The sequence below is a fragment of the Variovorax sp. J31P179 genome (assembly GCF_030316985.1).
In the GTDB taxonomy this organism is placed as follows: domain Bacteria; phylum Pseudomonadota; class Gammaproteobacteria; order Burkholderiales; family Burkholderiaceae_C; genus Variovorax; species Variovorax ginsengisoli_B.
This window is the reverse complement of the sequence record NZ_JASZYL010000006.1, coordinates 1-55,096: the sequence shown is the minus strand read 5'-3', so window position 1 is coordinate 55,096 and position 55,096 is coordinate 1. Positions and strand designations below refer to the sequence as shown.

The window sequence follows — 55,096 nt, the reverse complement described above, 5'->3', positions numbered from 1 at the left end:
TGGTGATCGCGATCAGGTCGTACTTGTCGCGCATCGACTTGCAGAGCATCTCGAGCAGCGTGGTCTTGCCGGAGCCGACCGGGCCGCCGATGCCCACGCGCAGCGGCGGCAGCTTCTTGGTGCGGTGGGGGATGTGGTGGAGAGCGGAGGACATGGTTGGCCTTGGCATTAGCTTCTGAAGAGGCGCGAGTATTGAGTTTCGTGGCGGGCCGACAGCACTGCAAGCATCGGTGAGAAGGCTTGCCGCTCGCCATCCTCGAGTGTGATCGCATGATCGACCGCTGCGGGGATTTCCGCCGCCAGACGACCCAGGATGCGCTGCCCGGCGCTCTGGCCGAGCGGCACCGCCTTGACCGCGGCGCCGATCATGTTCTCGGCCCAGCCGAAGGCGAAGGCCAGGCAGGCATCGCGGGCGGACGCCTCGGTGCGGCTGGCGGCGAAGGCGAAGGCGATCGGATAGCTGGCGGGCAAGCGCTCGAAGACGCCGGCGACGTCGGCATGGTGCAGCTTGAGCCATTCGACGAACGAACGGCCCATCTGCTCGGTCTGCAGCAGGAATTCGGCCGATTCGCGGCTCTGGAACACCCAGTCGTTGAGTGCGCGGATGCGGGCCGCGTCCGACTGCCGCCAAGCCGGGACCGCTTGGGCGACCACGGCCAGGTCGGCCCGGGCGAGCGCCAGGTGCAGCTGGTCGGCCAGCCAGTCGGAGACCGCGGGCTCGGTCGTGATGCCGGCGCCGTCGATGGCCGCCTCGAGGCCTTCCGAGTAGGAGAAGCCGCCCACCGGGAGCGCCGGCGAGGCCAGCCAGATCAGCTGCAGCAGGCTGCTGGCGGGCAGGGCGACCGGCGCGTCAGCCATCAGTGCGAGTGGCCGTGGGAATGGTCGTGATCGTGGTCATGGCCATGCGAGTGGCCTGCCGGCGACCCCGAATACGCATCCGGATGCAGCACCGGCCCCACCGGCGCCGCGCCATGCGAATGCCCATGGCCGCCGCCGTGCGCCCCGTAGGCACCGCCTTCGGGCTCGAAGGCTTCTTCGGCTTCACGCACGATCAGGTGCATCGAACGCAGCATGGCGGCCAGCACGTGGTCGGGCTCGATCTTCAGGTGGTCGGGCTTGAGCTCGATCGGCACGTGCCGGTTGCCCAGGTGGTAGGCCGCGCGCATCAGGTCGAAGGGCGTGCCGTGTTCGCTGCAGTGCGTGATGACCAGCACCGGCTGCGGCGCAGCGACGACCTTGACCAGCGAGCCGTCCTCGGCCACCAGCACGTCGCCGCCGCGCACGGCGGTGCCGCGCGGCAGGAACACGCCGATCTGGCGGCCTTGCGAATCGGTGGTGTCGAAGCGGCTTTTCTGGCGCACGTCCCAGTCGAGTTCGACCGTGGCGGCGCGCTTGAGCAGGACGGCCGCGAGGCCGCCACCCTGGGGCATGAGTTTGTTGGCGGTGAGCATGAAAGGCGAGAGAGTTCGGATGAGGCGGATTGTCGATCCGCGCGCACCCGAATCCGGACTAGAACAAGAAATACCGCTGCGTCATCGGCAGCGACTGCGCCGGATCGCACACCAGCAGCTGCCCGTCGGCGCGCACCGCATAGGTCTGGTGGTCGATCTCCATCGTCGGCGTGAGCGCGTTGTGCACCATGTGCTGCTTGCGCACGCCGCGGACGTTCTTCACCGCGCTCAATGTCTTGGCGAGCCCGTAGCGCTCGCCGATGCCCGCCGCCAGCCCCGCCTGCGAGACGAAAGTCAGCGAGCTGCGCGCGAGCGAGCCGCCGTAGGCGCCGAACATCGGCCGGTAGTGCACCGGCTGCGGCGTCGGGATCGAGGCGTTGGGGTCGCCCATCGCCGCCATCGCGATCGTGCCGCCCTTGATGATCGTGAAGGGCTTGACGCCGAAGAAGGCCGGCTTCCAGACCACCAGGTCGGCCCATTTGCCGACCTCGATGCTGCCGACCTCGTGGGCGATGCCGTGCGCCAGCGCCGGGTTGATCGTGTACTTGGCAACATAGCGCTTGGCGCGGAAGTTGTCGTTGCGTTCGACATCCTCGGGCAGCTTGCCGCGCTGGCCCTTCATCTTGTGGGCGGTCTGCCAGCAGCGGATCACGATCTCGCCGACCCGGCCCATGGCCTGGCTGTCGGAGCTGAACATGCTGATCGCGCCGAGGTCGTGCAGGATGTCCTCGGCCGCGATGGTCTCCTTGCGGATGCGGCTCTCGGCGAAGGCCAGGTCCTCGGGGATGCCGGCGTCCAGGTGGTGGCACACCATCAGCATGTCGACGTGCTCGTCGAGCGTGTTCACGGTGTAGGGCATCGTCGGGTTGGTCGACGAGGGCAGGAAGTTGGCCTCGCCCACCACCCGCAGGATGTCGGGCGCATGCCCGCCGCCCGCGCCTTCGGTATGGAAGGCGCAGATCCCGCGGCCCTTCACGGCGGCGATGGTGTTCTCGACGAAGCCCGATTCGTTGAGCGTGTCGCTGTGGATCGCCACCTGCGTGTCGGTCGCGTCGGCCACGTCCAGGCAGTTGCTGATCGCCGATGGCGTGGTGCCCCAGTCCTCGTGCAGCTTGAGGCCGATCACGCCGGCATCGATCTGCTCGTGCAGCGAAGCCGGCAGGCTGGCGTTGCCCTTGCCGAGGAAGCCGAGGTTCATCGGGAAGGCATCGGCCGCCTGCAGCATGCGCTCGATGTGCCAGGGGCCCGGCGTCGCGGTGGTCGCGAAGGTGCCGGTCGCCGGGCCGGTGCCGCCGCCCAGCATGGTGGTCACGCCCGAGGCCAGCGCCTCCTCGATCTGCTGCGGGCAGATGAAATGGATGTGGCTGTCGATGCCGCCCGCGGTGACGATGTTGCCTTCGCAGCTGATCACCTCGGTGCCGGCGCCGATCACGATGTCGACGCCAGGCTGCACATCGGGATTGCCGGCCTTGCCGATGGCGACGATGCGGCCGTCCCTCAAGCCGATGTCGGCCTTGACGATGCCCCAGTGGTCGAGGATCAGCGCATTGGTCATCACGGTGTCGACCGTGCCCTCGGCGCGCGTGCGCTGGCCCTGCGCCATGCCGTCGCGGATGGTCTTGCCGCCGCCGAACTTCACTTCCTCGCCGTAGCCGCCGGCGTGCAGCGTGTAGTCTTCCTCGACCTCGATCACGAGGTCGGTGTCGGCGAGACGGATGCGGTCGCCCACGGTGGGGCCGAAGATTTCGGCGTAGGCACGCCGCCCGATGGTTGCCATCTAGAGCTTTCCTTGAACCAGGCCGCGAAAGCCGTAAATGACGCGGTCACCCGAAAAATCGACCAGCTCGACCGTGCGCTGCTGGCCCGGCTCGAATCGCACCGCGGTGCCCGAGGCGATGTTCAGCCGCATGCCGCGCGCGGCCTCGCGGTCGAAGCCGAGCGCGCCGTTGGTCTCGGCGAAGTGGTAGTGGGAGCCGACCTGGATCGGCCGGTCGGCGGTGTTCTGGACCACCAGCGTGATGGCGCGGCGGCCGGGGTTGAGGACGTGCGCGCCCTCGTCGGTGATGAGTTCGCCAGGGATCATCGGTGCCGCCTCAGGCCAGGGTGCTGCCGAGCAGCGCGACGCCGAACAGCGCCACCGCGGCGCCCGCGATGCGCGGCAGCCAGCGATGGCCGTGGCGCAACGCCCATCCCGCGGCGATGCCGGCCGCGTGCAGCAGCACGGTGGCGGCAAGCATGCCGGCCAGGGTCAGGGCGGCGCCGGATTCGCCGGCCAGTTCCTGGCCGTGCGCAATGCCATGGAAGACCGCGAAGACGCCGACCAGCGCGGCGGCCGCGAGCGGCGGCAGGCGCCGTTGCGTGAGGACCAGCAGGCCCAACACCAGCAGCGAGGCGGCGATCATCGGCTCGACCGCGGGCAGCTGCACGCCAGCCAGTCCGGCCAGCGCACCGGCCAGCAGCATCGAGGCGAAGCCCAATGGCGCCCACAGCAGGTCGGGCCAGGCGCGCCGGGCGGTGAGGGCGCTCCAGAGCCCGACCGCCACCATCGCGGCCAGGTGGTCGGCGCCGGTCAGCGGATGCATGAAGCCGCTGACCAGGCCGTGATGCAGGCCGGCGTCGACCCCGGTGTGGGCGCTGGCGGCCAGCGGCAGGGCGGCGAGCATCAGTGCGAGAACGGGTGCGGTACGGGTGATGCGCATGATGGTGTCCTTGTTGTTGTGGGAAAAGGAATCAGGCCGTCAGACGATCGGTTGGTGCACGGTCACCAGCTTGGTGCCGTCCGGGAAAGTCGCCTCGACCTGGATATCGGGAATCATCTCGGCGATGCCGTCCATGACGTCGGCCCGGGTCAGCACCGCGCGGCCTTCGCTCATCAGCGCGGCCACGCTCTTGCCGTCGCGCGCGCCCTCCATCACGGCGGCCGAGATCAGCGCCACGGCCTCGGGGTAGTTGAGCTTGAGCCCGCGGGCCCGGCGCCGTTCGGCCAGCAGGGCGGCGGTGAAGATCAGCAGCTTGTCTTTTTCGCGCGGTGTGAGTTCCATGGGTGCGGAGGTGGCGTCTTGGGGCAGGCCATTATTGGGCAGTCACCGACAGTTGCAACAGTCGTGCCGTGGCACGAAAGCTGCACCAATGCGGTGTGGATCTCCCAGCCTTCCCCCCCGCTCCGAGCGACGAAGCGCCGCAGCGCATCGTCAAGGTCCGGCGCGACTACAACAGCTGGGTCGCCCGCGAGACGCTGGAAGACTACGCGCTTCGCTACACGCCGCAGCGCTTCCGCCGGATGTCCGAATGGCGGGTCGCCAGCACGGCTTTCGGCGGCGCCGCCTCCTTCCTGATCCTGGAGGCGGTCGGCGCCACGCTGCTGGTGCAATACGGTTTCGCCAATGCCTTCTGGGCCATCCTGTGCACCGGGCTGATCATCTTCCTGGCCGGGCTGCCGATCAGCGTCTACGCCGCGCGCTACGGCGTCGACATGGACCTGCTCACGCGCGGCGCCGGCTTCGGCTACATCGGCTCGACCCTGACCTCGCTCATCTACGCCTCGTTCACCTTCATCTTCTTCGCGCTGGAGGCCGCGGTGATGGCCTATGCGCTCGAGCTCGCGCTCGGCATCCCGCCGGTCTGGGGCTACCTGGTCTGCGCGCTGGTCGTGATCCCGCTGGTGACGCACGGCATCTCGGCCATCAGCTGGCTGCAGGTCTGGACCCAGCCGGTCTGGCTGCTCATGCTGGTCGTGCCCTTCGGCTACGTACTGGCGCGCGATCCTGGTGCGTTCGCCGGCGTGACGCACTACATCGGTTCCAAATCGAAGCTGGACGGCTTCGATCTGCACCTCTTCGGTGCCGCCCTGACCGTCGGCATCGCCCTCATCACCCAGATGGGCGAGCAGGCCGACTACCTGCGCTTCATGCCGGCGCGCACGGCGGCCAACCGCGGCCGCTGGTGGGCCGGCGTCCTGGCCGGCGGCCCTGGCTGGGTGGTGCTGGGCGTGCTCAAGATGCTGGGCGGCGCCTTGCTCGCCTACCTGGCGATCAGCCACATGGTGCCGCCCGAGCGCGCAGTCGACCCGAACCAGATGTACCTGGCGGCCTACGAGTACGTGTTCCCGAACTACGGCTGGGCGGTGGCGGCGACCGCGATCTTCGTCGTCATCTCGCAGCTCAAGATCAACGTCACCAACGCCTATGCCGGCTCGCTGGCCTGGAGCAACTTCTTCTCGCGCGTCACGCACAGCCATCCGGGCCGCGTGGTGTGGGTGGTGTTCAACGCGCTGATCGCCTTCATGCTGATGGAGATGAACGTGTTCGAGGCCCTCGGCGACGTGCTGGGCCTCTACGCCAACATCGCGATCGCCTGGATGATGGCGGTGGTGGCCGACCTGGTCATCAACAAGCCGCTGGGCCTGTCGCCGCCGGGCATCGAGTTCAAGCGCGCCCACCTGTGGGACATCAACCCGGTCGGCGTCGGCGCCATGGCGCTGGCCTCGGGGCTGTCGATCACCGCCCACCTCGGCGTCTTCGGGCCCCTGGCGCAGGCCTTCTCGGCGTTGATCGCGCTCGGCACCGCCTTCGTCGCCGCACCGCTGATCGCCTGGGCCACGCGCGGCAAGTACTACATCGCGCGGGTCTCGCACGAGGACGGCGCCGCGCCCTTCGCGCCGTCGACACGCCGCTCGGCGATCCGCTGGGCCCGGGTCGAGTCCGGCGCCGGCAGCTACCGCAGACTCAGCACCCAGCGTTGCGTGATCTGCGAGGGCGAATACGAAGGCCCGGACATGGCGCACTGCCCCGCCTACCAAGGCGCGATCTGTTCGCTCTGCTGCACCCTCGACGCCCGCTGCGGCGACCTCTGCAAGCCGCAGGCGAGTCTGTCGGCGCAATGGTCGGGCGCCCTGCGCTGGCTGCTGCCGCGCCGCGTCTGGCCCTACCTCGACACCGGGCTCGGCCATTTCCTGCTGCTGATGCTGATCGTGGTGCCGCTCTTGGCCGGCGTCTTCGGCGTGCTGTACCAGCAGGAGCTGCGCGCGCTCGGGGACGCGCTGCTGGGCGAGGGCGCCCAGGCCAGCACCCAGCCGGCCTCGCTGCGCTCGGGTTTCCTCAAGGCCTACATGGCGCTGCTGGTGATCGCGGGCATCGTCGCCTGGTGGCTGGTGCTGGCGCACCAGAGCCGCAAGGTGGCGCAGGAGGAATCGAACCGCCAGACCCACCTGCTGGTGCGCGAGATCGAGCTGCACCGCAAGACCGACCGGGCGCTGCAGGCGGCCAAGCAGAGCGCCGACCAGGCGCGCGGCATCGCCGAGGAGGCCAAGCGCGCGGCCGACCAGGCCAACCAGGCCAAGAGCCGCTACATCAGCGCCATCAGCCACGAGCTTCGCACGCCGCTCAACAGCATCCTGGGCTACGCGCAGCTGATGGGCGAGGATGCGGCCGTGCCGCCGCATCGACGGCAGGCGGTGGCGGTGATCAAGCGCGGCGGCGAGCACCTGCTGTCGCTGATCGAAGGCACGCTGGACATCGCTCACATCGAGGCCGGCAAACTGACCTTGAATGCGCGCCCGATGCAGTTCGCCGACCTGATGAGCGAGCTGGCCGACATGTTCGAGCTCGCAGCCGAGGAGAAGGGGTTGGCCTTCCGCTTCGAGCCCAGCGGCAGCCTGCCCGAGCTGGTGCGCGCCGACGAGAAGCGGGTGCGGCAGATCCTCATCAACCTGCTGGGCAACGCGATCAAGTTCACCGCCGCCGGGCAGGTCACGCTGCGGCTGCGCTACGCGCGCGAGTTCGCCGCGATCGAGATCGAGGACACCGGGCCAGGCATGTCGGCCGAGGAGCTGGGCCGGATCTTCGAGCCCTTCGCCCGCGGCGCCACGGCCGGACCGGCGGCGCCCGGCGCCGGCCTGGGACTGACCATCGCCAAGATGCTGATCGACTTGATGGGCGGCGAGATGAACGTGCAGAGCACGCCCGGTGTCGGCTCGGTGTTCAGCCTGCGGCTGTTCCTGCCGCGCGTGCACGAGCTGCCCGCCGGCAGCGGCCGTCGCGTGTCGGCGCCGGTGGCCCGGCCGCGGCGCGGCTACGAGGGAGGGCGTCGGCGCCTGCTGGTGGTCGACAACGAGGAAGCCGATCGCGAGCTGCTGGTGCAGGTGCTGGCGCCGCTGGGCTTCGAGCTGCGCACCGCCGCCAGCGGCCACGATGCGCTGGACTTGGTCGCGGCCGGCTGGCGCCCGGATGCGATGTTCGTCGACCTCGCGATGCCGGGCATCGACGGCTGGGAGACCATTCGCCGGTCGCGCGCGCTCGGGCTGGCCGACGCCGCGGTGGCGATCGTCTCGGCCAACGCCTTCGACAAGCGGCTGGACAACGACGTCGGCATCACGCCCGACGATTTCTTCGTCAAGCCGGTGCGCCACAGCGAGCTGCTCGACTGGCTCGAGCGCCGGCTCGGCATCGAGTGGACCGAGACGCCGGCCGCGCCGCCGGTGGCAGAACCGGCCGCGGTGGTGCTGCCCTCGACCGCGCGCCTGCGGGCGCTCGAGGAGGCGGTGGGCCTGGGCTATTTTCGAGGCATCATGAATCAACTCGACGACATCGACGCCGCCCAGCCCGAATGCGCGGCCTGGACCGGCGCCCAGCGCGCGCTGGCGCGGCAATTCCAGTTCGAGGCCATGAGCCGGGCCTTGAGCGCGGCCGTCGGGACCACGCCATGAGCGGCCCGAACGATCCCCCGATGCTGGTCGATACGCTGCGCGGCAGCGGCGGCAACAGCGACCTGGTGCTGATCGTCGACGACGTGCCCGACAACCTCGCGGTGCTGCACGATGCGCTCGACGAATCAGGCTACACCGTGCTGGTCGCCACCAGCGGCGAGCAGGCGCTGCAGCGCGTGGCGCAGGCGCGGCCCGACATCGTGCTGCTCGACGCGATGATGCCGGGCATCGACGGCTTCGAGGTCGCTCGCCGGCTCAAGGCCGATGCCGCGACCGCGCATATCCCGATCGTCTTCATGACCGGACTCACCGAGACCGAGCACCTGGTCGCGGCACTGGAGGCGGGCGGCGTCGACTACGTGACCAAGCCGATCAAGCCGAAGGAGGTGCTGGCGCGCATGAACGTCCACTTGCAGGGCGCGCGGCGGGCGCGCCAGGAAGCGCAGCAGGCGGGACAGGCGCGCAATGCGCTCGATGCCTTCGGCTACGCCAGCATCACGGTGCGCATGCCCGAGGGCAAGCTGATCTGGCAGACCGCGCTGGCGCGCGAGATGCTGCTGCGCTACTGCGGCACCAGCGCGCCGGTGACGCCGCCCGCGGTGCTCGAGTGGCTGCGGCGCCACCTGCCCGATGCGCAGCAGCGCCAGATCGAACCGCCGGCCCTGGCGATCGCGCAAGGTGCCTCGAGCCTCAACCTGCGGCTGCACCAGCAGACCGGCCATGACGACGAGGGCGACGACTGGCTGATCATCATGCGCGAGGTGTCGGACACCGCGGTGATCGAGGCCATGAGCCTGAGCCTCAAGCTCACGGCACGCGAGGCCGAGGTGCTGTACTGGGTGGTCAAGGGCAAGACCAACAAGGACATCGGCGAGATCCTCGGCAGCAGTCCGGCCACCGCCAAGAAGCATCTCGAAAGGGTGTACGTGAAGCTGGGCGTCGAGACCCGCACGGCCGCGGCGGGCGTCGCAATGAAACGCATTCGCGAACTGCAGCCCCAGTTTGAAATCTGAGTCACGCGAGGCTCCTAGAATGCGCCGCCATGGCCCGTCTGGTTCTTCTCCCTCTGCTCAGCCTGCTCGCGATGCCGGGACATGCGGGCGGGCACTTCGACATCGATGACGCGGGCACGCTGGACCCGGGCCAATGCCAGTACGAGGTGTGGGGCGGGCGCTTCGGCACTGCACCGGTCACCGACTACCACCTGGGCCCTGCATGCCGGGTCGGGCCGGTCGAGCTCGGCTTCAACGTCGACCGCGCCTCGGTGCCGGGCCAGTATGCCTATGGCGTCGGTCCGCAGCTCAAATGGACCTTCACCGAGCAGCCGGACAAGACCGATCTCAGTGCCGCCCTGTTCTTCAGTGCCGTGTGGGATGCCACGCACGGAGGTCGCGCGGGCGGCCAGTTCGTCGTGCCCGTGACCTGGCACGCGCTCGACAGCCTGTGGATCAATGCCAACCTGGGCTATGACTGGACGCCCGGCAGCGGCGAGCGAACCGGCCGCGGCGGACTTCAGGGGGCCTGGGCGCTCAACGACAATCTGTGGCTGGTGGCCGAGCGATTTCGCGCCTTCGACACCTGGACCACGCGCGCCGGCCTGCGCTTCAATCTGACGCCGACCATCAGTGTCGACATGAGCGTCGCGCGCAGCGGCCCGGACCGTGTCCGGGGCTACGCGATCGGGCTCAACCAGGTCTTCTCGCGCTGATGCGCCTCAGAGCGCGGCTTGGCGCGCGAAAGAGACCTTCGGCTTGCTGTAGGCGCTCGGCACCTGGTCGCGGTAGAACGCGCGGCGGTCGAGGCTGGCCAGCGGGTCGTGCGACTTGGCGATTGCTTCGGCATTCACGGCCGAGCGGCTGGCGGTGGAGGTGAAGGGCTGCGCGCCGGCACTGGCAGCGTCGCCGTAGGCGTTGCCTGCGCGTGCGGCGACGACGCCCTGGCCCGCCACTTCGGAACGGCTGGCCGACGAGGTCAGCGCATGCACGCCGTCGTAGGTTTCAGCGTGGGCGCCGGCAGCAGCGAGCAAGGACAGGGCAGCGGCGGCGAGGACTTTCGAGGCATTCATTTCGGTTCCTTCACAGGGGTTGGTTGGTGAGGAGAAGTTTGATGCCGAACCCCACCTTGCAACCGCCGCAAACGGAACAGCGGCGTTAACGGACTGGAAACAATCGGGGACCTAGATCTCGGCTCCCTCGACCAGGAAGCGCACCCGCCGCACGCCCTGCCATTCGTCGGCATCGAGCCGCCAGGCCAGCACCACTTTCGGCGGCAGCGGCTCGGTGTGGCCGAACCAGATGCCGTCCACGGGCTTGCCGCGGTGTCTGAGCTTGAGTGCCAGGTGCTTCTCGCCGACCAGGCGCTGCGACACCACTTCGACCTCCTCGCTGAAGGTCGGCGGCGCGAAGCCCTGGCCCCAGACTTCGCGATGCAGTGTGTCGACCATGTCGACCCGCAGGTACTCGGGCGCGAGCGGCCCGTCGGTGTCGAGCCGCCGGGTCAAGGTGGCGGCGTCGAGCCATTCCTGCGCGACTTGCGCCAGCGCCTGTTCGAAGACCGGGAACTGCTCGCGTGCCACCGTGCAGCCGGCCGCCATCGCGTGGCCGCCGAAGCGCAGCAGCACGCCCGGATGGCGCTTGGCGACCAGGTCGAGCGCATCGCGCAGGTGGAAGCCGGGAATCGAGCGCCCGGAGCCCTTGAGCTCGTGCGCCTTGCCGTCGGCGGCGCTGGCCGCGAAGACGAAGGCCGGCCGGTGGAAGCGGTCCTTGATGCGCGAGGCCACGATGCCGACCACGCCTTCGTGGAAATCGGCGCCGAAGACGCTGATCGCGGCCGGCGGCGCCAGGCTGTCGTCGAACAGCGTCTCGGCCAGCAGCAGGGCCTTGTCGCGCATGCCGCCTTCGATGTCGCGCCGCTCGCGGTTGATGCCGTCGAGCAGGCGCGCGAGTTCGTCGGCGCGGCCGCTGTCGTCGGTCAGCAGGCATTCGATGCCGAGCGTCATGTCGGCCAGCCGGCCCGCCGCATTGATGCGGGGCCCGAGCGCGAAGCCGAAATCGAAGGTGGTGGCCGCGGCCGCCTGGCGCCCGGCGGCCTTGAACAGCGCGGCGATGCCCACCGGCATCGCACCGGCGCGGATGCGGCGCAGTCCCTGGGCCACGAGGCGGCGGTTGTTGGCGTCGAGACGGACCACGTCGGCGACGGTGCCGAGCGCGACCAGCGGCAGCAGGGCGTCGAGCTTGGGCTGGTTGGCGAGGTCGAACACCCCGCGCGCGCGCAGTTCGGTGCGCAGCGCCAGCAGCACGTAGAACATCACGCCGACGCCGGCGATGCTCTTGCTGTCGAATTCGCAGCCGGGCTGGTTCGGGTTCACCAGCACATCGGCGGCGGGCAGCACCGGGCCGGGCAGGTGATGGTCGGTCACCAGCACCGCGAGCCCGCGTGCCTTCGCCGCCGCCACGCCATCGACGCTCGCGATGCCGTTGTCGACCGTGATCAGCAGGTCGGCCCCGCTGTCGGCCACGCGCTCGGCGATCGGCGGCGTCAGGCCGTAGCCGTCGACCACCCGGTCGGGCACCAGGTAGCCGACATGGCGTGCCCCCAGCAGCCGCAGGCCGCGCACCGCCACCGCGCAAGCGGTCGCGCCGTCGCAGTCGTAGTCGGCGACGATGCACAGCCGCCGCTGGTCGCGGATCGCGTCGGCCAGCAGCACGGCGGCCTCGCGCGCACCGCGCAGCGTGGTCGGCGGCAGCAGCCGCGCCAGGCCGTCGTCGAGTTCATCCTTCGACAGCACGCCGCGCGCGGCATAGAGCCGCGCCAGCAGCGGATGCACGCCGGCCTGCTCGAGCGCCCAGGCGCTGCGCGGCGGGATGTCCCTGGCCAGGATCTTCATGGTCACAGCGCCTCGAGGAAGGAGGCCGCCGTCGGGCGGCTGAACAGCCCCTTGGCCCAGGCGGCCAGGCCGCGCGGCCGGACCGCGAAGCGCTGCGCGCTGCGGTCGCCGCACAGCGTCAACGTGACGGCTTCGCCCGCGCTGCAGGCGGCCAGCAGTTCGGCCACCGGCCCGGCGTCGAGGGCCTGCCAGGCCGACGCCCAGCCGGCGCCGTCGTCGCGCAGGGCAGGGGTGCGCAGCCCATCGGCCACGGTGGGGCCGGCCTGCGGCACGGTGAAGCCGGCGGGCAGTGCGCCGGTGCCGCTGAGCCAGAAGGAGTTGATCGGCGGCACCCCGCGGGCGGTGCGGGCGTCGTTCACGCGCTCGGTGTAGAGCAGCATCTGCATCTCGTTCTGCAACCGGCGCAGCGGGCGCCCGGCATCGGACAGGGGCGACCACTGCGAGATCGGGAAGCCGACCGCGCGATCGATCGACGCCGTCGCCAGGCCGTCGAAGATCGGGCCCTGCGCCAGCCAGCGGCCCGGCGTCGCCGAGGCATGCAGCGCGATGCCGTCTTCCTCGAAGAAGGGCAGCGCCGCCGCCAGCAGCGCATCGGATTCCTCGGCCTCGATCTGAATCGCGGCCGGGTCGCCCAGCATCACGTCGTCGATGCCCACCTGCCAGTGGCACAGCGTGGCGACGCCCCAGGCCTGGCCGCCCTCGGTCGGGCCCAGGCCGGACCGTTTGGCTTCCAGCGCGGCCCAGGGAATGCAGCCATCAGCGGCCGCGATGCCGAGCGCCTCGGCCAGCGCGCGCTCGTGCGGCGGCGAGCGGGTGCTGTCGTCCTGGGTGTCCTCGTGCACCCGTGCGAGCCGGGCCAGCAGGGCTTCGAGCTTCGGCAGCCGGAGGCCAGCCAGTGCCGCGCGGCAGGCGGGAGAGCCCCGGCCGGCGAAGGGAATGAGCAGGTGGCGGGCATTGGGGGGTGCGGACATGGGGCCTATTGTCCGGGATGCCACAATTGTTTCCTTATGCGACTCCCCTACGAACTGCAACTCGGCTGGCGTTACACCCGAGCCGGCCGGGCCACGCGGCGCAACGGCTTCATCTCCTTCATCTCCGGCGTCTCGATGTTCGGCATCGCGCTGGGCGTGGCGGCGCTGATCATCGTGCTGAGCGTGATGAACGGTTTCCAGAAAGAAGTCACCGACCGCATGCTCGGCGTGATCTCGCACATCGAGATCTTCTCGCGCGACGGTCAGGCACTGGGCGACATCGACGCCATCATGGCCGAGGCGCGCAAGAACCCCGAGGTCATCGGCGTCGCGCCCTTCGTCGCGGCGCAGGCGCTGCTGGCACGCGGCGAGGACATGAAGGGCGCCCTGATCCGCGGCATCGACCCGAAGCTCGAGCCGCAGGTGACCGACATCTCGACCACCGCCCAGCAGGGCGCGCTCGACAAGCTGGTGCCGGGCGAGTTCGGCATCGTGCTGGGGATCGAACTGGCGCGCTCGATGTTCGTGCGGGTCGGCGACCAGGTCACGCTGGTCGCACCCGGCGGCCAGGTCACGCCGGCCGGCGTGATGCCGCGCTTCAAGCCCTTCACCGTGGTCGGCACCTTCGACTCGGGCCACTACGAGTACGACTCGGCGCTGGCGATGATCCACGCCGAGGACGCGGCCCGCGTGTTCCGCCTCGAGGGCCCGACCGGCGTGCGCCTCAAGCTCAAGGACCTGCACCAGGCGCGCGAGGTGGCCGACCAGCTGGCGGCCACGCTGCCGGGCCAGTTCCTGATCCGCGACTGGACCCGCGCCAACAAGACCTGGTTCGCGGCGGTGCAGGTCGAGAAACGCATGATGTTCATCATCCTCACGCTGATCGTCGCGGTGGCGGCCTTCAACCTGGTCTCGACCCTGGTGATGACCGTGACCGACAAGCGCGCCGACATCGCGATCCTGCGCACGCTGGGCTCCAGCCCGAAGAGCATCATGGGCATCTTCGTGGTGCAGGGCGCGATGGTGGGCGTCATCGGCACCCTCGGCGGGCTGCTGCTGGGGTTGGGCATCGCCTACAACATCGACGTCATCGTGCCGGCGCTCGAACGCCTGTTCCATGCCAGCTTCCTGCCCAAGGACATCTACCTGATCAGCAAGATGCCGAGCGATCCGCAGCGCGGCGACATCCTGCCGATCACCATCATCTCGCTGGTGCTGGCCTTCGCCGCCACGCTGTACCCGAGCTGGCGCGCCAGCCGCGTCAACCCGGCGGAGGCACTGCGCTATGAATGACGTGGTGTTGAAGGTCCGCGGGCTGACCAAGCGCTTCCACGAAGGCCGCATCGACCTCACGGTGCTGCATGGCGTCGACCTGGATGTGCATGCCGGCGAGACGCTGGCCATCGTCGGCGCCTCGGGCTCGGGCAAGAGCACGCTGCTGCACCTGATGGGCGGGCTCGACGCGCCGACCGCGGGCAGCGTCGAGCTGCACGGCGAGAACATCGCCCATGTCGATGCCGCCGAGCAGGGCCGGCTGCGCAACCGGCACCTGGGTTTCGTCTACCAGTTCCATCACCTGCTGCCGGAGTTCAGCGCGCTCGACAACGTGGCGATGCCGCTGAAGATCCGGCGCACGGCGCCGACCGAGGCGAGCGCTTCGGCGGTCGCCATGCTGACGGCCGTGGGCCTGGGCGAGCGGGTGCAGCACCGGCCGGCGGAGCTGTCGGGCGGCGAGCGCCAGCGGGTGGCGATCGCGCGCGCGCTGGTCACCGCGCCCGACTGCGTGCTGGCCGACGAGCCCACCGGCAACCTCGATCGCGCCACCGCCGACGGCGTCTTCGCGCTGATGCTGCAACTGGCGCGCGACCGCGGCACCGCCTTCGTGATGGTGACGCACGACGAGAGCCTGGCGGCACGCTGCGACCGGGTGCTGCGGCTCACCGCGGGGCGGCTGGCCGACTGACGGCGGATCAGGCGGCGACGACGATCGGAAAGCTGGCCTTCCAGCCGTCCGGCGCGCGCTCGAAGGGCACGGTGAGCGCGGCGCGCTCGGGCTCCGAGAGGCGGCGCCAGAGCCCGTCGCGCGCGTTGCCCGGCGCGCCTTCCACATAGAGCTGGGTGGTCAGCAGTTCGCGCGTGCCCAGCTTGACCTTGAAGTGGATGTGGGGCGTGCGCCCGGTGTAGGGCACCGGCCGGAGGGTGCGGAAGCGATAGCGTCCGTCGGCATCGACCGCCACCCGCCCGAAGCCCTGGAAGGCGCGATCGGCGCGGTCGCCGTCGCCTGGGTGATGGTAGTGGCCGGCCTCGTCGCACTGCCAGATCTCGACCTGGGCGCCGCGCAGCGCGCGGCCGTCGAGGTCGGTCACCGTGCCGTCGACCCAGGCCGGCTGGGTGGTGGCGTAGTTCAACGCTCCGTTGTGCAGCAGGTCGCCATCGGTGTCGGCCGGCAGCGTGACCGGATAGAACGGGCCCTCGGTCTGCGAGGGTGTGGGTCGCCGCGGCACCGCGGGCTGCGCGCGAGCGCCGATCCAGAAGGCCGGCAAGGCGATCGCCGCGGCGGCGATGCTGCGTCGGGGCAGGCCCCGGGAGCTTGGCGAGGTGTTCATGGCACGTCGAGCAACGCCTGGGAGGGGCGTTTCAGCGCGATGCTACTCGCAAGCAACGGCGCCTGCGGGCCGCACCGGCCTTTTGCGCCAGCCGCGCCACCAGCACCAGCGCGAGGCAGCCCGCGGCGACCAGCGTCACCAGGTGGAAGTAGTCGAGTGCCGCCATCCAGGTGGCCTCCTGCATCACCTGCTGGGCGAGCTGCGCCGTTGCGAGCTGGGCGGCTTCGACCGGGTTCCGCAGGCCGGACAGGTGCCGCGTCAGCTGCTCCAGCGTCGCGGCCAGCGCCGGGTTCGAGGGCGACAGGCTCTCGGCCAGCCGGTCGAAGCGCACCGTGCTGCGCCATTGCAGGCACAGCGTCGCCAGCGCGGTGCCGGCGGCGATGCCGAATTGCGCCAGCATGTTCTTGACCTGGTTGGCGTGCGAAAAGATGCGCTCGTCGCGCTGCAGGGTCTGGAACGCCTGCATCGCGGTCGTGGCCAGCGTGACGATCACGAAGGCGCCGTTCAACAGCAGCGCCGGCAGCACGCTGCGCAGCGGGTCGGCCGACTCGCTGAGGTGCGACAGCTGCCAGGCGCTCAGCAGCAGCGCGCCGAAGCCTGCGAGGTAGTAGCGGGTCGGACCGGGGCTGCGCGGCAGCAGCCTGGCCAGCACGATCCAGCTCGCCACGCCGGCGAGTGCGCCCAGCCCCAGGAAGCGCCCGACCAGTTCCAGCGGCAGGCCCATCGCCCGCTGCAGCAGCACCGGCAGCACCAGGTTGTTGGCGCCCAGCAGGAGATAGCAGAGGCCGAAGACCGCGAGTCCGGCCAGGTAGCGGCGCTGGGCCAGGTCATCGATGCGGATCAGCGGCCGGCGGGCGCGCCTGGCGAGCCAGGCGGAGAGACCGAGCGCAGGCAGTCCGAAGGCGGCCAGTGCGGCCAGCGGCCGGCCGTCGGCGAAGAAGTCGAAGCCCGAGCGCTGCAGTCCGTGCAGCAGCAGGAAGCTGCCGCCCATCAGCACCAGCAAGGCGATCGGCTGCGAGGGCGCCAGGGCCTCGCGCTCGATGCTGCGGCGGTCGTCGACCTGCCAGGCGGACAGCAGCGCCAGCAGCAGCGCCGGCAGCGGCAGCAGCAGGAAGGCCGCGCGCCAGCCGGATGCGGCCAGCGCCAGCGAGGCCAGCAGCGGTCCGGCGGCGATGCCCCAGGCCAGCCCGGCGGCGAAGAAGCGGATGCCGGTGAAGCGGCGCGGCGACGCTGGAATGTGATTGACCAGCACCCGGCCGGCGGTCATGAAGGAGCCGCAGCCCAGCGCCATCAGGGAGCGTCCGAGACCGAATTGCAGCAGGCCTCCGGCGAGCCCGCAGACCACCGCGCCCAGGGCGAAAAGCGCGCTCGCCGCCAGCAGCAGCCGGCGCCAGCCCAGGCGCTCGACCAGCCAGCGGTGCATCGCGATCGCGCCGATGGCGACCACGCCGTAGAGCGTCGCGATGGCGCTGAACTCCTCCGGGCTGGCGCCGATGCCGCCCATCACCGGCGCGGCATTGAAGGCCACGATGCCGGTCTGCAGGAAGTCGCAGAAGGGCAGCGCGGCGATCAGCAGGTACAGCGGCAGCGTGCGGGACAAAGGTGCGGAAGCCGGGCGGCGCATGGCGCGCCGCCTACACGGTCAAGGTCTTGCGGAAGCCGATCGACAGCCGGTTCCAGCTGTTGATCACGCCGATCGCGAGCGTCAGGTCGACCCGCTCGCGCTCGCTGAACTCGGCACTCAGGGCGTCGTAGTCGGTATCGGGCGCGTGCTGGGTCGCCACCAGGGTGAGGGCTTCGGTCCAGGCCAGGGCGGCCCGCTCGCGCGGCGTGAAGAAGGGCGTCTCGCGCCACACCGGGACGGCATGCAGGCGCCGCTCGGTCTCGCCCTTCTTGCGCAGGTCGCTGGCGTGCAGGTCGACGCAGAAGGCGCAGCCGTTGATCTGCGAAGCGCGCAGCTTCACGAGGTCGAGCAGGGCGGGTTCGAGGCCCAGCTTGCCGACCGCGACCTCGAGCGCGATCAGCGCCTTCAGCGCATCGGGTGAAGCCTTGTAGAAATCGAGACGTTGTTCCATGGTGTTGCTCCGTTGGGTGAAGGGGATGGCGTCATGCTAAAAAGCCCCGGCCCTTTCGCGGGCGGCCAATCCGGGCCATTTGCAGGAGTCCAATCGCATGGAGTTGCACGTCGTCATCGACGGTGACAAGGACCTCGCCGGTCAGCTCTACCGGCAGCTCAGGGATTCGATCCGGGCCGGCCGGCTGGCCGCGGGCGAGAAACTGCCGCCGTCGCGGCTGCTCGCCGAGCAGCTCGGCCTGTCGCGCAAGACCGTGTCGGAAGCCTATGCGCGGCTCACCTTCGACCGGCTGCTGGTCGGCCGGGTCGGCAGCGGCACCTTCGTCGCCGACAGCGCGCGGTCCGCGCCGCCGCCGGCCGCGAGCCCGTCCTTCGCCGGCGCGGCCGTCGCCGAGCGCTGGCGCCGCATGGACACGCCGCTGCGGCATCCGGCGCCGGCCGGCAACTCGCGCTACGAATACATCGGCGGGGCGCCCGCGCGCAGCCTGTTCCCGCATGCCGAATGGCGCCGCTGCGTGCTGCACGCGCTGCGCGAAGGGGCGCGCTCGCGCGGCCTGTACGGACCGGTCGAGGGCATGCCGGTGCTGCGCGAGGCGATCGCCCGGCACGCCGCCTTTGCGCGCGGCGTGCGCTGCGGCGTCGACGACGTCATCGTCACCAACGGCGCCCAGCAGGCGCTCGACCTGGTGGCCCGGGTGCTGGTCGAGCCGGGCAGCCTGGTGGCGGTCGAAGAGCCCGGCTATCCGCCGGCACGCCTGCTCTTCGCCGCCCAGGGAGCCGAGGTGGTGGGCATTCCGGTCGACGCCGAGGGCCTTCAGGTGGATCGGATCCCGGACGGCACGCGGCTCGTCTACGTGACGCCGGCGCACCAGTTCCCGCTCGGCATGCCGATGAGCCAGCGCCGCCGCGAGGCGCTGCTGGCCCGCGCCCACGCGATCGGCGCGATCGTCATCGAGGACGACTACGACAGCGAATTCCGCTACGAGGGGCGACCCACGGACTCGCTGCAGAGCATGGACACGCGCGGCAGCGTCGCCTTCGTCGGCACCTTCTCGAAGACCCTGTCGCCCGAACTGCGCCTGGGCTATCTGATCGCGCCGCCGGCGATCCTGCAGGCGGTCTGCATCGCCAAGCACCTGAGCGACTGGCACACGGCCACGCCGGCCCAGTGGGCGCTGGCCAAGTTCATCGCGGACGGCGGCCTCCACAAGCACATCCGCCGCTGCCACGCGGTCTATGCCGAGCGGCGCGAGTGCATCATGCGGCGCTTCGACGGTGACCTGTCGCCGTGGTTCGAACGAGTGCCGGCGACCGCGGGCATCCACCTGGCGGCGCTCGCCAGAAAGCCGATCGACATGGACACCCTGCTGAGGCTGGCGCGCCGGGTCGACGTCGGGCTCTACCCGCTGGAGGTCTTCTCGTACTTCGCGGCGCCCCGCCAGGGCCTGATGCTGGGCTACGGCGCGATCGACACCGACGACATCGATCCTTCGCTGGACCGTGTCCGCGACATCCTGCTGCAGATGGGCTGAGTCGTCACATCGGGATGTCGCCGACCGCGCGGCCCAGCCACCGGGTCGACATCCGGTCCGACTCGCCCGACTTGCGGGCCTCGACCACGATCTCGTTGATGCGCTCGCGCAGCTTGTCCTCGCCCTTCGGCACGCCGATGAAGTTCGGGCTCTGGCTCAGCATCAGCTTGTTCTCCAGGCCCAGTTGCGGCTGGTTCTGGATCAGCTTGGAGACCGCCGGCTGGCTGCTGCCCACCGCCGCCACCTGGCCGGCACCCATCGCGGTGATGGTGGCGGCGTGGTCCTCGAAGCGCATCAGGTTGGCGCCCTTGGGCAGCACCTTGGTCAGCTCCTGGTCCTCGATGGTGCCGCGCGTCACGCCCACCGACTTGCCGTCGAGATCGGCGAAGCTCTTGACGGCCAGCGTCTTGGGCGCGAACACGGCGCTGATGAAGGGCGAGTAGGCAGCGGTCGTGAAGTCGACCACCTTCTCGCGCTCGGCGTTGCGCGCCAAGGTCGAGATCACGATGTCGACCTTGCGCGTCTGCAGGTAGGGCACGCGGTTGGTGCTGGTCACCGGCACCAGTTCGGCCTTGACGCCGAGCTTGCCGGCCACGTAGCGCGCCATGTCGATGTCCAGTCCCTGCGGCTGCAGGTCGGTGCCGACGAAGCCGTAGGGCGGGTAGTCGGTGGGCACGGCGATGCGGATCACGCCGGTCTTGACGATGTTGTCGAGCGCGGTCTGTGCCTGGGCGGCGCCGGTGGCCAGCAAGGCGCAGGCCGCGGCGCAAAGAAGACGTCGAAAGGGTTGCATGGCGAAGATCCTCGGAGAGTTGGAAAGCAGGTGGAGACGAAGCGGGTTGTCAGGCGCCGGGCGCGATGCGGCCGTCGAAGAGCTGCCCGTAGCCGGGTCGGGCGCCATCGACCTGCAGCAGTTCGAGGCAGTGCCAGAACGAGGCCTGCACGGCCGAGATGACCGGCTTGCCGAGCGCCTGCTCCAGCGCCTCGATGGCGCCGACCGAGCGGAAATTGGTGCAGCTGATGAAGATCGCGCTGGCTTCGGGATGGTCCACCGAGCGGACCAGGTCGTAGACCTGCGCGAGCGGCACCTCGGCCAGCGCGCGGTCCTCGTCGATGCGCAGGTTGGCATGGCGCACGACTTGGTGTCCGTTCTCTTCCAGGAAGCGGATCGCCTTGGCGTGCACCGCATCCACATAGGGCGTGGCGAGCGCGACCTTGCCGGCCGCGACCTTCCGGAGCGCCGCCAGCGTGGCGGTGGATGCCGTGTTGATCAACGGCCCGGGCACCCACTGCTTCATCTTGGCGATCAGCGCATGGTCGTAGGCGGTCCCGTGCAGGAACGAGGCGCTGGTGCCGCCGAAGCACAGCAGGTCGATGGGTGCAGAGCCCACCAGGCGCGCAGCCTGCGCCAGCTCGGGCGAGTCCATCATCTCCTCGATGCCTTCCACCGTCACCTTGGGCAGCTTGATGCGCGTGGTGTGGACCGAAACGCCGGGCGCCGCCATGGCCGCCCATTCGGCATCCATGACGATGCTCGAGGCGATGTAGATCAGCCCGAGCCGGCACAGCGTGCCCGAGCCGTCGAAGCGAAAGTTGGGCGTTGCAGGGGGCGCGAGGGTGCTCGCTGGTTGTTCGCCCGTTCGAATCATCTGGTCCAACTCCATGGCTTGGTTGCGATGGAGTCGATGATGTGGGCGCGGCGCCGCGCTAGAAAGTCGCCTTTTCCGTGCAGCTGCATCGGCTTTTCCGATGCCCGGCCGCGAGGCCCAGCCCTATGCCGCGATCGAGTAGCCGCCGTCGACCGGGATCGCGGTGCCGGTCACGAAGTCCGACGCCGCGCTGGCGAGGAACACCGCGATGCCCGCCAGGTCTTCGGGCCGGCCCCAGCGGCCGGCGGCAGTGCGGGCCACCACCCGTTCGCTGAGCCCCGGCACCTGGGCCCGCGCTCCATCGGTCAGGTCGGTCTGGATCCAGCCCGGCAGCACCGCGTTGACCTGGATGCCGTCGGCCGCCCACGAGGCGGCCATCGCGCGGGTCAGCTGCACGATGCCGCCCTTGCTCGCGCCGTAGGCCGGCGCATAGGGGGCGCCGAAGATCGACATCATCGAGCCGATGTTGATGATCTTGCCGCCGCCGGCCGCCTTCAGGTGCGGATGCGCGGCCCGGCAGCACAGGAAGGCGCTCGTCAGGTTGGTGTCCATGACCTGGTGCCACTCGGCCAGCGCGAGCTGGTCCACGGGCTTGCGCACCGTCGTGCCGGCGTTGTTGACCAGGACGTCGAGCCGGCCGCAGCGCGCCGCGAGCTGCTCGAACAGCGCCGCCACCGAGGCTTCGTTCGTCACGTCGGCCTCGAGCGCGAAGCTGTCGCTGCCCGCCGCCTTCAAGGCGTCGACGGCCGCCGCCGATTTCTGCGCATTGCGCGCCGCCACCACGACGCGCGCACCCGCCCTGGCCAGGCCCAGCCCCATGCCGAGGCCGATGCCGCCATTGCCGCCCGTGACGAGCGCGACCTTGCCCGCGAGATCGAACATCCGTCGTCCCTACAGGATGCGGTTGAACCAGAGCAGCGACAGGCCGGCCGACAGCAGTGCCAGCGCGGCCGCGCCCATCGCGAACAGGGCGGAGATCTCGGTCTCTTTCTTCTCGACCGTGAGCCGCGAGCTCAGGGTGTTGTAGACCTTCTTGAGGTCGTTGGCGGTGCCGGCATAGAAGTACTCGGCCGAGGTCTTGTTGGCGATCGCCTTGAGAGTTTCCTCGTCGAGGCGCACCCGCATCGACCAGCCCTCGAAGCCGATGGTCTCGCCGTCGACCGTGCCGATGCCGACCGTGTAGACGCGCACGCCGCGCTCGGCCGCCACCTTGGCCGCATCGAGCGGATCGACGCCGGTGGTGCGCTGGCCGTCGGTCAGCATGATGATCGCCGCCGAGGTGTAGGAGCCCGGCGCCACCGGCGTGAACTCCTTGGGTGGCGGCTTGCCGGCGCGGTCGATGGCGACGCCGGTCTGGCGGCTCTTGGGCGAGAAGTCGGAGATGTCGATGCCGGCGTCGGGGAACAGCGTGGCGAGCGACACCACGATCGCATTGCCGGTGGCGGTGGCGCGCTGCAGCTGGAAGGAGTCGATCGCGGTGACCAGGTCGTCGCGGTTGGTGGTCGGCAGCTGCGCCACCTGCGCGCTGCCCGCGAAGGCGACGATGCCGACCTTGACGGTGCGCGGCAGCTCTTTCAGGAAGCTCTTGGCCGCCTCCTGGGCGGCCACCAGCCGGTTCGGCTGCACGTCGGCCGCGCGCATGCTGCCCGACACGTCCATGGCGAGGATGATGGTCTGCTGGTTCGACGGCAGCACGACCACCGCCATCGGCCGCGCGGCGGCGATCAGCATCGCGGTCAGGGCCAGCAGGAACAGCAGCGGCGGGATGTGGCGCCGCACGCTCTGGCCGGCGCTCATGGCCTCGCGCACGATCGACAGGCTGGCGAATCGCAGCGCCAGCTTCTTCTTGCGCCGGATCAGCCAGAGGTACAGCAGCACCAGCAGCGGGAGCGCCAGCAGCAGCCAGAGGAATTGAGGCCAGAGGAAGTTCATGCGGCCACCATCTTGGAGTTCGATTGTCCGCGCCTGACGCGGCGCTTGCGCATGTCCGCGAAGCGCACGATGGCTTCGACCAGGTCGTCCGCGGTCGAGAGTTCGAGCGCGTCGACGCCGATCTTGGCCAGCGCTTCGCGCAGGGCGGCTTCGCGCTCGGACGCGATGCGCGCGAAGCGCTTGCGAAAGCCCGCGTCATGCGTGTCGACCCACAGCTGCTCGCCGGTCTCGGCATCGCGCAGCGGCACCAGGCCGAGGTCGGGCAGCTCGAGCTCGAGCGGGTCGAACAGGCGCACGGCGACCACGTCGTGGCGCTGGACCAGGTGCGACAGCGCCCGCTCCCACCCGGGCTCGGTGACGAAATCGGAGACCACGAACACCGTCGAGCGGCGCGGGATCAGCACCGCGGCGGACTTGAGCAGGTCGGCCAGCCGGGTCATGCCCTTCTGGTCGGGCACGCGCTCGGCCGAGCGGCGCTCCATCGCATGCAGCAGGTGCAGCACATGGCGCCGGCCGGTGCGCGGCGGAATGACGGCTTCGACGTCGTTGCCGTACACCATCGCCCCGACCCGGTTGCCGTGGCGCGTGAGCAGGCGCGCGATGACGCCGACGAAGCCGGCGGAGATCTCCCGCTTGGCCTTGACGCCGGAACCGAAGTCGACCGAGCGGCTCAGGTCCAGCACGAACCAGGCAGCCATCTCGCGGTCTTCGGTGAAGACGCGCACGTGCGGCGTCTGCAGCCGCGCCGTGACGTTCCAGTCGATGTGGCGCACGTCGTCGTGGTGCTGATACTCGCGCAGGTCCGCCAGGTCCAGGCCGGTGCCGCGCATCAAGGTGCGGTAGTCGCCCTGCAGCAGGCCGTCGAGCCGGCGGATCACGGTCCATTCGAGGCGGCGCAGCGCCCGTTCGACGCCGCTGGCCGCGGCCTCGACCGCCGCCAGCTGCTCGTCGTTGGCGGCCTTGCCGCGCTTAGGCCACCAGCTTTTCATGCTCTAGCGGCTTGGCGGGCGCGGGCACGGCCCGCATGATCCGGTCGACCAGGCTGTCGGGCGTCAGGCCCTCGGAGAGGCCCTCGTACGAGAGCGTCACGCGATGCCGCAAGACGTCGGGCACCAGCGCGGTCATGTCCTCGGGCAAGGCGTAGCTGCGGCCGCGCAGCAAGGCCAGCGCGCGGGCGCCCTGGGTCAGGTTGATGCTGGCGCGCGGGCTGGCGCCGAAGGTGATGAAGCGCCGCATGTCCTTCAGGCCGTGCTTCTCGGGGGTGCGCGTGGCCGACACCAGCCGGACCGCGTACTGGATCAGCGAGGGGTCGACATAGACCCGCTGGGCCTCGGCCTGCAGGACCGCGAGCTGGTCGGTGGTCGCCACCGGCACGGCCTCGACCGGCGGGCCGATCACGCGCTCGACGATCACGAACTCTTCCTCATCGCTCGGGTAGTCGACCAGCACCTTCATCATGAAGCGGTCGACCTGCGCCTCGGGCAGGGGATAGGTGCCCTCGGTCTCGATCGGGTTCTGGGTCGCCATGACGAGAAAGGGACGCGGAACCTTGTGGGTCTCGCCGGCGATCGTGACCTGGCGCTCCTGCATGACCTCGAGCAGCGCGCTCTGCACCTTGGCCGGCGCCCGGTTGATCTCGTCGGCCAGCAGCAGGTTGGCGAACACCGGACCCAGCGAGGTGCTGAACTCGCCGGTCTTCTGGTTGTAGATGCGGGTGCCGACCAGGTCCGCCGGCACCAGGTCGGGCGTGAACTGGATGCGCTTGAACTGGCCGCGCACGGTGTCGGCCAGGGTCTTGACGGTGAGCGTCTTGGCCAGTCCGGGCACGCCCTCGACCAGCAGGTGGCCGCCGGCCAGCATTGCGACCATCACGCGTTCGAGAAAGCGGTCCTGGCCGACCACCACGCGCTTGACCTGATAGAGGATCTGCTCCATCAGCTCGGCCGTGACCGGGGAGGGCGATTCGAACTCTGTGCTCATGGTGGGCGCTTTCTTCGGTGGGGGTCGATGGGATCAGAAGGGCGGCGAGCCGGCGGCGGTGGCGGCGTTCTCGATCGGCACCGCGAAACCGATGCCGATGAAGGTGCGCTGCTGGGTCGGGTTCAGGATGGCGGTCACGATGCCGAGCACCTCGCCGTCCATGTTGATCAGCGGGCCGCCCGAGTTGCCGGGGTTGGCGGCCGCATCGAACTGGATCAGGTTGCCGAGTTCCTGCTTGCCTTCGGGCGAGCGGAAGGAGCGGTTGAGGCCGGACACCACGCCGGCCGAGACCGACGGGCCGATGCCGAAGGGGAAGCCGACCGCCACCACCTGGTCGCCGGGCATCAGGTCGGCGGTCGAGCGCATGGTGGCCGGGATCAGGTCGTCGGGCAGCTTCTGCGCCTGCAGCACGGCCAGGTCGTTCTCGGGCTGCAGGGCGGTGATGGTGGCCGGCGATTCGAGGCCGTCGGCGAAGGTCACGCGGATGCTCTCGGCGCCCGCGACCACGTGGAGGTTGGTCAGGATCACGCCCTTGTCGACGATCACCACGCCGGTGCCGACGCCGCGCTCGACCTGCTTGCCGGGCACTTCGTCGGTGGCTTCGGGCGGCTTGCCCTTGGCCATGTTGCGGCCGCGCTTCTCGGTCTTGGCCTCGGGCGTGGTCTTTTCGGTGCCGTAGCCCACCACGCGCACCACGGAGGGGCGGATGATCTCTGCCGCCCGGGCCGCGGGCGAGGGCAGGGACTGGGTCTGCAGGGTGCGCAGCACGGCCGCGTCGATGTCCTTCTGGGTCAGCGCCTGCGCGCCATGGCGGGGCCAAAGGTAGGCGCCGGTGCCGCCCATGGCGACGATCATGGCGAGCAGCAGGCCGAAACTGCGCCGGCCCGGTTGCCAGGGTGGCCGGGGTGTCTTCGTCGGGGCCTGGGCCGACTCGACCTCGGCGGACGCACCGGGTGCGGCCGCATCCTGCGGCCCTCGGGGTGAGCGGCTGTAGAAAGCAGGCCTGCGCATGGGCACCTCCGGGCTAAAGAGAGTCGGCGTAGCAATCACGGTAGCACGCTTTCCGCGGCCTTGCATCCCTTCGGGCATCATCTCGCGATGCCCTTCTTCGTCGACACCCACTGCCACCTCGATGCGCCGGAATTCGGAGCCGAGATGCCCCGCATCCGGGCCCGCGCAAGTCAGGTCGGCGTCGGGTTCTGCGTGATTCCCGCGGTGGCCGCGTTCAATTTCGCGACGGTGCGCGAACTCGCGCACCTGCAGGGCGACGGCTACGCGCTGGGCATCCATCCGCTGTGCACCGACGCCGCGCGCGACGAGGACCTGGCACTGCTCGACGACGAACTGGGCCGCCGTCGCGACGACCCGCGGCTGGTGGCTGTGGGCGAAATCGGCCTCGACGACTTCGTTCCGGGCCTGGACGCCGGCAAGCAGGAGCGCTTCTTTCACACTCAGTTGCAACTGGCGCGCAAGCACGGGCTGCCGGTGATCATGCATGTCCGCCGTTCGGTGGACAAGGTGCTCAAGCACCTGCGCCAGGTTGCGCCCGGTCAGCGCTGGCAAGGCATCGCGCATGCTTTCAACGGCAGCGAGCAGCAGGCCCAGGCGTGCATCGACCTGGGGCTGAAGCTGGGCTTCGGCGGCGCCGTGACCTTCGAGCGCGCCCTGCAGCTGCGTCGGCTCGCCGCCACGCTGCCACTGGAGGCGATCGTCCTGGAGACCGACGCGCCCGACATCCAGCCGCACTGGCTCTACCGGACGCAGGCGCAGCGGGACGCAGGCGAACCGCAGGGGCGCAACGAGCCCGGCGAACTGCCGCGCATCGCGGAGGTGGTGGCGGGCCTGCGCGGGATCGAACCGGCCGCCCTGGCGGAAGCGACCACGCGCAATGCCGCCGCCGCCCTGCCGCGTCTGCACCCGCTGATCGGCCTGTCGGCCGACCGGCCGGACCGCACGTAGGCGAAGGTGCCGATTTGGCCCGGGCGCTGTGCGCCAGCGGTTTTTGGTGTCATCCTTTGGCCCCGTGCACCCGTTGCATGACAGTGGCAAGCCAGTCACTCCAACTCATACAAGGAGCTTTCCCATGAATTCATCCATCGTTCGTACCCTGCCGGCCGCGCTGGCCTTGGCGCTCGCCTGCATCGGCGGCGCGGCGGTCGCGCAGACCACCACCCAGAAGGCCGAGAACGCAGGCGAGAAGGCCTGGGACGCCACCAAGAAGGACACCGAAAAGGCCTGGGACGCGACCAAGCACGGTTCCGAAAAAGCCTGGGACGCGACCAAGCACGGCACCAAGAAGGCCGTGAAGGCCACCGAGAAGGGTGCCAAGGCGACCGGCAAGGCGGTCGACAACGTGGCCAGCGATGCGGCCGCGGGCACGCGCAAGGTCGGCGACAAGATCGGCGAGAAGATCCCCGGCACGGAGCAGAACGAAGCCGCCAAGAAGCCCTGAGCGGCTCGCCCGGCCTCAAGGAAAAAACCCGCCGCGGCGGGTTTTTTTCATGCCGTGGCCGGCGGCGTGACGTTGCGGTGGACCAGCGGTGTCTCGGGCGTCGGATAGCCAGCGGCGCCGAAGGTGCTGACGATCGCCTTGTGGGTGTCGAAGTACACCTGCCAGTAGTGGTCGGTGTGGGTGTAGGGCCGGACCGCCAGCAGCGGTCCTTCGGGCGTGAACTGCAGGATCTCGACATCCGGCGGCTGCTCGGTCGAGACGTTGGCGATCCGGCTCACTGCTTCCTTGAGCAGCGCGATGGCCTGGACGGGGTCGACGCCGTTGGCGATCTTGGCGGTGACGTCGACCCGGCGGAACGGCAGCTGGCTGAAGTTCTGGATCGGGTCCGAGAGCACCTTGTTGTTGCCGACCGTGGTGATCACGTTGTCCGGCGTGATCAGGGTGGTGCCGAACAGGCCCAGTTCCTTGACGGTGCCGGTGATGCTGCCGCCCACCGTGACGAAGTCGCCGACCCGGTAGGGCCGCAGCACCTGCAGGAACACCCCGGCGGCGAAATGCGTCAGCAGGCCGCCCCAGGCGGTGCCGATCGCCAGTCCGGCGCCGGCCAGCAGCACGGCGAACGAGGTGGTGCGCACGCCGAACATGTCGAGGATCGAAAGAATCAGGACGATGTTGAGCAGCACGCCGAGGATCGACACCAGGTAGTGGCTCAGCGTGGGATCCATCCGCTTGCCGCGCTCCAGGGCCTTGGCGACCAGGCGCTGCGCCAGGCCGATCAGCCAGCGACCGACGGCCCAGGCGATCAGGGCGCCGATCACTTTCAGGCCAAAATCCACGCCTTGCGTCGTCAGGAAAATCCAGATCGCTTCCGTATTCATTTCTTCTCCTCGCAGGCGCCGATGCTTCGGCCAGCCGTGCAGCGTTCTTCGTCATGAATAAGCCGGTCTCGCGCCCAGGCGACGCCAAGGCCGTGCTCACGGGGCTCGCGCCAATCGTTTCCGGGAACACCGCCTTGTTGATCCTCGGCAGCTTTCCTGGAGCCCGGTCGATCGCGCAGCAGCGGTATTATGCGCACCCGCAGAATCATTTCTGGAAGATTTTGCAGGCGCTGTGGCCCGGAAAGCCGCTGCCAGCGGGCGAGGACAGCTATGAAAAGCGTAGCGCCTGGCTGCTCGACCGCGGCCTGGGGGTGTGGGACGTCTATGCCAGCTGCGAACGCGAAGGCAGCCTCGATTCGGCCATCCGCGACCCGGTCGCGAACGACATCGCGAGCCTGCGGCTGCCCCGGCTCGCCGCCATCGCGCACAACGGCGCGGAGAGTTTCCGGCATGCGCGGCACACGCAGGCGCTGGGCGTGCCGGTGCACCGGCTGCCCTCGTCGAGTGCGGCCAATGCGAGCTGGCCCTTCGATCGCAAGGTCGAGGCCTGGCGCGAAGTCTTTGAAAGGTACCTGGTCATCCCATGAAGCTCTCCCTTCCCGAGGTCAATTTCTCCGACTGGGGCGACGTCCGCTACCTGCACCTCGGCACCGAATGGGTGCAGGGCTCGATGAAGCTCGATGCACCTTTCGAGATCGAGCTCGAGTACGTGCAGCGCATGATGGCCTGGCTGCTGTTCGTCGACCCTGCGAGCGTCGCGAAGCTGCATGCGATGCAGCTCGGCCTGGGGGCGGCGAGCCTGACCAAGTTCTGCCGCAAGACCTTGCGCATGCGCACCACCGCGGTCGAGCTGAACCCGCAGGTGGTGGCGGCCTGCCGCGGCTGGTTCAAGCTGCCGGCCGACGACGCCAAGCTCGAGATCGTGGTTGCCGATGCCGCCGCCGAAATCCGCAAGCCGCGCTGGCACGGCACGGTCGACGCGCTCCAGGTCGACCTCTACGACCACGAGGCGGCGGCGCCGGTGCTCGACAGCGAGGCCTTCTATGCCGATTGCCGTGCGCTGCTCACGGAGGACGGTGCGATGACGGTCAACCTCTTCGGTCGCTCGTCGAGCTACGAGCGCAGTCTCGAGAAGATCGTGACCGCCTTCGGTGCCGAGGCGGTCTGGGCCTTCAAGCCGACGCGCGAGGGCAACACCGTGGTGCTGGCCCAGGCGAGCGCCAGCCGTCCGAAGCGTCCCGCGCTTGCCGACCGGGCCCAAAGCATCCAGACTCGCTGGGGCCTGCCTGCGCCGAAGTGGCTGCGGGTGTTCAAACCGCAGAGTTGACCGCCTCATGAGCGCCTTGCCCGCCACCGCATCCGATGCCGCCCGCCACGAAGGGCCCCTGGTCCTGCGCCACCTGATCGAATGGCTGGCAAAGGATGGCCTGATCTCGCCGGTCGAGGCCAAGCGCACGCTGGCGCGCTGCGCCCAGGCCGAGAGCCGCCAGCCGCCGATGGTGCGGCTGGCCAATGTCGCGATGACCCGCGAGAGCGACGGCAAGCCGCTCGACCTCGAGATGCTGACGCAGTGGCTGGCCGGCCGGGCCGGGCTGGCCTACCTGCGCATCGATCCGCTCAAGGTCGACGTCGGCAAGGTGGCCGACACCATGAGCGCGGCCTACGCCGAGCGGCACAAGGTGCTGCCGGTGCAGGTCACGGCCAGCGAGGTGGTGGTGGCCACGGCCGAGCCCTTCCTGACCGACTGGATCGCCGAGGTCGAGCGCCAGTCGCGCCGTTCGGTACGCCGGGTGGTCGCCAATCCGACCGACATCCAGCGCTACACGGCCGAGTTCTTCTCGCTCGCCAAGTCGGTGCGGGCGGCGCAGAAGGCCGGCGGCAATGCCGGCGGCGCCAGCTTCGAACAGCTGGTCGAGCTCGGCAAGAGCAACAAGCAGCTCGACGCCAACGACCAGAGCGTCGTGCAAGTGGTCGACTGGTTGTGGCAGTACGCCTTCGACCAGCGCGCGAGCGACATCCACCTCGAGCCCAGGCGCGAGCAGGGCATGATCCGTTTCCGCATCGACGGCGTGCTGCATCCGGCCTACCAGATGCCGATGGGCGTGCTGAACGCCATGGTGGCGCGCATCAAGCTGCTCGGGCGCATGGATGTGGTCGAGAAGCGGCGTCCGCTCGATGGCCGCATCAAGACCCGCAACCTGCGCGGCGACGAGGTCGAGATGCGGCTGTCGACCTTGCCCACGGCCTTCGGCGAGAAGATGGTGATGCGGATCTTCGACCCCGACACCGCGGTCAAGGACCTCGACGCCCTCGGCTTCGTCCCGCACGACGCCCAGCGCTGGGAAAAGCTCGTGACGCGTCCGCACGGCATCATCCTGGTGACCGGGCCGACCGGCTCCGGCAAGACCACCACGCTGTACTCCACGCTCAAGCGTATCGCGACCGAGGAGGTCAACGTCAGCACGGTCGAGGACCCGATCGAGATGATCGAGCCCTCGTTCAACCAGACGCAGGTGCAGCACCAGCTCGACTTCGGCTTCACCGAAGGACTGCGGGCGCTCATGCGGCAGGACCCGGACATCATCATGGTCGGCGAGATCCGCGACCTCGCCACCGCCGAGATGGCGGTGCAGGCGGCGCTCACCGGCCATCTGGTCTTCAGCACCCTGCACACCAACGACGCGCCGAGCGCGATCACGCGGCTGATGGAACTGGGCGTGCCCTCCTACCTGATCACCGCGGTGATGCTCGGCGTGCTGGCGCAGCGGCTGGTGCGCACGCTGTGCCCCAACTGCAAGCAGCCCGACGAGACGGTCACGCGCGAGAAACTGGCCGAGTTCGTCAAGCCCTGGCAGATCAGCGGTTCGGTGCGGGCCTACAAGCCGGTCGGCTGCGTCGACTGCCGCATGACCGGCTACATGGGCCGCATGGGCCTCTACGAGCTGCTGAGCGTCAGCGAAGAATTCAAGGCCCTGGTCACGAAGGAACCGAACACCATCGGCCTGCGCCGCCAGGCCGTGGTCGACGGCATGCGGCCGCTGCGGCTGGCCGGCGCGCTGCGGGTCGCCGAAGGCGTGACCACGATCGAGGAAGTGCTCAGCGCCACCCCGCCACTGGAGTGAGGCAACCAGGGATTACCCTGAAAATCCGATAGGTGGAATCCACATCGAGCTGACTGTCACCTGACCACACAATCTCCGATCGAGTTTTTTCGTGGAGACTGTTCGTGAAAATCAAGAGTCAGAAAGACTTCTTCTCGGGGGTGATGTTCGCCGTCGTGGGAGTCGCCTTCGCCTGGGGGGCGACGACCTACAACGTCGGCAGCGGCGCCCGCATGGGCCCCGGCTACTTCCCGCTGATGCTGGGCATCCTGATGGCCGTGATCGGCCTCGTGATCATGTTCACCGGCCTCACGGTCGAGACCGAAGACGGCGAGCTGATCGGCAAATGGGCCTGGAAGCAGGTGGCCTACATCCTCGGCGCCAACCTGGCCTTCGGCGTGCTGCTCGGCGGACTGCCCAGCGTCGGCGTGCCGGCCATGGGTCTGATCATCGCGATCTATGCCCTGGTCATCATCTCCAGCCTGGCCGGCGCCCACTTCGAACTGCCCAAGGTGCTGATCCTCGCGACGGTGCTCGCGATCGGCAGCTACATCGCCTTCATCTGGGCGCTCAAGCTGCAGATCCAGGTCTGGCCTACCTTCATCACGGGCTGAGGACCGGCAAATGGAACTCCTAAACAATCTCTCCCTCGGTTTCGGTGTCGCGTTCACCTTCACCAACCTGCTGTACTGCCTGGTCGGCTGTATTCTCGGCACGCTGATCGGCGTGCTGCCGGGCATCGGCCCGGTCGCCACCATCGCGATGCTGCTGCCGGCGACCTATGCACTGCCGCCGGTGTCGGCCCTGATCATGCTGGCCGGCATCTACTACGGCGCCCAGTACGGCGGCTCCACCACCGCCATCCTGGTCAACCTGCCGGGCGAATCGTCCTCGGTCGTGACCGTGATCGACGGCTACCAGATGGCACGCAAGGGGCGGGCCGGGCCTGCGCTTGCTGCGGCCGGCCTCGGCTCGTTCTTCGCCGGCTGCGTGGGCACGCTGATCCTGGCGGCCTTCGCGCCGCCGCTGACCGAACTGGCCTTCAAGTTCGGCCCGGCCGAGTATTTCTCGCTGATGATCCTCGGCCTGATCGGTGCCGTGGTGCTGGCCTCGGGCTCGTTGCTCAAGGCGATCGCGATGATCGTGCTCGGCCTGCTGCTGGGCCTGGTCGGCACCGACGTCAACTCGGGCGTGGCGCGCTTCAGCTTCGACATCCCCGAACTGACCGACGGCATCGGCTTCGTCGCCATCGCCATGGGCGTGTTCGGCTACGGTGAAATCATCGCCAACCTGTCGCGGCCGGAAGAAGACCGCGAAGTCTTCACCGCCAAGGTCTCCGGCCTGTTCCCGACCAAGGAAGACTTCAAGCGCATGCTGCCCGCCGTGCTGCGCGGCACGGCGCTCGGCGCGGCGCTGGGCATCCTGCCCGGCGGCGGCGCGCTGCTGGCGGCCTTCGCGGCCTACACGATCGAGAAGAAGACCAAGCTGCATCCGGGCGAAGTGCCGTTCGGCAAGGGCAACATCCGCGGCGTGGCCGCGCCCGAGTCGGCCAACAACGCCGGCGCCCAGACCTCCTTCATCCCGCTGCTCACGCTGGGCATTCCGCCCAATGCCGTGATGGCGCTGATGGTCGGCGCGATGACGATCCACAACATCCAGCCGGGTCCGCAGGTCATGACCAGCAACCCCGAGCTGTTCTGGGGCCTGATCGCCTCGATGTGGCTCGGCAACGCGATGCTGATCATCCTGAACCTGCCGCTGATCGGCATGTGGATCAAGCTGCTGTCGGTGCCCTACAAGTACCTGTTCCCGGCGATCGTGCTGTTCTGTGCCATCGGCGTCTACTCGACCAACAACAACACCTTCGACATCTGGATGGTGGCGGCCTTCGGCTTCATCGGCTATGCCTTCTTCAAGCTGGGCTGCGAGCCGGCGCCGCTGCTGCTGGGCTTCATCCTGGGGCCGATGATGGAAGAGAACCTGCGCCGCGCCCTGCTGTTGTCGCGCGGCGACTGGATCGTCTTCGTGACGCGGCCGATCTCGGCCGGCCTGCTGGCCGCGGCGCTGCTGCTGCTGATCATCGTGCTGCTGCCGGCGGTGAAGTCCAAGCGCGAAGAAGCCTTCGTCGAGGATTGATCCCCTTCGCCTCGCGGCAAGCAAGAAAACGGCGCCTTCGGGTGCCGTTTTTTTTTATGCCGGCTTGGGCGCGCGCGGCGGCTTCATGTGCTGCCGCGCCATGGCCAGGAAGGCCAGGGCGGCGGGGTTGAGCGGATGCTTGGCCAGCCGCACGGCGACCACCGGATATTCCAGCGTCGGGCGCGTGACCGCCACCGCCCGCAGGTTGCCCGGCATCAGGACCTCGACGTAGCGCGGCAGCAGCGCGACGCCGGCACCCGCCTGGATCAGCCCGAAGGCCGTCGACAGCATCGACACGTGATGGGCCACCCGCGGATACACGTTGGCCACGCTCGACAGCTGCCGGCTGACTGCGCGCCAGATGTTGGCGTCCGGATTGACATGGATGAACGGCAGCGACTCCAGGTGGCGGGCATCGATCACCACCCGCTGCGCCAGCGGGTGGTCGTCGCGAACGAACAGGGCCATCCGCTCGACGAACAGCGGCTCGGTCGCCAGTTCCGAATGCCGCTGGCCGATGTCCGAGCCGAAGCCCAGGTCGGCCTCCTGCGACAGGATCCGCGAAATCATCTGCTCGGCCGTGCTGTCCATCAGCGTGGTCGCGAGCGCCGGGTACTGCTGCGAGAAGCGGCCCAGCAGGGGCGGCAGCAGGGCGCCCGCCGTGAGGTGGCCCACCGCCAGCACCACGCGCCCTTCGCGCAGCTGGGACTGCGAGCGGCAGGCGCCGACCGACTCGTCGATCAGCCGCAGCGCACGCACCGCGGTGTCGACCATCATCTGGCCCGCATTGGTGATGCGGATGCGGCGGCCGCGCACCACCAGCGGCTGTCCGAGCTCGTGTTCCATGCGCTTGATCAGGTGGCTGATCGCGGGCTGGGTCAGCTGCAGGGCCTCCGCCGCCAGGGTGAAGCTGCCGGTGTCGGCGACCGCCGCCAGCGCCCGCAGCTGTTGCAGGGAGATCTCTTCGCCGGCGATCCGAGTCATAAGTTCAATTCATAGTTCGATAAACCGGATTATCTGGCTTGATGCGCCAGCCTTGCATAGCATCGGAATTCCGTCCACAGGGAACAAAATCGAGACCATGAAACGAATCCAGTTCATCCAGGCCTGCGCCGCTGCGTTGTGCCTGGCAGCGTCCTCCGCCAGCCTCGCGCAGGGCTATCCGACCAAGCCGATCCGCCTGATCGTGCCGTTTCCGGCCGGCGGCGCCACCGACCTGTTCGCGCGCACCTTGTCGCAGAAGATGGGCGAGAAGCTCGGCACCACGCTGGTGATCGACAACAAGCCCGGCGCCGGCGGCGCGATCGGTTCCGACATGGCCGCCAAGGCGACGCCCGACGGCTACACGCTGCTGCTGGCCACCACCAGCACCCATTCGATCGGCCCGGCGATCACCCCCAAGCTGCCCTACGACACGGTGCGCGACTTCACGCCGATCGCCCACGTGGGCGATGCGCCGAGCATCATGCTGGTGCCCAACAACTCGCCCGCCAAGACGGTGCGCGAGTGGATCGACTACGCCAAGAAGAACCCCGGCAAGCTCAACTACGCGTCGAGCGGCAACGGCACGATCGTCCAGCTCACGGCCGAGCTGTTCAAGTCGCAGGCCGGCGTGTTCGTCACCCACATCCCGTACAAGGGCACGGCGCTGGCGATCCCCGACCTGATCACCGGCAAGGTCGACGTGCTGTTCGATTCGCTGCCGACCGGCATGCCGCACGTGCGCGACGGCCGGCTGCGTGCGCTGGGCGTGACCACGCTCAAGCGCAGCCCGCTGGCGCCCGAGCTGCCGCCGATCGCCGACGTGCTGCCGGGCTTCGAGTCCAACACCTGGTTCGGCCTCTACGGCCCGAAGGGCCTGCCGGCCGACATGGTGGCCCGCATCAACACGGCCGCCAACCAGTCGCTGAGCGACCCGGAGGTGCGCGACAAGCTGGCGCGCCTGGGCATCGAGCCCACCACCAGCACGCCGGCGCAGCTCGCGAGCCTGGTGGCGGCCGACGCGGCCAAGTGGAAGCAGATCATCACCGACAGGAAGATCACGGGCGACTGACATGAAATTCGACTACGCAAACCCCTACACCACGACCCGCATTCCGGTCTTCGCCCGCAACGTCGTCTCGACCTCGCACCCGCTGGCGGCCCAGGCCGGCCTGCGGATCCTGCAGCAGGGCGGCAATGCGGTCGACGCCGCGGTGGCGACCGCCGCGGTCATGACGCTGGTCGAGCCGGTCAGCAACGGCCTCGGCAGCGATGCCTTCTGCATCCTCTGGGACGGCAAGAAGCTGCACGGGCTCAACGCCTCGGGCTGCGCGCCCGCTGCGTGGACGCCCGAATACTTCCGCAAGAAGCACGGCGCCGACGCCGCGACGCCGCCGATGCGCGGCATGGACTCGGTCACGGTGCCGGGCGCGGTCGGCAGCTGGGTCGCGCTGTCGGAGCGCTTCGGCAAGCTGCCCTTCGCCGACCTCATGGCGCCGGCGATCGAGATCGCCGAGCGCGGCTACCTGATGCCGCCGGTGGTGCAGCAGAAGTGGGCCGCGGCGACGCCGGTGCTCCAGGCGCAGCCCGGTTTCGCGCAGACTTTCCTGCCCTGGGGCCGCGCGCCCGAAGTCGGCGAACTGTTCCGCTTCCCGGCCGCCGCGCGCGCCTTGAAGGCCATCGCGGCCACCAAGGGCGACGCCTTCTATGGCGGCGAGATCGCCGCCGCGCTGGAGAAGTTCTCGAACCAGCACGGCGGCAGCCTGAAGGCCAGCGACCTCGCCGGCTGGAAGCCCGAATGGGTCGAGCCCATCGGCCAGGACTACCGCGGCCACCGGCTGCACGAGATCCCGCCCAATGGCCAGGGCATCGCGGCGCTGATCGCGCTCGGCATCCTCCAGCATTTCGACATCGGCTCGATCCCGGTCGACTCGGTGCGCTCCCAGCACCTGCAGATCGAGGCCATGAAGCTGGCTTTCGCCGACACCTACCGCTACGTGTCCGAGCCATCGTCGATGGAGGTGACACCGCTGCAAATGCTCGATGGCGCCTACCTGGCCTCGCGTGCCAAACTGATCGACGTGAACAAGGCGCAGGACTTCCAGGCCGGCAACCCGGTCAAGGGCGGCACCATCTACCTGACCGCGGCCGACGAGAGCGGCATGATGGTGAGCTTCATCCAGAGCAACTACATGGGCTTCGGCTCGGGCTGCGTCGAGCCCGAGTTCGGCATCAGCCTGCAGAACCGCGGCCACGGCTTCAGCCTCAAGGACGGCAGCCCGAACCTGGTGGCGCCGGGCAAGCGCCCGTTCCACACCATCATCCCGGCCTTCCTCACCAAGGACGGCGCGCCGGTCATGAGCTTCGGCGTGATGGGCGGCAACATGCAGCCGCAGGGCCACATGCAGACGCTGGTGCGCATGCTCGACTACGGGCAGAACCCGCAGGCGGCCTGCGACGCACCGCGCTGGCGCTTCAACTCGGGGGTCGAGATCAACGTCGAGGCCGCGATGGACCCGGCCACGGTGCAGGGGCTGTCGGCGCTCGGCCACAAGGTCGACGTCATCAACGACTCCTACCAGGATTTCGGCGCCGGCCAGTTCATCTGGCGCGCCGGCGACCCGGCGGTCGAAGGCTACGTGGCCGCGAGCGATGCGCGCCGCGACGGCCTAGCGGCCGGGTTCTAGATGGCCCCCACGCTCCCCCACTGCGTGTGGGTCGCTGCCCCCCGAGGGGGCGCAGGGCCTTGGGGCGGCCCGGCGTCGGCCTGAGCCTTGATGCAAGCCCAGGCCGCGACGCACCACGCCGCACGCAAGAGCCTCGCGCCGGGCCTGGCGCTCGCCACCTTCGGCGCGATCGCCTTCAGCGGCAAGGCGATCATCGTCAAGCTGGCCTACCGCCACGGCGTCGACGCCGTGACGCTGATCATGCTGCGCATGCTGTTCGCGCTGCCGCTGTTCGCCCTGATGGCGTGGTGGGCCGGGCGCGGCAAGCCGGCGCTCACGCGGCGCGACTGGTTCGGGGTCGTCGGGCTGGGCTTCTCGGGCTATTACCTGTCGAGCTTTCTCGACTTCGCCGGCCTGGCCTACATCACGGCCAGCCTGGAGCGGCTGATCCTCTACCTCAACCCGACCCTGGTGCTGCTGTTCGGCTGGATCGTCTACCGGCGCCGCATCACGCGCTGGCAGTTCGCCGGCATGGCGGTCAGCTATTCGGGCGTGCTGCTGGTGTTCGGCCACGAAGTCAGCCTGGGCCAGAGCGCGGCCGCCGCCTGGGGCGCCCTGCTGGTGTTCCTGAGCGCGGTGAGCTATGCGGTCTACCTGGTCGCCAGCGGCGAGTTCGTCAAGCGGCTCGGCTCGCTGCGCCTGGTCGGGCTGGCGACCAGCGTGGCCTGCCTGCTGTGCATCGCCCAGTTCCTGCTGCTGCGGCCGATGAGCGCCGCCTTCGAGGTGGCGCCCGAGGTGATCTGGCTGTCGGTGCTCAACGCCACTCTGTGCACCGCGGTGCCTGTCCTCGCCGTCATGATGGCGATCGAGCGCATCGGCCCCGCGATGGCGGCACAAACGGGTATGGTCGGGCCGATGTCGACGATCCTGATGGGGGTGCTGCTGCTCGGCGAGCCCTTCACCCTCTGGATCGCGGCCGGCACGGTGCTGGTCGTCACCGGCATCTTTGTCTTCACACGAACGGGGCGCTGAGCCCGAAGGAATCAACATGGACCTGGGTATCGCAGGCAGGACGGCGCTGGTGGGCGGCGCCAGCAAGGGTTTGGGCTACGGCTGCGCCGAAGCGCTGGTGCGCGAGGGCGTCAACGTGGTGGTCATGGCGCGCGGCGCCGAGGCGCTGGACGCCGCGGCCAGGCAGCTGCAGGCCGTGGCGGCGACGGCGCCCGGCAAGCCCTTCGTGAAGCACGCGGCGGCCGACATCACGACCCCCGAAGGCCGCGCCGCGGCCTTTGCGCTGCATGCCGACTTCGACATCGTGGTCACCAATGCCGGCGGCCCGCCGCCCGGCGACTTCCGCGACTGGGACCGCGAGGCCTGGATCAAGGCGCTCGACGCCAACATGCTGACGCCGATCGAGCTGATCAAGGCCACGGTCGACGGCATGGCGGCGCGCGGCTTCGGGCGCATCGTCAACATCACCTCGAGTTCGGTCAAGGCGCCGATCGACATCCTGGGCCTGAGCAACGGCGCTCGCAGCGGCCTGACCGGCTTCGTCGCCGGCGTGGCGCGCACCGGGCTGGCGGCCAAGGGCGTGACGCTCAACAACCTGCTGCCGGGCGCGTTCGACACCGACCGGCTCAAGGGCACGCTGGTGGGCGCGGCCAAGAAGACCGGCCAGGACATCGACGCGATCCGCGCCAGCCGCCAGAAGAGCATCCCGGCCGGCCGCTTCGGAACCGCCGCCGAGTTCGGCGCCATCTGCGCCTTCCTCTGCAGCATGCATGCCGGCTACATCACCGGCCAGAACGTGCTGGCCGACGGCGGCGCCTACCCCGGAACCTATTGATCCACGTCGACCAGGAGACGCGAATGAAGAGCAAGGCAGTGCGCATCGACCGCCACGGCGGTCCCGAGGAACTGAAGATCGTCGAGGTCGAGGTCGGGGACCCCGGCCCCGGCGAGATCCGGATCCGCCACAAGGCCGTGGGCCTGAACTTCATCGACACCTACCAGCGCAGCGGGCTCTATCCGTTCGCGATGCCGCTGCAGCTGGGCATGGAGGCTTCGGGCGTGGTCGAGGCGGTGGGCGAGGGGGTCACGCACCTGAAGGCCGGCGACCGCGCGGCCTACGCCAGTCCGCCCCCGGGCTCCTACTGCGAGCTGCGCGTCATGCCGGCCAAGACCGTCTGCAGGCTGCCCGATGCGATCTCCTTCGAGACCGGCGCCGCGATGATGCTGAAGGGCCTGACGACCCAGTACCTGCTGCGCCGGACCTTGCCGGCCGAAGGCCTTCAGCCGGGCGACTTCATCGTCTTCCATGCCGCGGCCGGCGGTGTCGGCCTGATCGCCTGCCAATGGGCGAAGGCGCTCGGCCTGCAGCTCATCGGCACCGCCGGCACCGACGCCAAGTGCCAGCTCGCGCTGGCCCACGGCGCCGCGCATGCGATCAACTACAGCAAGGAGAACTTCGCCGAGCGCGTGAAGGAGATCACCGGCGGCAAGGGGGTCAAGGTGGTCTACGACTCGGTCGGCAAGGACACCTTCGAAGGCTCGCTGGCCTGCCTGCGGCCGTTCGGCCTGCTGGCGGTTTTCGGCAACGGCTCGGGTCCGGTGGCGGCCTTCAACCTCGGCCTGCTGGCCAAGGGCTCCTACTACGTCACGCGCCCGACGCTGTTCACCCACATCGCGACGCGCGAAACCACCCAGGCGATGGCGGACGAGCTGTTCGCGATCGTCGAGAGCGGCGCCGTGAAGATCCCGATCGACCAGCGCTACCCGCTCGAAGACGTGCAGCAAGCCCACCGCGATCTGGAAGCCCGCAAGACCACCGGCTGCACCATCCTCACGCTGTAGGCTAGAGCGTCCCGAGCCTTGACTCTCGCATCCGGGTCGGGGCCAGCGCGCCGGCCGACTCGAGGATCGGATAGGCGATCGAGCAGATGTGCGAGTTGATTCGCTTCAGGTCGCTGATCAGGTCGATGTGCAGCGAGCTGGTCTCGATGCTCAGCGTGGTCTGGTCCGACAGGCGTCCCAGGTGGGTGGTGGCGTAGGCGCGCTCCAGGTCGCGGAAGCGCGCCTTTTCCTCCAGCAGCCTCTGGGCGTCGCGCACGCTGCCGTTCAGGAACACGCTCATGCTCAGCCGCAGGTTGGCCACCAGCCGCTCGTGCAGCTCGACGATCTCGCGCATCCCGGCCTCGGAGAAGTTGCGCTGCGGCTTGATCTTCTTGTCCTCGATGTCGATCACCACACGCTCGATGATGTCGCCGATCTGCTCCATGTTGATCGTGAAGCTGATGATGTCGGTCCAGCGCCGGCTCTCTTCCTCGCCCAGCGCCTCGCGCGAGATCTTCGTCATGTAGTACTTGATGGCCGAGTACAGCTCGTCGACCGTGTCATCGAGCTTGCGCAGCTCCTGGGCCAGCCGCAGGTCGTTGTTGCGGATCACGTTGAGCACGCCGATCAGCATGGTCTCGACCACGTCGGCCTGGTGCAGCGCCTCGCGCGCCGCGTTGGAGATCGCCAGCGACGGCGTCGACAGGGCCGAGGGGTCCAGGTGCTGCTGGCGCCGCGTGGCGGCCGGCTCGGGCGGCTCCGGCAGCAGCCGCGTCACCAGCCCGGCGACCCAGTCGGTGAGCCCGATGAAGCCGAGGCTCACGAGCACGTTGAAGGCCAGGTGGTAGAGCACGACGAACTGCGTCGCGTCCGAGATGTAGGGCCGGACCTCGCGCAGCCAGAGGCCGACGAAAGGGGCCGCGATCGCGACGCCGAGCAGCTTGAAGAGCAGGTTGCCGATCGTGACCTGCCGGACGGCGACCGTCGACTTGGCCGTGGTCAGCACCGCCAGCAGGCCGCTGCCGAGGTTGGCGCCGAGCACCAGGCCCATGGCGACGTCGAGCGGCACCACGTTCGAGCTGGCCATCGCCGCCACCAGCAGGACCACCGCCAGGCTCGAATAGGCGACGATCGCGAGCGCGGCGCCGATCGTGATCTCGAGCAGCACGTCGCTGCCGAGGCTGCCCAGCAGTTCGCGCATCGCCTGGCCGGCAAACAGCGGTCCGGTGGCCGCGACCACCAGCTGCAGCGCGAGCAGCATCAGGCCGAGCCCGATCAGCACGCGCCCGACCCGCCCGGCCACGCTGGACGGCCGCGTGATGAACAGCACCACGCCGACGAAGATGAAGAGCGGCGACAGCCAGGAGAGGTCGGCCGAGAACAGCACCGACATCAGCGCGGTGCCGATGTCCGCGCCGCGCATCACCGCCAGCGCGGCCGGCAGGGTCACGAGGCCCTGGCCGACGAAGGACGAGGTCATGAGCGAGGTCGCGGTGCTCGACTGCACCAGGGCCGTCACGCCGATGCCCGACAGGGCGGCCGTGAAGCGGTTGCGCATGCTCTGGACCAGGATCTTGCGCAGGTTCGCACCGAAGACGCGCAGCACGCCGGTGCGAACGAGATGGGTGCCCCACACCAGCAGCGCCACGGCTGCGAGCAGATTCAACAGATGCTTCATGGAAGGCGACGACTATACGCCGCCCTCGCAAGGGCTATTTCTTGCCGCGCCGCACGCGCAGCAGTTCGTCCAGGATCAGGCAGATCGCTCCGATGGTGATCGCGCTGTCGGCGACGTTGAAGGCCGGGAAGTGGCGCCCGGCGAGGTGGAAGTCGAGGAAGTCGACCACGTAGCCGTGCATCATCCGGTCGATCACGTTGCCGATCGCGCCGCCCAGGATCGCCGCCATCGAGAACGAGAACAGCTTCTGGCCGGCGTGCGACTTCAGCATCCAGACGATGAAGACCGCCGCGGCGACGCCGATCGCGGTGAAGAACCAGCGCTGCCAGCCCGACGAATCGGCCAGGAACGAGAAGGCCGCGCCGGTGTTGTGGGCCCGGACCACGTTGAAGAAGCTGGTGACGTAGGTGGCGTCGCCGTACTTGTAGTAGCCGAGGATCAGCGTCTTGGTGAACTGGTCGATGATGACGATCACCAGCGCGAGGCCGAGCCAGGGCCAGATGCCGAGGCCCGACCCGCCCGAAGATTTGCGGGCCATCAGGCGAGCGTCCTTTGTTCTCCGGCGCCGTACAGGTTGCTGGTGCAGCGGCCGCACAGGCCGGGGTGCGCGGCATCGTGGCCGACGTCGTCGCGCCAGTGCCAGCAGCGCTCGCACTTGGTCGCCGCGCTCGCCGTCACCTGGATCGACAGGGCGTCGCCCGCGGCCAGGGTCACCGCCGAGGTGATCAGCACGAACTTCAGGTCGTCGGCCAGCGAGGCCAGCAGCGCATGGTCGTCGGCCGCGGCGGCGATCGCCACGTTGGCCTGCAGCGAAGAGCCGACCTGGCCGGCGGTGCGCACGGTCTCGATCTCCTTGTTGACCGCGTCGCGGATCTCGCGGATGCGGGTCCACCTGGCCAGCAGCGCGGCATCGGGTGTGCCGAGGTCGCTGTAGGTCTGGACGAAGATCGAGCGGCCGTCGCCGCAGAACTTCCAGGCCTCCTCGGCCGTGAAGCTCAGGAACGGCGCCATCCAGCGCAGCATCGCCTGCGTGATGTGCCAGAGCGCGGTCTGGGCGCTGCGGCGCGCATGCGAGCCGGGCGCGGTGGTGTAGAGCCGGTCCTTGAGCACGTCGAGGTAGAAGGCGCCGAGGTCTTCCGAGCAATACACCTGCAGCTTGGCCACCACCGGGTGGAACTCGTAGACCTTGTAGTGCGCCAGGATCTCGGCCTGGAACTCGGCTGCACGCGCAAGCGCGTAGCGGTCGATCTCGAGCAGCTGGTCGAGCGGCACCGCGTCCTTCGCGATGTCGAAGTCGCTGGTGTTGGCCAGCAGGAAGCGCAGCGTGTTGCGGATCCGGCGATAGGCGTCGACCACCCGCGCGAGGATCTTGTCGTCGCCCGCGATGTCGCCCGAGTAGTCGCTGGCGGCCACCCACAGGCGGGTGATCTCGGCGCCGAGCTTCTTGTTGACCTCCTGCGGGTCGATGCCGTTGCCGAGCGACTTGCTCATCTTGCGGCCCTGGCTGTCGACCGTGAAGCCGTGCGTGAGCAGGCCGCGGTAGGGCGCGCGGCCTTCGAGCGCGCAGGCGATCAGCAGCGACGAATGGAACCAGCCGCGGTGCTGGTCATGGCCTTCGAGGTAGAGATCGGCCTCGGGGCCGGTCTCGTGGTGCACGTTCGGATGGGTGCCGCGCAGCACGTGCCAGAAGGTCGAGCCCGAATCGAACCAGACCTCGAGGATGTCGGTGCTCTTGGTGTAGTGCGGCGCGTCCTCGGCGCCGAGGATCTCCTCGGTCGTCACGCGGCTCCAGGCCTCGATGCCGCCCTGCTCGACGATCGCCGCGGCCTGGTCGAGGATTTCCATCGTGCGCGGGTGCAGCTCGCCCGAATCCCTGTGCAGGAAGAACGGGATCGGCACCCCCCAGCTGCGCTGGCGGCTGATGCACCAGTCGGGCCGGTTGGCGATCATGTCGTGCAGCCGCGCCTTGCCGTTTTCCGGGTAGAAGGTGGTCTGTTCGATCGCTTCGAGCGCGGTCTGGCGCAGCGTCTTGGGCGCCTTGTCCTTGGTGAATACGCCTTCGCCCTCGTCCATGCGGATGAACCACTGGGCCGCGGCGCGGTAGATCACCGGCGTCTTGTGGCGCCAGCAGTGCGGGTAGCTGTGGCTGATGGCCTCGGTCGTCATCAGGCGGCCGGCGTCGCGCAGCGCCTGGATGATCACCGGCACCGCCTTCCAGATGTTCTGGCCGCCGAACAGCGGGAAATCCGGCGCGTACGAGCCGTTGCCCTGCACCGGGTTCAGGATGTCGTCGTAGGACAGGCCGTGCGCCACGCAGGAGTTGAAGTCGTCCAGGCCGTAGGCCGGCGAGGAATGGACCAGGCCGGTGCCGTCGTCGGCGGTCGCGTAGTCGGCCAGGTAGACCGGCGACAGGCGGCGGAAGCCGGCATCGACGTCGTACAGCGGATGCTCGAACTCCAGCCCGCCGAGCTTCTCGCCCTTGACCGTGGCCAGCACGGTGCCGTCGAGCGCATAGCGGTTCATGCACATCTCGACCAGGGAGGCCGCCAGCACCAGCAGGCCGCGCTCGGTGTCGACCAGCGCGTAGTCGAGCTCGGGGTTGAGGTTGATGGCCTGGTTGGCCGGGATGGTCCAGGCGGTGGTGGTCCAGATGACCGCGAAGGCGTCCTTGGCCAGCGACGGCAGGCCGAAGGCGGCCGCCAGCTTGGCCGGATCGTGGGCCTTGAAGGCGACGTCGAGGGTCTGCGACTTCTTGTCGGCGTACTCGATCTCGAACTCGGCCAGCGACGAGCCGCAGTCGAAGCACCAGTAGACCGGCTTCAGGCCCCGGTAGACGAAGCCGCGCTCGATCACGCGCTTGAAGGCGCGCAGCTCGCCCGCTTCATTGGCGAAATCCATCGTCTTGTAGGGATGGTCCCATTCGCCCAGCACGCCCAGGCGCTGGAAGTCGACCATCTGCTGGGCGATCTGCTCGGTGGCGTAGGCGCGGCTCTTGGCCTGCATCTCGTCGCGGCTCAGGTTGCGGCCGTACTTCTTCTCGATCGCGTTCTCGATCGGCAGCCCGTGGCAGTCCCAGCCCGGCACGTAGAGCGCGTCGTAGCCTTCGAGCTGGCGCGCCTTGGTGATCATGTCCTTCAGGATCTTGTTCACCGCGTGGCCCATGTGGATCTGGCCGTTGGCGTAGGGGGGGCCGTCGTGCAGGATGAACTTGGGCGCGCCGTGGCGGGCGTCGCGCAGGCGCTGGTAGCGGCCTTCGTCGTGCCATTCCTTGACCCAGCCCGGCTCGCGCTTGGGCAGGTCGCCGCGCATCGGGAAGGGGGTGTCGGGCAGGTTCAGCGTGGCGCGGTAGTCGGTGGCGCCGTCGGTCTTGGTGTCAGCCATGGGGGTTCCAGAAATCTGCGCTGCCTTGCAGCGCTCGGGGATCGAGGGGGGCATGCGGCCCCTGGCATCCCAGGGCGGCCGAACGCGGCGGAAAGCGACGGTTTCCGCTCTAAATTCGGTCGCGCGTGGTCTGGCGATGGGTCTCGGCGTGGGTGGATGCAAAGAACGCGCGCGCGTCGCGGCCATCCTTCGCGATGCCCGCCGTCAGGGCCTCGAGGCTGGTGTAGCGCAATTCGTCGTGCAGTTTGTGCAGCAGTTCCACGCGCACGATTTTACCGTAGGCCCCCTCGCTGCCCAGTTCGGCGGGCCAATCGAGGCAGTGGGTTTCGAGCAACACCCGGCCGGCGTTGACGTCGTTGGCGTCCAGCGAAGGGCGCACGCCCAGGTTGGCGACCCCCGGCAGCGGTGTGTCGGCCAGCCCGTGCACCAGCACCGCGAAGATGCCGCTGGCGGCCGGCTTCCAGTGCTTGAAACGCAGGTTGAGGGTCCGGAAGCCGTCGTTTCGGCCCGGCGCCGAGGCGCCCAGGGCGCGTCCCAGCTTGCGGCCGTGGACCACATGGCCCGAGATCGCGTAGGGCCGGCCCAGCAGGGCCTGGACATCGCCCATCCGGCCTTCGGCCAGCGCTTCGCGAACGGCCGAGCTCGACACCCGCAGCCCATGCACCTCGTAGCTGTTCATGCGGGCGACGTCGAAGCCGTGCTGCTCGCCGGCGCGGTCGAGCATCGCGTAGTCGCCGGCGCGCTTGGCGCCGAACCGGAAATCGTCGCCGACCAGCACGTAGCGCGCGCCCAGGCCTTCGATCAGCACGTGCTGGATGAATTCTTCCGGCGTCCGCGAGGCCAGCCGGGCATCGAAGGGCAGCACGATGGTCTGCGCCACGCCGCCGGCGGCGAGTTCGCCGAGCTTGTCGCGCAGGGTGCCGATGCGCGCCGGCGCCAGTTCGGGCCGCTTGGTCAGCGCCGCGAAGTAGTCGCGCGGGTGCGGCTCGAAGGTCAGCACGCAGCTCGGCAGCCCGCGCAGCCGCGCCTCGGTGTTGAGCAGCCCCAGCATGGCTTGGTGGCCACGGTGCACACCGTCGAAATTGCCAATGGTCAGGGCGCAGGCCGGAGCCACGCCCGGATGCCTGAAACCCCGGAAAACCTGCATTGTCAGTATCTTTTTGATAGCACTTTGCGCCCATGGAATGGGCACGTGAAGGCCTTTTTGTCACAAAGCCGGTATATTGTGACGCACTGCGTCATGCGCAAGCCTCTCAGGCGAGCGTCTTGTCCTGGTCTTTCCGTGGTTCTCTTTTCTCGAGGAGGCGTCTGGTGAAGGTCTTGAAGCTGTCGGCCCAAGGGCTGCCCCAATCGTGGATTTCGCTCGAGCAGGCGGTGATCCACTACGCCTCCGACGAGGTCCGCTGGGAAGTGGGCGCGCAGGTGGCGGTGTTCCGGGGCGGCCACAACGCGGTCACCGGCCAGCAGTCGCAGATCGCGATCAACAGCATCATCGGCACCAAGGGCGTGCCGCGCATCAATCCCTTCACGCAGCGCCCGGGCCTCACCAACAGCAAGCTGTTCGCCCGCGACCGCAATGTCTGCGCGTACTGCGGCGGCCACTTCCACGAAGACGAACTCACGCGCGAGCACATCATCCCGTTCGCCCAGAAGGGCATCGACACCTGGATGAACGTGGTCACGGCCTGCCGCCCCTGCAACCATCGCAAGAGCAGCCGCACGCCCGAGCAGGCCGGCATGGCGCTGCTGTACGCGCCCTACGTGCCCAGCCTGTGGGAGGATTTCATCCTGCGCAACCGCCGCATCCTGGCGGACCAGATGGAGTTTCTGATGGCCCACCTGCCGCAGAGTTCGAGGCTGCACGGATAGGCGAACCGCAGCCGTCAGTCGGTCAGTTCGAGCACGCTGACCTCTCCCTGCGCCAGCGGCCAGGTGCGCCCCACCACGCGTTCGCCATTGAACTCGGCTTCCACCGGCCGCGGCGCGTCGCTGCCCAGCTTGATCTTCGAGCTCGACACGCCGGCACCCTTCGGCGGCACGCCCGGTGGCGTCGATTGGCCGTCGAAGCGCATGCGGTCGCGCTCGGCATCGAAATAGCCGCGCGGCCGCGTGAAGATCACCAGGGCCCGGGCGTCGCGATCGGCCTCCGCGATGCGTTCCGGACGCAGCTGGACGATGCCGCTCGAGCGCGGGAAGGCGTTGCGGTAGATGTGGGTCGTGGCGTAGCCGGGCGCCGCCAGGACGAACTCGTAGGCGGTGTCGGGGCGGCCGGCGAACGGCCCCCAGCGGCCGTCCGTCCCGATCGCCTGCTCCCAGGCCGCGGGGCCGCGCCGGATTCCGCTGGCCGGGTCGACCGCGAACACCGCCAGGCGGGCGCCCGCCAGCGGCAGGTTGTCGGGAAAATTGCCGCTCGCGGGGTTCGTCGGATCGAGGCCCAGGCCCGTGACCTTGCCGGACAGCGCCACCGAATCTTCGGGGATCGGCTGCAGGGTGCGCGGCGCCTCGCCGGTGAGGAAGCGCCAGGTCGCCTCGAAGGCGGCCGGCGAGAAGGATGTCTCGCGGTGGTCGACCCGCGGCAGCACCAGGTTGGTCGCGCCCTTGAGCGCCGGCCCGTCGAAGCCGATCAGCGTCGGCTGGCCCTTGCTGCCGATCCACAGGCCGTCCGGCTGGGCGTACTTGTCATTGTTGTCCGAGCGCAGCGTGAGCCATTTCACGCCCGGCGTCACCTCGTGGCCCTCGGCGTTCTTCGGTGCGTTGAGCCGCTGCAGGAAAGCGCTCAAGCCGGAGAACTCGCTGCCCTCGGCGCGCCCCTTCACGGCCCAGATGCCGTGCGCCGGGTTGCCGCCCAGCACCACGTGGCTCACGACCCGGTCGCCGCCGCCGTTCTGCACATAGTTGCGGATCGTGTTGCCGCCGCGCGAGTTGCCGATCAGCACGACCTGGGTGGCGCCGGTGCTTTTCAGGACCCGTTCCACCTCGGCCTTCAGAAAGGCCATCGATTCGGCGGTCGAGCTGCGTCCCGGCTGGGCCACGCCATCGTCGTCGCGCGCCAGCGGGAAGGGCTGGTCGACCGCGAACAGGCGGTCGCGCTGCCAGCCGTTCGATTCGAATCGCCAGATCGTGGTCTGCCACAGCGCCGCCGACTCGCCGTTGCCGTGGACGAACACGATCGGCGGCCGCTCGCCGGTCGGCACAGCGGTCGAGCAGGCAGCGAGCAGGGCGGTTGCGCAACCGAGTGCGATCAGGTGGCGGCGAGTGTGCATGGAATGACGGGTCTCGATTGAAAATGAAAGCGCCCGCGGGCAAGGCCGGCGGGCGCGAAGGACTATCGGGCCGGACAGCGATCGACGGTCAGGCGAACACCCCCGCCGTATCCTGCATGCGGGCCGACACTTCGCCCAGGTGATGCAGGCTGTCGCCGAAGGTCATCTCCAGCTGCGTGAGCTTGCGGAAGTAGTGGCTGCCGATGTATTCGTCGGTCACGCCGATGCCGCCGTGCAGCTGCACCGACTGCTGGCCCACGAAGCGCATCGAGACGCCGAGCTGGTACTTGGCGCGCGCCATCGCCTGGCGCCGTTCGGCCGCCGGCGCATTCAGCTTGAGGCTGGCGTAGTAGCTCATCGAGCGCGCCAGTTCGACCTGCATCTTCATGTCGGCGACCCGATGGCGCAGCGCCTGGAAGCTCGCGATGGCGACGCCGAACTGCTTGCGCGTGTTCATGTAGTCGACCGTCACCGCGAGCGTCTGGTCCATCACGCCGACCGCTTCGGCGCAGGTCGAGGCGATGCCGATGTCGACGCCGTGTTCGAGTGCAGCCAGGCCGTCGCGCGTGAGCAGCGTGGCGGCGGCGCCGTCGAACACCACTTCGGCCGCGCGGCTGCCGTCCTGCGTGCCGTAGCCGCGGGCGGCGACGCCATCGGCGGCGCGCTCGACCAGGAACAACGCGATCTTGCCGTCGAGCTGCGCCGGCACCAGGAAGGCATCGGCCTCGTCGCCGGCCGGCACCAGGCTCTTGGTGCCGTGCAGCGTGAAGCTGTCGCCGGCCTTCTGCGCCTTTGCCTCGCAGACGTCGAGGCGGTAGCGCGCCTTGCGTTCCTGGTAGGCCAGCACCACCAGCGCCTGGCCGCCGGCGATGCGCGGCAGCCAGCTGTCCTTGGTGTCGGCGTCGGCGTGGCCGGCCAGCAGGGCGCCGGCAATGAAGGATTGCGCCAGCGGCTCGAGCACGATGCCGCGGCCCAGCTCTTCCATCACCACCATGCCCTCGACCGGGCCCATGCCCAGGCCGCCTTCGTCTTCTGGAATGTAGAGGCCGCCGAGGCCGAGTTCGGCCAGTTCGTCCCAGGTTTCGCGCGAGAAGCCGCCGGCGGCCTCGATGCTGCGGCGGCGCTCGAAGCCATAGCCCTTTTCGACCCACTTGGCGACCGCGTCGCGAAGCTGCTGCTGGTCGTCGCTGAAATTGAAGTCCATGTGCTTGATCCTTGTCAGTTCGCTTTCAACCCAGCACCGTCTGGGCGACGATGTTGCGCTGCACTTCGTTGCTGCCGCCGTAGATGGTGGTCTTGCGCATGTTGAAGTAGGTCGAGGTCAGCGGCGCCAGCTGCGGATGGCCGCCCGGGAAGTTGCCCTGCCAGCCGGCTTCCATGGCCTCGCGGATCAGCGGCAGCGCGTAGGGGCCGCCGGCCAGCATCATCAGCTCGGAGTAGCGCTGCTGGATCTCGCTGCCCTTGATCTTGAGCAGCCCGGCGATGTCGAGCGAATTCTTGCCCGAGGTGGCGGCCGACAGCACCCGCAGCACCAGCATCTCGAGCGCGACCACATCGACCTCGAGCTTGGCGATCTCGTCGCGGAAGCGGGCGTCTTCCCAGACGCCTTCGCTCTTGGCGAGGCGCTTGAGGCGCTCCAGCTCGCGCTTGGCGCGGTTCACGTCGGCGATGTTGGTGCGTTCGTGCGAGAGCAGGTGCTTGGCGTAGGTCCAGCCCTTGTTCTCCTCGCCGATCAGGTTCTCGGCCGGCACCTCGACGTTGTCGAAGAAGACCTCGTTGACCTCGTAGCCGCCGTCGAGCAGCTTGATCGGGCGCACCGTGACGCCCTTGGACTTCATGTCGACCAGCAGGAAGCTGATGCCGGTCTGGGGCTTGCCCTCGTTGCTGGTGCGCACCAGGCAGAAGATCCATTCGCCGTACTGGCCCAGCGTGGTCCAGGTCTTCTGGCCGTTGACGATGTACTTGTCGCCCTGCCGCTCGGCCTTGGTCTTGACCGAAGCCAAGTCCGAACCGGAACCCGGTTCGCTGTAGCCCTGGCTCCACCAGACCTCGCCGCTCGCGATGCCGGGCAGGAAGCGCTTGTGCTGCTCGGGATTGCCATAGGCCATGATCACCGGCGCCACCATCACGGGGCCGAAGGGGACGATGCGCGGCGCGCCGGCCAGCGCGGCCTCTTCCTCGAACAGGTGCTTCTCGACCGCGGTCCAGCCGGGGCCACCGAATTCCTTCGGCCAGCCGTAGCCCAGCCAGCCCTTCTTGCCGAGGATCTTGGCCCAGCGCTGCAGGTCGTCGCGCGTCAGTTCGAGCGCGTTGTGCACCTTGTGCGAGATGTCTTGGGGAAGGTTTTCTTTGACCCAGGCGCGAATATCTTCGCGGAACTTCTGTTCTTCGGGTGTGAAGCTCAAATCCATGCGTGCCTCGCTGTGTTGATCGATGCGCCGCGGATGCGGCGTGTCTCCGGAACCGCCGGTTTTAGCACGGTCGTGCGCTTCCGGGGTGTCCGCGCCGCGACAACGCGGGCGGCGGAAATGCGCAACGGATAATCCCGCGTCCGATGAAGAATATTGTGATCCTTATCTCCGGCGGCGGGTCGAACATGGCGGCCATCGTGCGGGCCGCCGAGCAGGAGCGCTGGGCCGCCCGTTTCGATGCCCGCGTCGCCGCCGTCATCAGCAACAAGCCGGACGCGGCGGGCCTGGCCCTTGCCCGGGCGGCCGGCATCGCGACCGCGGTGGTCCCGCACAAGGACTTCGCCAGCCGCGAGGACTTCGACGCCGCGCTGGCGCAGGCCATCGACGCCCATGCGCCGTCGCTGGTGGTGCTGGCCGGCTTCATGCGCATCCTGACGCCGGGGTTCGTGACCCGCTACGCAGGCCGCCTGCTCAACATCCACCCCTCGCTGCTGCCCGCTTTCCCCGGGCTGCACACCCACCAGCGCGCCATCGAGGCCGGCTGCAAGGTGGCGGGCCTCACGGTGCACCAGGTGACGGTGGAACTCGACCACGGGCCGATCCTGGCCCAGGCGGTAGTGCCGGTGCTGCCCGACGACACCGCGGCGAGCCTGGCAGAACGTGTCCTGGTTCACGAACATCGGGTTTACCCGCAGGCAATTGCCGCGTGGCTAGTAGAAACAAAATGACACAATCAACGAGGTCTCATTTTTTCTCTTCGAGCTTCACGAAGCGCAGCTGTGACGAGCCGTCGATCTCCACGCGATCGCCAAACATGGCGGCCGGGCGCACCCAGAGGCCGCGCTCGCCGTAGAGCGCGCGGTAGAGCGTCATCGGCTCCAGCGTCTCGCTGTGGCGCGCGGTGCCCAGGACTTCGTATTCGCCGCCCTTGTAGTGGCGGTAGCGTCCGGGCGGGGTCTCGATCAGGGGTGGCAGGTCGTCGTCGTTCACGCTGTGTATTTCCTTCAGGGAATTGAAAGGTCGGGATGGATAGGGCGGATTTTGTTCATCTCGTGCGCCTGAGCGAGCATGCCAGCGCCGACGACAGCGACGGCTACCGGCGCGGGGTCGCGGTCTTCGCCGCGCTGGGCTACCTCTGGGTCTTCGCCTGCCTGGGGCTGGCGGCCGGGATCATCGCCTGGGTGGTCGGCGGGCTCGGCCAGGGCGCGCGCTTCAGCTTCACGCGGGGCTGGCTGCTGCTGTTCGCACTCGGTTTGCTGTGGGCCACGCTGCGCGCGCTCTGGGTGCGCTTCGACGAGCCCGACGGCGTCCCCCTCGAGCGCGCCGACGCGCCGGCGCTGTTCGAGGCGCTGGACCGTATCCGGCAGCGCATCGATGGCCCGGCGGTGCACCGCGTCTACCTCGACAATGAATTCAACGCCAGCATCCGGCAGCTGCCGCGCTTCGGCCTCTTCGGCGGCGCGGTCAACCACCTCAGCATCGGCCTGCCGCTGCTGATGGCGCTGGATCGCCGGCGCCTGCTGTCGGTGCTGGCGCACGAATACGGGCACCTGCGCGGCAACCACGGCAAGCTGAGCGCCTGGATCTACCGCACCCGGATGTCATGGCTCAAGCTGGACGCCAGCTTCCAGCGCGACGAAGGCGTGATGGCGTTCGCGTCGCAGGCCTTCTTCCGCTGGTATTTCCCGCGCTTCGCGGCCAAGACCTTCGCGCTGGCGCGCCAGGACGAATACGAAGCCGACCGCGTGGCGGCCCGCCTCTTGGGCACGCGGGTGGTGGCCGGCGCCCTGACCGAGATCGTGGTCAAGAGCGCCTGGTACGCCGAGACCTTCTGGCCGGCGCACTGGTCGCGGGCGGCCGGCGAGCCGATCCCGGCCGGCCCGTTCTCCGCGATGGCATCGCAGCTGAGGACGCCGATGGCGCCGGACTTCGCGCGCGCCGCGCTGCGTGCCGCGCTGCGCAGCGTCAGCGATGTCGACGACACCCATCCGGTGTTGCGAGATCGCCTGGAAGCGCTCGACGAGAAGCCGGGGCTGCCGTCCTGGTCCGAGAAATCGGCGCTGGCGCTGCTGGCCGATGCGCCGCGCTGGACCGCCCATTTCGACGACGAATGGCGCCGCGACCATGCCACCGACTGGAAACAGCACCATGCCTACCTGGTGCGGGTCGGCGAGCGGGTGGCGGCACTGGCCGCCAGTGCCGGGTGCAACAACGCGGACGAAATGGTCGAGTGGGCCGACTGCGCCCGCCGCCTCGATGCCGCGGCCGACGTGCGTGGGCACTATGAGCGCGCCCTGCAGCTGACCGAGAACCACCCCGGCGCGCTGCGCGGACTGGCGCAGCTGCTGCCGGCGCAGGACCGCGGCGCCCGGCTCGCGGTGCTAGAGCGGCTGCACGAATCCAGCGTGGCCAGCCGTTGGTGGGCCGCCAGGACCGCGGTCGCCGCGCTCGAGGATCCCGATGCCGGCGGCCACGACGAACGCGCGCTCAAGCTCTGGCGCGAGCGGACCAAGACGGCGGAAGAAGCCGAGCAGCGGGCCTGGGAAGAGATCACCGCGACACCCTGCTTCAGCCAAATCACCCGCCACGACCTGAGCGAGTTCGAACTCGGCGAGCTGAAGGCCGATCTGGCGCGCTGCATGCCGGTGTCGCGGGCCTGGCTGGTGCGCAAGAACCTGCGCGAGTTCCCGTGGCGGCGGGCCTACGTGGTGTTCCTCGAGTTGCCGCAGATGGGCGACGACGAGCGCTGGCAGCTGTGCCGGCAGCTCGAACAGACCCTGAGCCTGCCGGGCGCCGCGCTGGTGCTGTGGGCCGGCCATTCGCCGACGCTGGAGCAGATCGAGCGCCAGGCCTTCGGCGAGATCTGGAGCCGGGCTGCCTGAGACAATCGGGGCATGCACCCCAAAGCCCTGCTTGACGCCACCGCCGACCTGGTCGGCCTGGTCCTGAAATTCGATCACCCGGCCGACCAGGTCGTTTCACGCTTCTTCCGCGACCACCGCGAGTTCGGGCCGCGCGAGCGTGCGACCCTGGCCGAGACGGTCTACACGGTACTGCGCAAGAAGCTGCTGTTCGACCACCTGTCGCCCTCGGGCAGCGGCCCGAAAGAGCGCCGGATGGCAATCCTCGGCTTTCACGGTCCGCGCGATTTCCTCAAGAGCGCCCTCAACGACACCGAAAAGCGCTGGCTCGACAACTGCGACGCCGTCAAGCAGGACGACCTGCTCGAGCGTCATCGCCACAACCTGCCCGAGTGGCTGGTGGCGCCGCTCAAGGCGCAGCTCGGCGACCAGTTCTGGCCGCTGGTCGAAAGCCTGCAGCAGCCGGCGCCGCTCGACCTGCGGGTCAACGCGCTCAGCGACAAGCGGCCCGATCTGCAGAAGGAGCTTGCCAAGGCGTCGATCAAGGCCGTCCCGACCCCGTTCTCGCCCTGGGGCCTGCGGGTCGACGGCAAGCCGGCGCTGAACAAGCTGGATGCCTTCACCCGCGGCGCGCTCGAGGTCCAGGACGAGGGTTCCCAACTGCTCGCGCTGCTGCTCGACGCCAAGCGCGGCGAAATGGTGGTTGATTTCTGCGCCGGCGCCGGCGGCAAGACCCTGGCCATCGGTGCCACCATGCGCAACACTGGCCGGCTCTATGCCTTCGATACTTCCGCCCACCGGCTCGATGCGCTGAAGCCCCGGCTGGCGCGCAGCGGTCTGTCGAACGTCCATCCGGCGGCCATCGCCCACGAGCGCGACGACCGCATCAAACGGCTGGCCGGCAAGATCGACCGGGTGCTGGTCGACGCGCCGTGCTCGGGCCTGGGGACGCTGCGGCGCAACCCGGACCTGAAGTGGCGCCAGTCGCCGCAGTCGGTGCAGGAGCTGACGGTCAAGCAGGCCGCGATCCTTCAGAGCGCGGCCCGCCTGGTGAAATCGGGCGGCCGGCTGGTCTACGCCACCTGCAGCGTGCTGCCGGAGGAAAACGAGGCCATCGCCGAAGCATTTGCTGCCGCGAACCCCGATTTCGAGCCGCAGGATGCGGCTGCACTGCTGGCGGGATTGAAGGTGGAGGGCGCCGATGCGCTGTGCGCCGGCGGCGACAACGGCACCCGCTACCTGCGGCTATGGCCCCATCGGCATGCCACGGACGGTTTTTTTGCCGCCGTGTGGAACCGAAAATAGGCGGCAGGACCCAAAGAAGGGTAAAACTTGCGGCAAATCAAGGATTTAAGCCCCTTTTCAGGCTCGAACCTTTAAAATCGCTGGTTACCTGAAGGCTGCACCTTCGTGCGGCCATGGAGTACTGAACTCAATGTTGCTTCCTGACTCTGCCGTACTGAGCGCGGCCATCGACTGGCTCGGACACGGCTTGTGGGACCTCGCATGGTGGCAAGTCGTGCTGTACACGCTCGTCACCACGCACATCACGATCGCAGCGGTCACGATCTTCCTGCACCGGACGCAAACGCACCGGGCCATGGACCTGGGCCCGATTCCCTCGCATTTCTTCCGCTTCTGGCTCTGGCTGGGCACCGGCATGGTGACCAAG

At 69.1% G+C, this 55,096-nt stretch carries 52 protein-coding genes and 1 pseudogene (1 of these 53 cut by a window edge); 23 read left to right on the top strand and 30 right to left on the bottom strand.

The annotated features are described in order from the left end of the window. The 7 genes in view from ureG to QTI17_RS16615 are tightly spaced (at most 58 nt apart) and all read right to left on the bottom strand, a layout consistent with a single transcriptional unit that may run on beyond the window. On the bottom strand, positions 1 to 154 hold the 5' portion of the coding sequence (gene ureG, locus QTI17_RS16645) for an urease accessory protein UreG (RefSeq protein WP_286534487.1). Its footprint begins 497 nt before the window's first position; the window shows 154 of its 651 coding nt (coding positions 1–154); the start codon lies at positions 152 to 154; its stop codon lies beyond the left edge, outside the window. A gap of 14 nt (positions 155 to 168) precedes the next feature. Further along, positions 169 to 858 (bottom strand): urease accessory protein UreF, encoded by a 690-nt coding sequence (locus tag QTI17_RS16640; RefSeq protein ID WP_286534485.1) that lies wholly within the window; start codon positions 856 to 858, stop codon positions 169 to 171. Further along, positions 858 to 1,451, bottom strand: a complete 594-nt coding sequence (gene ureE / locus QTI17_RS16635) for an urease accessory protein UreE (protein ID WP_286534483.1) — start codon at positions 1,449 to 1,451, stop codon at positions 858 to 860. Before ureE ends, QTI17_RS16640 begins: the two co-directional genes overlap by 1 nt. A 58-nt stretch (positions 1,452 to 1,509) precedes the next feature. Then, complete coding sequence (ureC, locus tag QTI17_RS16630) at positions 1,510 to 3,228, bottom strand: urease subunit alpha (protein WP_286534481.1); 1,719 nt, start codon at positions 3,226 to 3,228, stop codon at positions 1,510 to 1,512. Then, entirely contained in the window at positions 3,229 to 3,534 is a 306-nt protein-coding gene (locus QTI17_RS16625; RefSeq protein WP_286506267.1) for an urease subunit beta, read from the bottom strand. Positions 3,535 to 3,544: 10 nt separating this feature from the next. Beyond that, positions 3,545 to 4,150, bottom strand: coding sequence for a HupE/UreJ family protein (locus tag QTI17_RS16620; protein ID WP_286534479.1), 606 nt, complete (start codon positions 4,148 to 4,150; stop codon positions 3,545 to 3,547). A gap of 39 nt (positions 4,151 to 4,189) precedes the next feature. Next, positions 4,190 to 4,492: an urease subunit gamma gene (locus QTI17_RS16615; protein WP_286369833.1), complete on the bottom strand. Its 303-nt coding sequence runs from the start codon at positions 4,490 to 4,492 to the stop codon at positions 4,190 to 4,192. Between the two features lie 95 nt (positions 4,493 to 4,587). Between QTI17_RS16615 and QTI17_RS16610 the strand changes: the two genes are divergently transcribed. The 3 genes from QTI17_RS16610 to QTI17_RS16600 are packed head-to-tail and all read left to right on the top strand — an operon-like array spanning position 4,588 to position 9,862. Continuing rightward, positions 4,588 to 8,154: a hybrid sensor histidine kinase/response regulator gene (locus tag QTI17_RS16610; RefSeq protein ID WP_503011063.1), complete on the top strand. Its 3,567-nt coding sequence runs from the start codon at positions 4,588 to 4,590 to the stop codon at positions 8,152 to 8,154. Next, the gene (locus QTI17_RS16605) at positions 8,151 to 9,167 is read left to right on the top strand and encodes a response regulator transcription factor (RefSeq protein WP_286534478.1); all 1,017 of its coding nucleotides are present in this window, start codon (positions 8,151 to 8,153) and stop codon (positions 9,165 to 9,167) included. The genes QTI17_RS16610 and QTI17_RS16605 overlap by 4 nt, the downstream gene beginning before the upstream one ends. Positions 9,168 to 9,196: 29 nt before the next feature. Next, positions 9,197 to 9,862, top strand: a complete 666-nt coding sequence (locus QTI17_RS16600; RefSeq protein ID WP_286534476.1) for a PA4824 family protein — start codon at positions 9,197 to 9,199, stop codon at positions 9,860 to 9,862. Between the two features lie 6 nt (positions 9,863 to 9,868). Here QTI17_RS16600 and QTI17_RS16595 read toward each other — a convergent pair whose 3' ends face one another. The 3 genes from QTI17_RS16595 to QTI17_RS16585 all read right to left on the bottom strand — a co-directional run bounded on the left by QTI17_RS16595 (position 9,869) and on the right by QTI17_RS16585 (position 13,011). Further along, positions 9,869 to 10,219 carry an alpha/beta hydrolase gene (locus QTI17_RS16595; RefSeq protein WP_286534473.1) on the bottom strand — a complete coding sequence of 117 codons (351 nt, stop codon included), beginning with the start codon at positions 10,217 to 10,219 and terminating at the stop codon, positions 9,869 to 9,871. A gap of 111 nt (positions 10,220 to 10,330) precedes the next feature. Further along, positions 10,331 to 12,040: a single-stranded-DNA-specific exonuclease RecJ gene (gene recJ, locus QTI17_RS16590; protein WP_286534471.1), complete on the bottom strand. Its 1,710-nt coding sequence runs from the start codon at positions 12,038 to 12,040 to the stop codon at positions 10,331 to 10,333. Between the two features lie 2 nt (positions 12,041 to 12,042). Further along, positions 12,043 to 13,011, bottom strand: a complete 969-nt coding sequence (locus QTI17_RS16585) for a hypothetical protein (protein ID WP_286534469.1) — start codon at positions 13,009 to 13,011, stop codon at positions 12,043 to 12,045. A 36-nt stretch (positions 13,012 to 13,047) separates the two neighbouring features. On the opposite strand from QTI17_RS16585, the gene QTI17_RS16580 reads away from it, so the two are divergent. Together QTI17_RS16580 and lolD are read left to right on the top strand one after the other, a co-directional pair. Further along, positions 13,048 to 14,304, top strand: coding sequence for a lipoprotein-releasing ABC transporter permease subunit (locus QTI17_RS16580; RefSeq protein WP_286524982.1), 1,257 nt, complete (start codon positions 13,048 to 13,050; stop codon positions 14,302 to 14,304). Continuing rightward, positions 14,297 to 14,974: a lipoprotein-releasing ABC transporter ATP-binding protein LolD gene (gene lolD, locus QTI17_RS16575; RefSeq protein WP_286524981.1), complete on the top strand. Its 678-nt coding sequence runs from the start codon at positions 14,297 to 14,299 to the stop codon at positions 14,972 to 14,974. Before QTI17_RS16580 ends, lolD begins: the two co-directional genes overlap by 8 nt. 7 nt (positions 14,975 to 14,981) lie before the next feature. Here lolD and QTI17_RS16570 read toward each other — a convergent pair whose 3' ends face one another. The 3 genes from QTI17_RS16570 to QTI17_RS16560 are packed head-to-tail and all read right to left on the bottom strand — an operon-like array spanning position 14,982 to position 17,692. Beyond that, positions 14,982 to 15,617 (bottom strand): dioxygenase family protein, encoded by a 636-nt coding sequence (locus QTI17_RS16570; protein WP_286534467.1) that lies wholly within the window; start codon positions 15,615 to 15,617, stop codon positions 14,982 to 14,984. 31 nt (positions 15,618 to 15,648) lie between these two features. Then, positions 15,649 to 17,217 carry an MFS transporter gene (locus tag QTI17_RS16565; RefSeq protein WP_286534465.1) on the bottom strand — a complete coding sequence of 523 codons (1,569 nt, stop codon included), beginning with the start codon at positions 17,215 to 17,217 and terminating at the stop codon, positions 15,649 to 15,651. Between the two features lie 34 nt (positions 17,218 to 17,251). Then, on the bottom strand, positions 17,252 to 17,692 hold the full coding sequence (locus QTI17_RS16560; RefSeq protein ID WP_286534463.1) for a carboxymuconolactone decarboxylase family protein: 441 nt from the start codon (positions 17,690 to 17,692) through the stop codon (positions 17,252 to 17,254). A gap of 97 nt (positions 17,693 to 17,789) precedes the next feature. Here QTI17_RS16560 and pdxR point away from each other — a divergent pair, with 97 nt between their 5' ends. Beyond that, the gene (pdxR, locus tag QTI17_RS16555; protein WP_286534461.1) at positions 17,790 to 19,223 is read left to right on the top strand and encodes a MocR-like pyridoxine biosynthesis transcription factor PdxR; all 1,434 of its coding nucleotides are present in this window, start codon (positions 17,790 to 17,792) and stop codon (positions 19,221 to 19,223) included. Between the two features lie 4 nt (positions 19,224 to 19,227). Here the strand turns inward: pdxR and QTI17_RS16550 are convergent, their stop codons facing one another. The 7 genes from QTI17_RS16550 to QTI17_RS16520 form a co-directional block, all read right to left on the bottom strand. Beyond that, positions 19,228 to 20,016, bottom strand: a complete 789-nt coding sequence (locus QTI17_RS16550) for a transporter substrate-binding domain-containing protein (protein WP_286534459.1) — start codon at positions 20,014 to 20,016, stop codon at positions 19,228 to 19,230. 49 nt (positions 20,017 to 20,065) lie between these two features. After that, positions 20,066 to 20,872, bottom strand: coding sequence for a maleate cis-trans isomerase family protein (locus tag QTI17_RS16545; protein WP_286534457.1), 807 nt, complete (start codon positions 20,870 to 20,872; stop codon positions 20,066 to 20,068). A 123-nt stretch (positions 20,873 to 20,995) separates the two neighbouring features. After that, complete coding sequence (locus QTI17_RS16540; protein ID WP_286534455.1) at positions 20,996 to 21,754, bottom strand: SDR family NAD(P)-dependent oxidoreductase; 759 nt, start codon at positions 21,752 to 21,754, stop codon at positions 20,996 to 20,998. Between the two features lie 9 nt (positions 21,755 to 21,763). After that, positions 21,764 to 22,804, bottom strand: coding sequence for a VWA domain-containing protein (locus tag QTI17_RS16535; protein WP_286524960.1), 1,041 nt, complete (start codon positions 22,802 to 22,804; stop codon positions 21,764 to 21,766). Then, positions 22,801 to 23,793, bottom strand: a complete 993-nt coding sequence (locus tag QTI17_RS16530) for a DUF58 domain-containing protein (RefSeq protein WP_286534454.1) — start codon at positions 23,791 to 23,793, stop codon at positions 22,801 to 22,803. Before QTI17_RS16530 ends, QTI17_RS16535 begins: the two co-directional genes overlap by 4 nt. Next, entirely contained in the window at positions 23,774 to 24,784 is a 1,011-nt protein-coding gene (locus QTI17_RS16525; RefSeq protein ID WP_286524957.1) for an AAA family ATPase, read from the bottom strand. The genes QTI17_RS16530 and QTI17_RS16525 overlap by 20 nt, the downstream gene beginning before the upstream one ends. Positions 24,785 to 24,817: 33 nt before the next feature. Further along, positions 24,818 to 25,795 (bottom strand): S1C family serine protease, encoded by a 978-nt coding sequence (locus QTI17_RS16520; protein WP_286534453.1) that lies wholly within the window; start codon positions 25,793 to 25,795, stop codon positions 24,818 to 24,820. Positions 25,796 to 25,882: 87 nt separating this feature from the next. Between QTI17_RS16520 and QTI17_RS16515 the strand changes: the two genes are divergently transcribed. Further along, positions 25,883 to 26,743: a TatD family hydrolase gene (locus tag QTI17_RS16515; RefSeq protein ID WP_286534452.1), complete on the top strand. Its 861-nt coding sequence runs from the start codon at positions 25,883 to 25,885 to the stop codon at positions 26,741 to 26,743. Positions 26,744 to 26,867: 124 nt separating this feature from the next. Further along, positions 26,868 to 27,236 (top strand): hypothetical protein, encoded by a 369-nt coding sequence (locus QTI17_RS16510; RefSeq protein WP_286534450.1) that lies wholly within the window; start codon positions 26,868 to 26,870, stop codon positions 27,234 to 27,236. A gap of 47 nt (positions 27,237 to 27,283) precedes the next feature. Here QTI17_RS16510 and QTI17_RS16505 read toward each other — a convergent pair whose 3' ends face one another. After that, positions 27,284 to 28,114, bottom strand: a complete 831-nt coding sequence (locus QTI17_RS16505; protein WP_286534449.1) for a mechanosensitive ion channel family protein — start codon at positions 28,112 to 28,114, stop codon at positions 27,284 to 27,286. Positions 28,115 to 28,167: 53 nt separating this feature from the next. Between QTI17_RS16505 and QTI17_RS16500 the strand changes: the two genes are divergently transcribed. The 5 genes from QTI17_RS16500 to QTI17_RS16480 all read left to right on the top strand — a co-directional run bounded on the left by QTI17_RS16500 (position 28,168) and on the right by QTI17_RS16480 (position 33,351). Then, positions 28,168 to 28,701 (top strand): DNA-deoxyinosine glycosylase, encoded by a 534-nt coding sequence (locus QTI17_RS16500; protein WP_286534447.1) that lies wholly within the window; start codon positions 28,168 to 28,170, stop codon positions 28,699 to 28,701. Further along, positions 28,698 to 29,441, top strand: a complete 744-nt coding sequence (locus QTI17_RS16495; RefSeq protein ID WP_286534445.1) for a class I SAM-dependent methyltransferase — start codon at positions 28,698 to 28,700, stop codon at positions 29,439 to 29,441. Before QTI17_RS16500 ends, QTI17_RS16495 begins: the two co-directional genes overlap by 4 nt. Positions 29,442 to 29,448: 7 nt before the next feature. Further along, on the top strand, positions 29,449 to 31,236 hold the full coding sequence (gene tfpB, locus QTI17_RS16490) for a type IV pilus assembly ATPase TfpB (RefSeq protein WP_286534444.1): 1,788 nt from the start codon (positions 29,449 to 29,451) through the stop codon (positions 31,234 to 31,236). A 104-nt stretch (positions 31,237 to 31,340) separates the two neighbouring features. Next, positions 31,341 to 31,829 carry a tripartite tricarboxylate transporter TctB family protein gene (locus QTI17_RS16485; protein ID WP_286369808.1) on the top strand — a complete coding sequence of 163 codons (489 nt, stop codon included), beginning with the start codon at positions 31,341 to 31,343 and terminating at the stop codon, positions 31,827 to 31,829. 10 nt (positions 31,830 to 31,839) lie between these two features. Next, the gene (locus QTI17_RS16480; RefSeq protein WP_286534442.1) at positions 31,840 to 33,351 is read left to right on the top strand and encodes a tripartite tricarboxylate transporter permease; all 1,512 of its coding nucleotides are present in this window, start codon (positions 31,840 to 31,842) and stop codon (positions 33,349 to 33,351) included. A 54-nt stretch (positions 33,352 to 33,405) separates the two neighbouring features. Here QTI17_RS16480 and QTI17_RS16475 read toward each other — a convergent pair whose 3' ends face one another. Continuing rightward, positions 33,406 to 34,335 (bottom strand): LysR family transcriptional regulator, encoded by a 930-nt coding sequence (locus tag QTI17_RS16475; RefSeq protein ID WP_286534441.1) that lies wholly within the window; start codon positions 34,333 to 34,335, stop codon positions 33,406 to 33,408. Positions 34,336 to 34,432: 97 nt separating this feature from the next. Here QTI17_RS16475 and QTI17_RS16470 point away from each other — a divergent pair, with 97 nt between their 5' ends. From QTI17_RS16470 to QTI17_RS16450, 5 genes are all read left to right on the top strand, one after another. Next, on the top strand, positions 34,433 to 35,404 hold the full coding sequence (locus QTI17_RS16470; protein ID WP_286534439.1) for a Bug family tripartite tricarboxylate transporter substrate binding protein: 972 nt from the start codon (positions 34,433 to 34,435) through the stop codon (positions 35,402 to 35,404). A 1-nt stretch (position 35,405) separates the two neighbouring features. After that, complete coding sequence (locus tag QTI17_RS16465; protein ID WP_286534437.1) at positions 35,406 to 37,019, top strand: gamma-glutamyltransferase family protein; 1,614 nt, start codon at positions 35,406 to 35,408, stop codon at positions 37,017 to 37,019. A gap of 90 nt (positions 37,020 to 37,109) precedes the next feature. Continuing rightward, a complete protein-coding gene (locus tag QTI17_RS16460; RefSeq protein ID WP_286534435.1) occupies positions 37,110 to 38,030 on the top strand; it encodes a DMT family transporter in 921 nt (306 codons plus the stop codon). 16 nt (positions 38,031 to 38,046) lie between these two features. Further along, positions 38,047 to 38,844 (top strand): SDR family oxidoreductase, encoded by a 798-nt coding sequence (locus QTI17_RS16455; RefSeq protein WP_286534433.1) that lies wholly within the window; start codon positions 38,047 to 38,049, stop codon positions 38,842 to 38,844. Between the two features lie 23 nt (positions 38,845 to 38,867). After that, on the top strand, positions 38,868 to 39,851 hold the full coding sequence (locus tag QTI17_RS16450; protein WP_286534432.1) for a quinone oxidoreductase family protein: 984 nt from the start codon (positions 38,868 to 38,870) through the stop codon (positions 39,849 to 39,851). Position 39,852: 1 nt separating this feature from the next. Here QTI17_RS16450 and QTI17_RS16445 read toward each other — a convergent pair whose 3' ends face one another. From QTI17_RS16445 to QTI17_RS16430, 4 genes are all read right to left on the bottom strand, one after another. Beyond that, on the bottom strand, positions 39,853 to 41,508 hold the full coding sequence (locus QTI17_RS16445; RefSeq protein ID WP_286534431.1) for a Na/Pi cotransporter family protein: 1,656 nt from the start codon (positions 41,506 to 41,508) through the stop codon (positions 39,853 to 39,855). Positions 41,509 to 41,542: 34 nt separating this feature from the next. Next, complete coding sequence (gene lspA / locus QTI17_RS16440; protein ID WP_286524932.1) at positions 41,543 to 42,046, bottom strand: signal peptidase II; 504 nt, start codon at positions 42,044 to 42,046, stop codon at positions 41,543 to 41,545. Beyond that, complete coding sequence (gene ileS, locus QTI17_RS16435; protein WP_286534430.1) at positions 42,046 to 44,889, bottom strand: isoleucine--tRNA ligase; 2,844 nt, start codon at positions 44,887 to 44,889, stop codon at positions 42,046 to 42,048. Before ileS ends, lspA begins: the two co-directional genes overlap by 1 nt. Positions 44,890 to 44,998: 109 nt before the next feature. Continuing rightward, positions 44,999 to 46,036: a bifunctional riboflavin kinase/FAD synthetase gene (locus QTI17_RS16430; protein WP_286534429.1), complete on the bottom strand. Its 1,038-nt coding sequence runs from the start codon at positions 46,034 to 46,036 to the stop codon at positions 44,999 to 45,001. Between the two features lie 164 nt (positions 46,037 to 46,200). Between QTI17_RS16430 and QTI17_RS16425 the strand changes: the two genes are divergently transcribed. Then, a complete protein-coding gene (locus QTI17_RS16425) occupies positions 46,201 to 46,758 on the top strand; it encodes an HNH endonuclease (protein WP_286369795.1) in 558 nt (185 codons plus the stop codon). A gap of 14 nt (positions 46,759 to 46,772) precedes the next feature. Here QTI17_RS16425 and QTI17_RS16420 read toward each other — a convergent pair whose 3' ends face one another. The 3 genes from QTI17_RS16420 to QTI17_RS16410 form a co-directional block, all read right to left on the bottom strand. Beyond that, complete coding sequence (locus QTI17_RS16420) at positions 46,773 to 48,152, bottom strand: alpha/beta fold hydrolase (protein ID WP_286534428.1); 1,380 nt, start codon at positions 48,150 to 48,152, stop codon at positions 46,773 to 46,775. 88 nt (positions 48,153 to 48,240) lie between these two features. Then, positions 48,241 to 49,356 carry an acyl-CoA dehydrogenase family protein gene (locus QTI17_RS16415; protein ID WP_286534427.1) on the bottom strand — a complete coding sequence of 372 codons (1,116 nt, stop codon included), beginning with the start codon at positions 49,354 to 49,356 and terminating at the stop codon, positions 48,241 to 48,243. 25 nt (positions 49,357 to 49,381) lie between these two features. After that, entirely contained in the window at positions 49,382 to 50,563 is a 1,182-nt protein-coding gene (locus QTI17_RS16410) for an acyl-CoA dehydrogenase family protein (protein WP_286534426.1), read from the bottom strand. Positions 50,564 to 50,706: 143 nt separating this feature from the next. On the opposite strand from QTI17_RS16410, the gene purN reads away from it, so the two are divergent. After that, the gene (gene purN / locus QTI17_RS16405) at positions 50,707 to 51,291 is read left to right on the top strand and encodes a phosphoribosylglycinamide formyltransferase (RefSeq protein WP_286534425.1); all 585 of its coding nucleotides are present in this window, start codon (positions 50,707 to 50,709) and stop codon (positions 51,289 to 51,291) included. Positions 51,292 to 51,307: 16 nt separating this feature from the next. On the opposite strand, the gene QTI17_RS16400 is transcribed toward purN, so the two are convergent. Further along, positions 51,308 to 51,553 carry a DUF1653 domain-containing protein gene (locus QTI17_RS16400; RefSeq protein WP_286524918.1) on the bottom strand — a complete coding sequence of 82 codons (246 nt, stop codon included), beginning with the start codon at positions 51,551 to 51,553 and terminating at the stop codon, positions 51,308 to 51,310. A 35-nt stretch (positions 51,554 to 51,588) separates the two neighbouring features. On the opposite strand from QTI17_RS16400, the gene QTI17_RS16395 reads away from it, so the two are divergent. The 3 genes and pseudogenes from QTI17_RS16395 to QTI17_RS16385 form a co-directional block, all read left to right on the top strand. After that, the gene (locus QTI17_RS16395) at positions 51,589 to 53,445 is read left to right on the top strand and encodes a M48 family metallopeptidase (RefSeq protein ID WP_286534423.1); all 1,857 of its coding nucleotides are present in this window, start codon (positions 51,589 to 51,591) and stop codon (positions 53,443 to 53,445) included. Positions 53,446 to 53,457: 12 nt separating this feature from the next. Then, complete coding sequence (locus QTI17_RS16390; protein WP_286534421.1) at positions 53,458 to 54,729, top strand: RsmB/NOP family class I SAM-dependent RNA methyltransferase; 1,272 nt, start codon at positions 53,458 to 53,460, stop codon at positions 54,727 to 54,729. 130 nt (positions 54,730 to 54,859) lie between these two features. Then, positions 54,860 to 55,096, top strand: a pseudogene (locus QTI17_RS16385) (acyl-CoA desaturase); the annotation flags it as partial.

Coding starts and splice junctions, on each gene's coding strand:
- QTI17_RS16640 (WP_286534485.1), bottom strand. CDS start 858: ATGGCTGACGCGCCGGTCGCCCTGCCCGCCAGCAGCCTGCTGCAGCTG.
- ureE (WP_286534483.1), bottom strand. CDS start 1,451: ATGCTCACCGCCAACAAACTCATGCCCCAGGGTGGCGGCCTCGCGGCC.
- ureC (WP_286534481.1), bottom strand. CDS start 3,228: ATGGCAACCATCGGGCGGCGTGCCTACGCCGAAATCTTCGGCCCCACC.
- QTI17_RS16625 (WP_286506267.1), bottom strand. CDS start 3,534: ATGATCCCTGGCGAACTCATCACCGACGAGGGCGCGCACGTCCTCAAC.
- QTI17_RS16620 (WP_286534479.1), bottom strand. CDS start 4,150: ATGCGCATCACCCGTACCGCACCCGTTCTCGCACTGATGCTCGCCGCC.
- QTI17_RS16615 (WP_286369833.1), bottom strand. CDS start 4,492: ATGGAACTCACACCGCGCGAAAAAGACAAGCTGCTGATCTTCACCGCC.
- QTI17_RS16605 (WP_286534478.1), top strand. CDS start 8,151: ATGAGCGGCCCGAACGATCCCCCGATGCTGGTCGATACGCTGCGCGGC.
- QTI17_RS16600 (WP_286534476.1), top strand. CDS start 9,197: ATGGCCCGTCTGGTTCTTCTCCCTCTGCTCAGCCTGCTCGCGATGCCG.
- QTI17_RS16595 (WP_286534473.1), bottom strand. CDS start 10,219: ATGAATGCCTCGAAAGTCCTCGCCGCCGCTGCCCTGTCCTTGCTCGCT.
- recJ (WP_286534471.1), bottom strand. CDS start 12,040: ATGAAGATCCTGGCCAGGGACATCCCGCCGCGCAGCGCCTGGGCGCTC.
- QTI17_RS16585 (WP_286534469.1), bottom strand. CDS start 13,011: ATGTCCGCACCCCCCAATGCCCGCCACCTGCTCATTCCCTTCGCCGGC.
- QTI17_RS16580 (WP_286524982.1), top strand. CDS start 13,048: ATGCGACTCCCCTACGAACTGCAACTCGGCTGGCGTTACACCCGAGCC.
- lolD (WP_286524981.1), top strand. CDS start 14,297: ATGAATGACGTGGTGTTGAAGGTCCGCGGGCTGACCAAGCGCTTCCAC.
- QTI17_RS16570 (WP_286534467.1), bottom strand. CDS start 15,617: ATGAACACCTCGCCAAGCTCCCGGGGCCTGCCCCGACGCAGCATCGCC.
- QTI17_RS16560 (WP_286534463.1), bottom strand. CDS start 17,692: ATGGAACAACGTCTCGATTTCTACAAGGCTTCACCCGATGCGCTGAAG.
- pdxR (WP_286534461.1), top strand. CDS start 17,790: ATGGAGTTGCACGTCGTCATCGACGGTGACAAGGACCTCGCCGGTCAG.
- QTI17_RS16550 (WP_286534459.1), bottom strand. CDS start 20,016: ATGCAACCCTTTCGACGTCTTCTTTGCGCCGCGGCCTGCGCCTTGCTG.
- QTI17_RS16545 (WP_286534457.1), bottom strand. CDS start 20,872: ATGATTCGAACGGGCGAACAACCAGCGAGCACCCTCGCGCCCCCTGCA.
- QTI17_RS16540 (WP_286534455.1), bottom strand. CDS start 21,754: ATGTTCGATCTCGCGGGCAAGGTCGCGCTCGTCACGGGCGGCAATGGC.
- QTI17_RS16535 (WP_286524960.1), bottom strand. CDS start 22,804: ATGAACTTCCTCTGGCCTCAATTCCTCTGGCTGCTGCTGGCGCTCCCG.
- QTI17_RS16530 (WP_286534454.1), bottom strand. CDS start 23,793: ATGAAAAGCTGGTGGCCTAAGCGCGGCAAGGCCGCCAACGACGAGCAG.
- QTI17_RS16525 (WP_286524957.1), bottom strand. CDS start 24,784: ATGAGCACAGAGTTCGAATCGCCCTCCCCGGTCACGGCCGAGCTGATG.
- QTI17_RS16520 (WP_286534453.1), bottom strand. CDS start 25,795: ATGCGCAGGCCTGCTTTCTACAGCCGCTCACCCCGAGGGCCGCAGGAT.
- QTI17_RS16515 (WP_286534452.1), top strand. CDS start 25,883: ATGCCCTTCTTCGTCGACACCCACTGCCACCTCGATGCGCCGGAATTC.
- QTI17_RS16510 (WP_286534450.1), top strand. CDS start 26,868: ATGAATTCATCCATCGTTCGTACCCTGCCGGCCGCGCTGGCCTTGGCG.
- QTI17_RS16505 (WP_286534449.1), bottom strand. CDS start 28,114: ATGAATACGGAAGCGATCTGGATTTTCCTGACGACGCAAGGCGTGGAT.
- QTI17_RS16500 (WP_286534447.1), top strand. CDS start 28,168: ATGAATAAGCCGGTCTCGCGCCCAGGCGACGCCAAGGCCGTGCTCACG.
- QTI17_RS16495 (WP_286534445.1), top strand. CDS start 28,698: ATGAAGCTCTCCCTTCCCGAGGTCAATTTCTCCGACTGGGGCGACGTC.
- tfpB (WP_286534444.1), top strand. CDS start 29,449: ATGAGCGCCTTGCCCGCCACCGCATCCGATGCCGCCCGCCACGAAGGG.
- QTI17_RS16480 (WP_286534442.1), top strand. CDS start 31,840: ATGGAACTCCTAAACAATCTCTCCCTCGGTTTCGGTGTCGCGTTCACC.
- QTI17_RS16475 (WP_286534441.1), bottom strand. CDS start 34,335: ATGACTCGGATCGCCGGCGAAGAGATCTCCCTGCAACAGCTGCGGGCG.
- QTI17_RS16470 (WP_286534439.1), top strand. CDS start 34,433: ATGAAACGAATCCAGTTCATCCAGGCCTGCGCCGCTGCGTTGTGCCTG.
- QTI17_RS16465 (WP_286534437.1), top strand. CDS start 35,406: ATGAAATTCGACTACGCAAACCCCTACACCACGACCCGCATTCCGGTC.
- QTI17_RS16460 (WP_286534435.1), top strand. CDS start 37,110: ATGCAAGCCCAGGCCGCGACGCACCACGCCGCACGCAAGAGCCTCGCG.
- QTI17_RS16455 (WP_286534433.1), top strand. CDS start 38,047: ATGGACCTGGGTATCGCAGGCAGGACGGCGCTGGTGGGCGGCGCCAGC.
- QTI17_RS16450 (WP_286534432.1), top strand. CDS start 38,868: ATGAAGAGCAAGGCAGTGCGCATCGACCGCCACGGCGGTCCCGAGGAA.
- QTI17_RS16445 (WP_286534431.1), bottom strand. CDS start 41,508: ATGAAGCATCTGTTGAATCTGCTCGCAGCCGTGGCGCTGCTGGTGTGG.
- lspA (WP_286524932.1), bottom strand. CDS start 42,046: ATGGCCCGCAAATCTTCGGGCGGGTCGGGCCTCGGCATCTGGCCCTGG.
- ileS (WP_286534430.1), bottom strand. CDS start 44,889: ATGGCTGACACCAAGACCGACGGCGCCACCGACTACCGCGCCACGCTG.
- QTI17_RS16430 (WP_286534429.1), bottom strand. CDS start 46,036: ATGCAGGTTTTCCGGGGTTTCAGGCATCCGGGCGTGGCTCCGGCCTGC.
- QTI17_RS16420 (WP_286534428.1), bottom strand. CDS start 48,152: ATGCACACTCGCCGCCACCTGATCGCACTCGGTTGCGCAACCGCCCTG.
- QTI17_RS16415 (WP_286534427.1), bottom strand. CDS start 49,356: ATGGACTTCAATTTCAGCGACGACCAGCAGCAGCTTCGCGACGCGGTC.
- QTI17_RS16410 (WP_286534426.1), bottom strand. CDS start 50,563: ATGGATTTGAGCTTCACACCCGAAGAACAGAAGTTCCGCGAAGATATT.
- purN (WP_286534425.1), top strand. CDS start 50,707: ATGAAGAATATTGTGATCCTTATCTCCGGCGGCGGGTCGAACATGGCG.
- QTI17_RS16395 (WP_286534423.1), top strand. CDS start 51,589: ATGGATAGGGCGGATTTTGTTCATCTCGTGCGCCTGAGCGAGCATGCC.
- QTI17_RS16390 (WP_286534421.1), top strand. CDS start 53,458: ATGCACCCCAAAGCCCTGCTTGACGCCACCGCCGACCTGGTCGGCCTG.